This window comes from Flavobacterium sp. FlaQc-28, assembly GCF_044007415.1.
Classification (GTDB): Bacteria; Bacteroidota; Bacteroidia; order Flavobacteriales; family Flavobacteriaceae; genus Flavobacterium.
In genome coordinates this window covers 1-57,671 of sequence record NZ_JBIPCM010000002.1, presented here as the reverse complement: position 1 = coordinate 57,671, position 57,671 = coordinate 1, and the positions used below count along the sequence as shown (strand labels likewise).

Genomic DNA, 57,671 nt, shown 5'->3' with positions numbered 1-57,671 from the left:
TGGAATCGAAGGTGTTACTTACCCAATCTTAGCAGATACTAACCGTAACTTAGCTAACATTTTAGGTATTTTAGATATTGATTCTACAGAATACAGCGAAGAAACTGATTCAGTTATCATCGAAGGTTCAAACGTAACTTTCAGAGCTACTTACTTAATTGACGAAACTGGAAAAATCTTCCACGAAAGTGTTAATGATATGCCATTAGGACGTAACGTAAACGAATACTTAAGAATGGTTGACGCTTACACTCACATCCAAACTAAAGGTGAAGTTTGTCCTGCAAACTGGGAAGCTGGTAAAGAAGCTATGTCTGCAGATAGACTAAGTACTGCTGAATACTTAAGCGCTAATTAATTTTTAAGGTTCTGAGGTTCTAAGGTACTGAGACACTAAGTTTTTTTACTGAACTTTTAAATCTTAAATAAAATTCTACAATACAGTTATCAGGTTCTAAGATTAATACTTAGAATCTTAGAACCTTGATGACTTTAGATCTCAAAAAATAATTTTAACGTTAAGTCATTTTATGGACTAAGGGCTAAAAACTTAGAACCTTAACACCTCAGCGACTTAGCACCTTAAAACAAAAAACATGTTAATCGACTTAAACGAAGATACGTTAGCAGATTTAGTTGCTAAAAACGAAAAAGTAGTAGTACAATATTCAGCATCATGGTGTGGAAACTGCCGTATTATGAAACCAAAATTCAAAAAATTAGCCACAGAAAATGAAGCTATCACTTTTGTTTTGGTTGATGCAGAAAATTCTCCTGAATCAAGAAAGCTTGCTAACGTTAGTAACTTGCCAACATTTGCAACTTTTGTAAACGGACAATTAGTTGGAGAAACTCAAACCAACAAACAAGAAGTTTTAATTGATCTTGTAAACGCAATTGCTTAAATTTAGATTCGTTAGACTGGCTTAGATTTTTAGACTTCTTAGAAGTTGTCTATAAATTTTAAAAGGTCTAAGAAGTCTAAGAATGTCTAAAAAAATCTAAGAAATCTAAACATGAAATTACCAGTAATAAAGCATTTAACGCAATTTATAGAAGAAAATGATCAGGATTATATCATTGAAACTATCGAAGTTCTAGAAGCTATGACCGAAATTCCTTCTTTAAAAGATGAAGAATTAGATGTAATTGGCGAATTGATTTCAAATATGTATGGCGCTCTTGAAGTGCACAAAATGGTTTCGCAAGGAACTGATAAAAAAGAAGCTTTAAACGCATTCATGAAACGCGTTTTGGGCTCGATTGACAAATAATATCGACCTCTTTTTCAGAGAAAAAACAAAAAAACATGACCAAGAAAGCGTTTCTCAATAAGAGACGCTTTTTTTATTTTTCACTTTCGAACATATCTTACAACAACTTTTTTCACGCAATCTTGTCATCTCGACAAAGTAGACCCGAGCGATAGCGAATTGGCGAAGCAGATCACACAAGAAACTCCACGATCAAAATTGCTAATCTTTATCGATTCACTAGTGCGATTTCTCCTCCGTCGAAATGACATAGTTTGCGATAAATTAAAAATTATTTAGATTTATTCGTGAATTTGCGACGATCAGAAATACATCCTTAATCTATCCTTAAACGAATAATAAATACTTTTAGATTCAAATATTAATCCTTACTTTTGAACCTCATTAATTTTAAACAAAAATCATGGCTTCAATAACATTAGGAGGTAATCCAGTTCATACATCAGGAGAGTTACCAGCAGTTGGTTCTAAACTTGCTGACTTCAAATTAGTTCAAAACGATTTATCAGTTGCTTCATTAAGTGATTTCGCTGGTAAGAAATTAGTTTTAAACATTTTCCCAAGTGTTGACACAGGAACTTGCGCAGCATCTGTTAGAAAATTTAACCAAAGTGCAAGCGATTTAGAAAACACAAAAGTTTTATGTATTTCTAGAGATTTACCTTTCGCTCAAAAACGTTTTTGTGGCGCAGAAGGTTTAGAAAATGTAGTTAATTTATCTGATTTTAAAGAAGGAAGTTTTGGTAAAACAAACGGCTTAGAAATCGTTGACGGACCTTTGGCAGGTTTACATTCAAGAGCAATTATTGTTGTAGATGCTGACGGAACAATTACACACACAGAACAAGTTGCAGAAATTGCAAATGAACCAAATTACGAAGCAGCTCTTGCTGCACTATAATATTTTCCTATAAATGGAGTTTCAAAAAGATAATACCTTTGTTACCGGCCGATTAAAAAGTATGACATATGCTTTTAACGGAGCTGTAAAACTTATAAAAACAGAACACAGCATTATGGTTCAATTCTCATTGGGAATTATAATGACTATTGCTGGTTTCTATTTTCATATTTCACAAACCGAATGGCTTTGTCAAACCTTAGCCATTGGTTTAGTTTTAAGTGTTGAAGGATTGAATACGGCTGTTGAAAAAATTGCCGATTTTATTCATCCTGATTACAGCAAACGAATCGGTTTTATCAAAGATATTGCCGCAGGAGCAGTGTTTTTTGCTGCGATGACTGCAATAGCAATAGGTTTAATTATTTATATTCCAAAATTTACATAGGCAAGGAAAGCAAGAATGGCAAAAACAACCAAAAAGGAAACTGCAGACAAAAAAAACGAATCAAAAACAGAGACAATTAGGTCATGGAAATTTTCCAAACAGCAAAAATTTGTTGTGGGCTGTCTTTTGGTGCTCTTTTCAATTGCACTATTAGTTGCATTTATTTCTTTTTATGTTAACGGACAATGGCAAGCAGACCAAAGCGCGGTCAGCCAGCTTGGAGATCGCGGCGAAGTTGTAGAAAACTGGCTCGGAAAATTCGGGGCATTTCTTGCTGACTTGATTGTTTATAAAGGTTTCGGAATAGCCTCTTTCATTTTTGTCCGTTTATTTTTCCTAACCGGTTTATTTTTAGCATTAGAACTTTCTACCAAAAAACTAAAAAACACTTGGTTTTGGGATCTATTTGCGGTTATAATCATTTCAATTCTATTTGGTTTTTTCGCAACTTCGGCACCAGAACTTGGCGGAACAATTGGTTATGAATTAAATCTTTTCCTTCAAGACTATATTGGTAAAACAGGAACTTTATTAACATTACTTTTTGGATTGATCGTTTATTTGATTTTTAAAATTAAACTTTCACCAGAAAAAATTCAATCTTACTTTGACTCCACTAAAAAAGAGTTCAAATCTGAATTAAATGCTATAAAACCTGCATCACAACCGGAGAGCGCTTACAATCTAGAAGAATTTGCAATCGAAGAAGATCCTGAATTAGATAATATCCATCTAAAAACAGACGATTCGAAATTTGAAATCAACAAAGAAGCCTTAAAACCAACTATTTCACATTCGTCAGAAATTGATTTAAATCCAGTTGTAAAACCAGTTCAGATGGATATTAATCCAGTAACTGTGACTGCTCCTGTTCATACTGAAGAATTTGTCATTGAAAAAGCCGAAGAAGAAGATATTATTGAAGAAAATCTAGCTTCAAGATTAGTTGCTGATTTTGGATTGTTTGACCCGACTTTAGATTTATCAAATTATAAATTCCCAACCATCGATTTATTAAAAGAATATTCGACAGGCGGAATCACTATTAATCAAGAAGAATTAGAAGAAAACAAAAACAAGATTGTAGATACACTTCGTAACTACAAAATTGAAATTGCACAGATTAAAGCAACCGTTGGTCCATCTGTAACTTTATATGAAATTGTTCCGGAAGCCGGAATCAGAATTTCAAAAATTAAGAGTTTAGAAGACGATATTGCATTATCATTATCGGCATTAGGAATTCGTATTATTGCTCCAATTCCAGGAAAAGGAACCATTGGTATCGAGGTTCCTAACAAGAATCCTACTATGGTTTCAATGAAAAGCGTAATTGGTTCAGCTAAATTTCAAGAAGCTGAAATGGAGCTTCCGATTGCTTTAGGAAAAACCATTTCGAACGAAACTTTTGTTGTCGATTTAGCCAAAATGCCTCACTTGTTAATGGCGGGTGCTACTGGACAAGGAAAATCTGTTGGATTAAATGCTGTTTTAACTTCGCTTTTATACAAAAAACATCCTGCCGAAGTAAAATTTGTGTTGGTTGACCCGAAAAAAGTAGAACTTACACTTTTCAATAAAATTGAAAGACATTATTTAGCCAAACTTCCAGATACGGAAGATGCTATTATTACAGATAATGCAAAAGTTGTAAATACTTTAAATTCCCTTTGTGTTGAAATGGACAATCGTTATTCTTTATTAAAGGATGCAATGGTTCGTAACATCAAAGAATACAACGAAAAATTCAAATCAAGGAAATTAAATCCAGAAGCGGGACATCGTTTTTTACCTTACATTGTTTTGGTAGTCGATGAGTTCGCCGATTTAATTATGACTGCAGGAAAAGAAGTTGAAATTCCAATTGCCCGTCTTGCTCAATTAGCGCGTGCCATTGGTATTCACTTAATTATCGCAACACAAAGACCGTCTGTAAACGTAATTACAGGTTTAATTAAAGCCAATTTCCCTGCGAGAATTGCTTTTAGAGTAACATCAAAAATTGACTCTAGAACTATTTTAGATACCCAAGGTGCTGATCAATTAATTGGACGTGGAGATTTATTATACTCAAACGGAAATGACGTAATTCGTGTTCAATGTGCCTTTATCGACACTCCAGAAGTGGAAAAAATAACTGATTTTATTGGTTCACAAAAAGCCTATTCTACAGCTTATTTACTTCCAGAGTTTGTTGGAGAGGAAACTGGCATTAATCTTGATATGGATATTTCCGAAAGAGATACCTTATTTAGAGAAGCTGCAGAGATTATTGTCAATGCACAGCAAGGTTCTGCTTCATTACTGCAACGAAAATTAAAATTAGGATACAACAGAGCCGGTCGTTTGATCGATCAGCTGGAAGCAGCTGGAATTGTTGGTCCTTTTGAAGGCAGTAAAGCGAGAAGTGTGAACATCTCTGATCTAAGTGCTCTTGATCAATTTTTTAACAATGAACAAAATTAATCCAATCATGAGAACAAAAATTCAGGAAATCAAGAACAATTCTATCACTAACGCGACTAAAAAGTGTTTTCAAATGGCGATCTTATTGCTTTTGAGCTTCACTTCTATTCAAGCTCAGGATAAAAAAGCCAAAGATTTATTGAACGAAGTGACTTCTAAAATAAAAAGCTACAACAATATTGTAATCGATTTTAAATATTCTTTGAATAACGCAAAAGAAAATATTAATCAAGATAGTAAAGGAAATGTAACCATGAAAGGAAATCAATATGTATTGAACTTTATGGGTGTAACTAAAATATTTGACGGACAAAAAACATATACTATTAATCCTGAAGACGAAGAAGTTACTATTTCTAAAGTAAATGAAAAGGATGACAACGCGATCACACCTTCAAAAATGTTGACTTTTTTCAATTCTGGCTACAAATACAATATGGATATTGTACAAAATGTTAAAGGAAGAAAAATCCAGTACATCAAACTTGCTCCTACAAACGCAAAAGACCAAAGAAAAGAGATTCTTTTAGGCATTGATGTTCAAACAAAACACATATACAACTTAATTGAAACTGGAAAAAACGGAACAAAAACTACTTTAACCGTTAATTCTTTTAAAACCAATCAGCCTTTATCAAAAAATCAATTTATCTTTGTAGCGAGTAAATACCCGAAATACTACATCAATAAATTAGATTAATTACAAGGTTGAAAATTTTAGACAAATACTTACTAAAAACATTTCTGATTACGTTTACTACGGTATTCGTAATCCTTTTTTTTATATTCATATTACAAACGGTATGGCTTTTTATTGCAGAACTTGCAGGTAAAGATCTTGACTTTATATTAGTTATCAAATTCCTGCTTTTCTCAATGCCGCGTATTATTCCGCTGGTTTTACCTTTATCAGTTTTATTAGCTTCGATTATGAGTTTCGGAAATTTGGCCGAAAACTATGAATTTGCAGCGATGAAATCATCTGGAATATCGCTTCAAAGAGCCATGAGAGTCCTGATTGTTTTTATATTCGTTTTGAGTATTGTAGCCTTTTGGTTTGCCAACAACGTTATTCCTTATGCTGAATATAAATTTGTTAATTTCCGAAAAAATATCGCTCAGGCAAAACCTGCTATGGCAATTGCCGAAGGACAATTTAACGATGTTGGAACTTACAATATTAAAGTAAATAAAAAATCCGGCGAAAACGGAAACATACTAACCGGCGTTACTATTCATGAAAAATCGAACAACGTTGGAGAAAACAAAACTGTTATCAAAGCCAAAGACGGAGAATTAATTAGTAATGAAAATTCTAGTATCTTAAAACTGGTTTTGAATAATGGTTATTACTATCAAGATGTTACTCCAAAAAAATACGAGGATCGTGCCAAGCTTCCATTTATAAAAGCGGCTTTTAAAAAACACATCATCAACATTGATTTATCCGAATTAAATAAAGTTGATGACAGTAAAGAAAGTATTGCCGGAACAAATGCAATGCTAAACGTAAATGAACTGCGCTATACTTTAGACTCATTAAGCAAAAATCTAGATACCGAAATTATTTCATTTTCTGAAAACATCAATCAGCGTGTTGGAATTAGAAAATCGATAGCTCCAATCAATGTAGATAAGGCTAAAAAGAAAAAAGCTTTACCAAACGACCTTTTGTCTTTATACACAAATAAACAAAAGTCTGACATCCTAAAAATGGCCAGCAGTAATGTTTCCAGCAACATTTACTCAATTGAATCGACTCAAAAAGATCTGAAAGACAAACAGCGCGAAATCAACAAACACTTAACAGCATTATATGAAAAATTCGTAATTGCTTTTGCTTGCTTTTTAATGTTTTTTATTGGCGCACCATTAGGAGCTATTATCCGAAAAGGAGGACTTGGATTACCAATTGTTTTTGCAGTTTTAATTTTCATTTCTTTTCATTTCATCAATACGTTTGGAAAAAGATTATCGCAAGAAGGCGGAATGTCTCCATTTATGGGATCATGGATGTCTTCGTTTATATTACTCCCATTAGCTGTATTACTTACTTATCGTGCTACAAATGACAATGGATTGATTAATTTTGATGCGATAACAACTCCTATTTCACAACTATTTCAAAAAATTGCTGAGCGGTTTTCACCAGCTCAAAATAAACAATAATTATGTCAACAAAAATTCAACTGAATACTATTGAAGAAGCCATAGAAGATATTCGTCAAGGTAAAGTAATCATTGTAGTCGATGATGAAGATCGCGAAAACGAAGGTGATTTTTTGGCCGCTGCCGATAAAGTAACGCCGGAAATGATCAATTTTATGGCTACTCACGGACGCGGATTAATCTGTACACCACTTACAGAAAGCCGCTGTAAGGAACTTGATTTACGTGCAATGGTTACAAACAATACAGATCATATGGAAACTGCTTTTACTGTTTCTGTTGATTTAAAAGGTAACGGAGTAACGACAGGTATTTCGGCAGCAGATAGATCTAAAACTGTTCAAGCATTAGTTGATCCAAGTACAAAACCACATGATTTAGCTCGTCCTGGTCACATTTTTCCTTTAGTAGCTAAACAAGGCGGTGTTTTAAGAAGAACCGGCCATACAGAAGCCGCTATTGATTTTGCAAGACTAGCTGGTTTTAAACCTGCTGGTGTAATCTGTGAAATTTTAAATGAAGACGGAACAATGTCTCGTTTACCAGAACTTTTTAAAGTGGCTAAAAAATTCGATTTGAAATTAGTTTCGATAGAAGATTTAGTTGCCTACAGAATGCAGCACGACAGCTTAATTATTAAGAAAGAAGATTTTGATATCGAAACTCGTTTTGGCACTTTCCGTTTAAGAGCATACGAACAAACTACAAATAAACAAATTCATATTGCGTTAACTAAAGGAACATGGAATCTTGGTGAGCCAATCTTAACGAGAATTCACTCTTCACAAGTAAACAACGACTTATTAGGCACATTAACCAACAATGCTGAACAGCAGTTAGACGATATGTTTAAAGTCATTAACGAAAATGGAAAAGGTGCTGTAATCTTTATTAACCAAGATATGACGGCTGTAAACTTACTAAACAGAATTTCTGAACTTAAGGTATTACAATCACAGGGAACTTTGAAAGCTCCAAAAGTAATCATTGATAGTAAAGATTACGGAATTGGTGCTCAAATACTCCATGATATTGATATTTCAAAAATTAGATTAGTTTCTAACACAGAGCAAACAAAACGCGTTGGAATGATTGGATATGGTCTTGAAATTACTGAATACGTAACATATTAATTTATGGGAACATTAGAAGAAAGAATTTCAAAATCGGAAACTCATATTTTTAAAGCGGTTTTTCCTATTACAACAAATCATTATGACACTTTGTTTGGTGGTACAGCACTTCATCTTATGGACGAAGTTGCTTTTATTTGCGCTACGCGATTCAGCCGAAAGAAAGTTGTAACGATTTCAACTGGCCAAATTGATTTTAAAAAAGCAATTCCAGCTGGTACATTAATCGAATTAGTAGCAAATGTTGTCAGCGTTGGAAGAACAAGTTGTAAAATTCACGTTGATATTTTTATGGAACAAATGTATTCAGAACTTCGCGAAACGGTAGTTTCAGGAACTTTTTCGTTTGTTGCAGTGGATGAAAACAAAAAACCAGTGCCGATTTTAGACAACTTAGAATAATTTTTTCAAAAACCTGACTTTCGGAAATACTGATAATTAGACACTTGAAAATTATCTTAAAAAACTCAAAAAAAAAGTCCAAAAAAAGTTTTTATAACCGAAAAACCGTCTTATATTTGCACCCGCAATCAGACAATGATCGCGACATACTGGAGAAATGGCAGAGCGGTCGAATGCGGCAGTCTTGAAAACTGTTGACTGTAACAGGTCCGGGGGTTCGAATCCCTCTTTCTCCGCTGAAATTCAAAACCCTTAACTTTGTTAAGGGTTTTCTTTTTTATAGCATTTTTTTTTTAGAAATAGTTCCAAAAAAATTTTCACAATTCAAAAAACAACTTATCTTTGCACTCGCAATCACAAAATGATAGCAACATACTGGAGAAATGGCAGAGCGGTCGAATGCGGCAGTCTTGAAAACTGTTGACTGTAACAGGTCCGGGGGTTCGAATCCCTCTTTCTCCGCTGAAGGCTTAAAAAGAGACTTTTCAAAGTTTACAAAAAAGGCTAAAATTCACGGTAAACCCTGCAAATCAAACGATTTGCAGGGTTTTTTCTTTTATACGCATTTTCAATATTTATAAAAAACAACAAAATCTTTGTGGCATATTCGTGGCACATTTTGAATGGACTTGATACCATTTCTGCCACAAAAAACTAAGGCGAATTTTTCTTAAAGCGTTTAAATGGGTTAGAAAAAAAAAAGCATACATTATTTTTACTGCCTTACATCAATAACATCTCTAACTTTTAAGAAGATGAAAAATACCAGGAAAAAATACAGCACCGAGTTTAAAATCTGGGCCGCCAAGACCTGTATTGACTATAAAAGCGTACGGCACGCGGCCGATAAACTGCGAATCAACAAAAACAGCCTGCAGCACTGGAAAAACCAATTCCGAGACGGCAAGCTCACCCTGCAGCAGACACCAAGTTCAGATTTGGATAGAAATGAAATAGCCAGACTGCAGAAGGAACTCAAAAACATCAAACTGGATCGGGATGTTTTACAGGAAGGCGCCGATCTCCTTCATCAGGGCAGACGCGCCAGATATCTGTTTATAAAAGAAAATACAGGCAGATTCCCCGTTGGGAAGATGTGCCGAATTTTTCAGGTAAATCCCAGCTGCTATTACAAATGGGTAAAAGGACTACCGACTAGCAGGGCGGAACGCAGGATTTTTATTGCATCAGAGATTTCTAGAATTTACCACTGGAGTGAAGGCAGATATGGAAGCCCGAGAATAAGCAGAGAATTGGCCGCACTAGACATAAAAGTATGCCCTTCGCTGGTCAGAAAGATAATGGCCGAACAGCAGCTCTGCTGGATTGCAAAATTAAAATTCAAAAGAACCACGCTCTCCTCTCCCAAATATCCTGCGGCAGAGAATTTATTAAATCAGGATTTTAAGGTGAGCGGACAAAACCAGGCATGGGTCTCAGACATCACCTACATCAGGACTGCGGAAGGATGGGCATATCTCACCACAGTCATAGATTTATTTGACCGAAAAGTTATAGGATGGTCATTAAGCAAAACCCTGAAGTCAATGGACACCAGCGTCGATGCTTTAAGAAAAGCCCTGCTAAACCGTCCCTTGCTTTCGGACCAAAAATTAATCTTTCATTCTGACAGGGGAATACAGTATGTTTGTAAAAAGTTTACACGTATATTATCAAAAAACAGTCAAATCCTACAGAGCATGAGCCGAAAAGGAAACTGCTACGACAATGCTGTCGCCGAGAGTTTTTTCAAAACGCTTAAGACAGAACTGGTATACCAGCATCAATATAAGAACAGAAAACAAGCCAAAAAGTCAATTCATGATTATATTGAAAATTTCTATAATACAGCAAGAAGACATTCAGCACTTGGAAATCTGACGATGGAAGAATTTAAAAAAAACATCTTATTCTAAGATAGATTTTACTTAATTTCTATCTCTCTTATTTGATTACTTTTATTAATTACCAACAAAAAAATAGAATTTAGATGTTCAATAATTAAACATGAATTATTCACAATCATAATTTTCACTTCTAATTTTAGTTATAATCCGTTTGAAAAAATAAAAAAACCTAGAATAATAGCGAATTGGATATTTGAATTAAAAGAAAAAGAGATACTTACAAAATATGTCTTTTTTTTTACTAAAATTGCAGAAGTACTTATTGTAGTTTTTTTGACAAAATTAACTCTATCAATTTTCATTACAAATATTCTATTTATAAAGAACCTAACATAAAAATTTTAAATATGGAAATAATTACTTCTCATTATCTTAACAAAGCAGATTTGCTAACAAAGTACAAAGAGATTTTGGAAAAGTATTATCATTTAGTTGACACAAGTTCAGAGTATCGTTCATCGCTTTCAAAGCTAGATGAAATATTAGGCTTATTAGATGTTGATTTGACATTTTTAATTGAGTGGCCATACGTAGATAAAGTGTATAGAGATACCTTTTATCATTATTATGCCTCCAAAAAACATGATTATAGCCGTATGTCTGTTAAAATTTCAATATTCTCAGACGGAGTAAAGGAAGATCAGTTTTATAACATTGGGGGGCTTGAGTTTCTGCGAGGAAGCTATTTAGGTTTTTTTACATTACGACCAACATTTCCATCCATTTTAGGCCGAAATGTAATCTCTCCATTAGCCTTTGGTGAAACGATTTTAATTTGTAGCACTAAATTACCTTCAACGGCTAATGGAGTAAAATTTCAAAGTATAGGTTTTCCACATTCCTCTCAAGATGGTGAGATGATTACATGTGCTGAGACTACAGTTTGGTCGATTATGGAATATTTTGGTAATAAATATAGTGACTACAAACCTTTGTTGCCTTCATTAATTAATAAAACACTAGGAAAGTTTTCATTTGAGCGTCTTATCCCATCGAAAGGTTTAACGGCTGGCCAAATTTCATATGCTTTAAAAGATTTTGGTTTTGGAGTTAAAATCTATTCTGCACATGCATATGGAACAGAATTTATGAAGATTTTAAAAATGTATATAGAATCAGGAATTCCCGTAGTTGGTGCGATGCAAAATGGACGAATCGGACATGCAGTGAATGTTATTGGTAGAGTTGATATTGTTGCCGCGGATGTTGCCGCACTTCCAATAGTTATTAAGAAAAATAATATTGAGTTAAGTGAGTTTGCTGATTTGGATATAGAATATGTATTTGTTGATGATAACCATGCTCCCTATCGTAAGGCTAAATTGACTACTCCAAGTTCGTACTATGTTGGTTATCCTGAATGGGCAGGTTGTACTATTACAAATTTTATAGTACCTTTGTATCCGAAGATTTATTTGGAGGCAGGAGAAGCAAGAACAAAATCTATTTCATTAATTGAAAATAGTAATTTAATCAAAGACAAGAAAATTTGTATCAGAACATTTTTAGCTTCCAGTCGTTCCTTTAAAGATCATTTACATTTTTCGGATTTACCGCTTGTTATTAAAAAACTTTTTAATAGTTTAGTTGTGCCAAAGTTTATATGGGTTACTGAAATATATTATGATGGTAGTTTAATGGATGGTAAATGTAATGGTTTAGTTGTGCTAGATGCTACAGAACCAAAGAAAATGGGTATTATTACTTTTATTATTGAAGATACTTTGTGTCTTTATAATTTTGAAAAGTATTTTAAAATAGGAGCACAATATTTTACTAATTATAATCAAAATCTTCGAAAATATGAAAAATGAAAAAACAATAGTATTGGAAGAGTTAATTAGAAGCCTTGATTTGGAAAAGGATTTAATCCCTATGGAAGAAGCTGATAAAGAGGCTATTATTTCCAAAATTGAAGATGATGTAGAAAAATATAGGATTAATAATTTTAAACGTGTGATTGAATCACAAGAAGAGATTGCTAATTTTGTATTAACATCCTAAGTTAGGATTAAGAGACAACTAAGGCGCCAAAAGGCGCCTTTTTTTGATTATAATAATGACTTTCCAAAAATATTGAATTTGATCTTTTATTATTATTAATTATCTTATTTCCAGCACAATTACAAGAAAGTATCAACGCTTCAAAATTGAAATATTACCGCTTAAATTAGATTGATTTAAAGAAGTAATAATATATGTAATATTGTATAAAAGAATCGAATCCTTAGGGTTTAAGTGCTTGTTGTTAAATTATAAAATACCTATTCCAAAACAATTTTTGTTTTTGTCGGCTTATTTTCACCTCTAGGAAAAATTAAAACAAATGCATTATACGTGTTATCGAAGTAATGATATGTAAAGTCTACATTACCGTTCAAGGTTTTGAGATTGATAGAACCATTAGTTTTCCACTTCTTTTTTAAAAAAAGATGATCTTTTATAAATTCCCATTTATAACCAAAATTTTCTGGCCATTCAATTGAACCAAAATTGTTTAAAAAGGATTCGGAATGGAATGCATTTCGAAAATCTCCATTAGGTATTTTTCCCTTTTCCGACAAATTTTTAAGAACAAGTAAAGCGCATCTGAATTTTGAATCCTCTACATAGCGTCTAAAAGTAGCATGCGCTGAAGCTCCAAAATGATTAGATAATTGCATTACTGACGGCATTCCCAATTCAAATTTTTTAGCGTGATTTTCGAAACGATCATTTTGGAACAGAGTTACTGAGGCAAAATAGTTTGCTTCTTGTTCAAATTCTTCATGAGTATCAGGATCTAAAGTTTCATCATCGTCTAGAAACTCCAAAGTCTTATTCTGCCATGGAAGAACATTATGGCCGGTTTCGTGCAAAGTAACAAAGTTTTGTCGGCTACTTATTTGATCCATGTCAAGATAAATAACTTTTTCACGGCGATCTAAAAAACCTCGAATTTTTGACAAACCTGATTTTAATGCTTCAGAAAAATGCGAGCTCTTATATTTTTTCTCTAATGATTTTAAATCAATACCACCAGCTATATAAAGCTCAGAATGCTGAACAATTTTCTCAATTGGCGTTGGAAAAACATCAAGTGACTTAGAAGATTTTAAAATGTCATGTGAAATATTGTCTATATCTTTTTTAGAGTGTAGAATCATTGGCCTTCTTGTATCTTAAAAATTTAATAAAATCGACAACATCTTGAGCTTCTTCGTCAGTGAGTTTGTCTTTATAAAAAGCTATTTCTTTCTCAAAAAAAGTTTGCTTTGGCGGCTCAGTATCATCACTCTTTTCAATAATACCAGCTGCATGTAGTAATACGTTTAAATCAATTTTATAAACATTCGCTAATTTATATAGTATACTGGCAGAAGGTTTTTTAATTTTTTCATTCTCTAACTGACTTAGATAAGCATTAGAAATACCGGTAGCAATTTCAACGTCCTTAAGTGTTAAGGAAACGTTTTCACGCGTACTTTTCAAGGTTTTGCCTAAAGTTTCCATAATTATTTTTTTTTACAAAGTTATTAAAGATATTAATTATACCAAAACTTACGTTAATTATTTTTAGAAAATTATATCAAACTACTTGTTTGATATAATTAGATTATGTATGTTTGCATCATATTAATTACTTAATCTAATAAATTAACTATAACAAATGATAATAAAAAAACCCAGAACCGTTTGCACCGGTGCTGGGTTACATGCGAGGGATAAAGTTTTTGCGGACTTCTTATTGACAGGCTTATCACCTAAGTCAACCCTTCTTTTCGTGGTTACAAAGTTAAACGTTTATTTAAACTGTACAAGTTAACCTCGATTTTTTAGCACTTTAAGGCAAAAAACAACTCCGCCCTAATGTAAAAATGGAGATAACTATATAATTAAAAAAGTCGAAAGACGTAAAATTTTAGAAATTATGAAAAATCAGTTTAAATTAAACGACAGATTGTTTGAATCAGAGAATTCAAAAATTACCGGCAAAGAAATTCTTACTAAAGCAAGATTAGTTCCTATTGAGGACTATGAATTATTAATTAAAGTGAATGAAAACGGTTTTGAACCCATTGAATTGACTGAAGTTATAGATTTACATAGTCCTGGTTTAGAAGGTTTTTACGCAAAGCCATATGCGAAAATCATTATCTATGTAGATGAAGTAGCCATTGAAGTTGAAGAGGTATTCCTAACTCCAAATGAAATTTTGAAACTTTCAGGAAAAGTAGTTAAAAACTTTTACATGGTTCAAATTGATGATGAAATCGAAATTGGTTACAAAAATGATAGAGAACACAAAGTAGCCATTAAAAATGGGTCGAAGTTCGTTACTTATGAAGTTGAAATAATAGACATTCACGAACATTGTCAAAATAACGAACCTGTTCCAGGAGGATGCAAATACAAGATTTTAATTGACCGTGAACCTTATGTAGTTGATGAACAATGTTTGACAGGTAAAGAAATTTTACTACTAACTGGAAAAACGCCTCCTGATAGATTCCAATTACGTCAGAAATTCAAGGACGGTAGAGTTGTTACCATCAAAAATGATCAAAAAGTTTGCTTCACTGAGCCAGGAATAGAGAAGTTTAAGACTATTCCTCTTGACCAAACAGAAGGTGAAGATAAGTTATTAAGGCGAGAATTCGAGCTATTAGAAGAAGACGAAGCGTACCTTGCTAAACTTGAACTTCCATGGGAAACGGCTAAATTATCAAACCAAAACTGGGTGATAATTCATAACTATCCAATTGCAGATGGCTACAATGTTACGACAGCAACAATGGCAATTAGAATGATTGGAGGTTATCCGACTTCGGGATTAGATATGGTTTACTTTAATCCTCCTTTAAGCAGAGTTGATCAGCTTCCGGTTGGTGCGTTATCGAATTATCCGCTTGATGGAAAAACTTACCAACAGTGGTCTCGTCACAGAACAGCAGCAAACCCTTGGCGTGCAGATGTCGACAACTTGAGCACCCATGTTCCTCTAGCTGATTTTTGGCTTAGTAATGAATTTGTAAAAAGACCTAGACGTGCATTATCAGCTTAGATTTGCCGGTAAGCACTACAAAAGCCTTCAGCAACATCTCTTTCCCGGTGACGGGAAAGAGGCTGTCGCTGTAGTATTATGTGGCCGGTACGAAAGAGATGGTATATCCATTTTGCTTACCCATAAAATAGAACTCATACCGCACAACGAATGTGAACGTGATTCTAATTTTGTTCGTTGGAAAACTGAACGAATTATACCATTGTTGGAAGAAGCAGAAAAGCACAATTTGGCTATTTTAAAAATCCATAGTCATCCTACTGGTTATCCTCAATTTTCCAAGACAGATGATGAATCAGATAACGAGCTCTTTCAGTCTGTTTTTGGTTGGTGTGACTATGATGGTGTACATGCATCTGCTGTTATGATTCCTGATGGTAAAATTTTCGCAAGGGTTTTTACATCTTCAATGGAAACTTTCCCAATGAATAAAATTTCGATTGTCAGCGATGTTATTACAATCATTGAAAATGAGTTGGTGGCCGAAGATGAATTTTCATTAAGAACTCGTCAAGCATTTGGCGATGCAACTTACCAAAAGCTTAAGCAGATGAAGATTGGAGTTGTAGGGTGTTCTGGAACCGGCAGCCCAATTATTGAACAATTGGTTCGTTTAGGTGTTGGTAGTATTGTTATTATTGATCCTGATATTGTTGAAAAGAAAAATTTAAATAGAATCTTAAACACAACTATCGATGATGCAAAAAATAGCAGAGCTAAAACGGATGTACTTTATGATGCGATTAATAAGATTGGACTAGGTACCACCGTAAAAAAGTATAATATAAATATTTTTGATAGCCGTGAGGTATTGGATGATTTAATAACCTGTGATACAATATTTGGCTGCGTTGACAGTGTTGATGGGAGACATTTGATTTCTCAATTGACCAATTTTTATCTTATTCCTTACTTTGACATAGGTGTCAGATTAGATGCTGATGGTAAAGGAGGAATCAAAAGCATCACTGCTAGTATACACTGTATTCAACCGGGTTGTTCTTCCTTATTCAGTAGAAAACTATATACATCCAAAAGATTAGCAGATGAAAATCTTCAGCGTCAAAACCCTGAAGATTTTAGAGAGCTTGAAAAACAAGGATATGTTCATAATGCCAATGTTGACAGACCTGCCGTAATTAGTATTAATATGCAAATTAGTAGCATGGGAGTTAATGAGTTTTTGAATCGGTTACATCCATTCAAAGATGAATTACCTGAAGCCTATGCTAAAGTAACCATGGATTATACCAGAGGCTGCATCATGAATGAATCCGAGAATGACTTTGAACAGGATTTGCTATCTGATAAATGGGTCGGCCGAGGAGATTGTAAACCCTTTTTAAGATTAACTGAATTATAATGAAAAAAATTTTAGATTTTTTTAATTGGTTCGCTAAGGCTTGGAGCTCATTTGTGAGTTCCGAGCCAAAACCAATTAAAGTTACAGATAGTAAAACTTCAGATTATCAAATTGATTACGCAGAAGATGTACCCGACGAAATGAAAGATAATACAATCTATATTATACAAGATGGATTGAATCCTGAATCCCTTGCTTTCAAATGTCCTTGTGGTTGCTATTCCGATATAATCCTTAACCTTTTAGAAGACGCTACTCCAAGATGGAAATTCGAGATAATATCTAAAGATTCACTAAATATTTTTCCTTCGATTTGGCGAAAAAATGGATGCAAAAGTCATTTTTTTATAACCAATAGCAAAGTTAGATGGGTATAAAATTTTAACTGAAAATATTCTCTACAAACCGGATTCTATTATAACATCAATATCAACTACAGATTTTAATTGCACAGGAATTAATGCATTATACACGTTTAGTATTCTACTGTATAAATCAATTTTTGCTTTAGGAGCAGTAACAGTTAAGATAAGAACAAATTTTACTTTTTTATCTATTATTCGAGTTCCTCTACCTAAAGCATGAACATGGAACACTGGAGAAGACACTCCATTTGCTCTTTTAGTAATTGATCTTGTGTCTAAGCTGTCCCATTTGAGATCTGAACGAAGCTCGGTTTCTGTTTTATATTGAATTGATGGAGAGTCTGTTTTTGGAAATGTGCTTTGTTCCCAACCATTCGCAATTAAATACTCTGCTCTTTCTTGATTTTCAATTACATCTACAACTTCAGAATCCTTTTTTTGCCCATCTAACATTTGCTTGTTAACATTTTTAAACAAGTATTTACTTTGATGAGGGTAAAATGTAACCTCTATTGCATTTGAAGTATAATCATCGCTACTTAATTCATCAACATCCGAAAGTACTGCTGCAGTCCATTTAAAAGTTATTGAACCATCTTTTATACTATCTTCCCAAGGAATTAAATATTCCGCATATTTACCCGGCTCTATTTCTCCTTGATAAATAAGTGTATATGACTTGTCTGCACAACTAGCTATAGTATCGTAATTATCCGGAATAAAACCGTGTCCATTTTCATATGTATGATTTTTTTCTGTACTCGTTGCATGAATAATTAATGCCTTTGCTATTAATGAATCAATAACATTATTAGACTCACCAATTAACCGCCCTGCAATACCAGCTACGATAGGACTTGCAAAACTTGTTCCCATATTTAATACTTTTTTCCCAATTTCTGGAGCTATAAGATGAATTGGATGCTGATCACACCCTCCAAAAGCTAATACATCAGGTTTCATTTTGCAACCTTCTCTTCCGGGACCAATACTACTGTAAGGAGCTCTTATTTTTTCTCCTTTCTTTGTTGTATAAACACCTATAGATAATGAGTTTACGGAGTCGGCAGGTGCTTGAATTCTATCATAACCAGGTGTATCACCATCATTACCAACAGCCACACAAAATAAAATATTATGAGTTCTGCTTAATAAATCACAACTATAAGTAAACCGAGAAATGTTATCATCCAGAATAGGTCCTTGAGGACCAATACTTAGGTTATATACTTTAATGTTATTATTTCTTGGAACTATTTTTTCAATTGCATCGATTGCTTCATATAAATCGGGATCAGTAGAATTAGTGGACAGAACTCCAAAATTTTTTACTGATACCTTAGGTTCAGGGATTGTATTGGTTTTATCATACTCATTTAACGGACCATATAGTACAGCTCCGGTCACTTGAGTTCCATGCTCGACAAGAATAGATACAGGAGTTCCTGATACTGAAAATTCAGATTCTATATAATTTTGAATATATGGATTATTTGCATTTACCCCACCATCAATTACTCCAACTACAATAGGTGATTTGGTTTTAAAAACAGGTGGCTGAGGACCATTATCAATTTTTGTTCCTCTATAAAGAGCTGAGAATTCTCTCATTTTTAGTGGATGTACGGTTCGCAAGGGATTGTACCCATTAACAATTTGAAGAATATCTCTATTTGCATCAAAACTTACAAAAGTTATTCCGCTTGAATAAGTTTTATATTTTATATAATCACGGTTAACACCCGCATTTGTGATTTTGTCAATAAAATGATTAATTGCTCGTTGTTTATCAACATCAAAAGGATGCAAAACTGCTTCAATTTTTCCATTTTCCCATTCAGAAGGAAATCCTAATAGTTGATTACTTCCTTCTAAAATATTTATAGATGAAATTTTTCTAATATCATTTTGAAAGTTCTTAGTTAATGAAAATGCATTTTTATTTAATTGATTTTCAAATTTTGTCAAACTTTCTTCGGTAGTTCTTACAAAAAACATTTTTGAGAAGGCTTCTTTATATTCCTCTTCGTTAGAATTTTTACTTCTATAAACTCTAGAACCTATTTCTTTTAAACCAAATTTTTCAGCTCCTAAATCAAAAAGAGAATCAGGATAATATGACTTTGCTGAAAATTCAGGCTGCATTACAAGTCCAACAACAACCTCGTTAGGCAAACGTTGCGAGCTAGACATGTTTCGTAAGCTTTCTTTTGCTTTTACTACATCATCTAAAACAAAATCTCTCGCCTCTTCATATGAAAACTTCATTTGTTTTGGACCACCACCTAGACTTTTTGTTATAGGTTTAGCATAAGTTTGACCATTGTATAATATAGGTCTTCTTTGATTATCATTGCTCATATTTAGATCGTGTTAAATGATGTTGAACACCTGTTGGACTCAAACCTGTAATTTCTGCTAACTCCCTTACAGTTAATTTATCTCCCAATATATCTTTTGCTATCACACAAAACTCCCCTCGGAATTTTTTATCATTCTCTATATTTGGTATTTCCTTGAAAAGTGAAATGATTGGCTTTTCATCCTTTAAAAGGTTTCTTCTTTTCACACGGTTAGTATATTTGCTGATATCAGATGCATTTTTCCCCTCAAAAATTTTAGCAATTGGTTTAAGTATTGCACTAGATGTTTCAGACGAAACTAAAAACTCATCTAGTCCGTTCTCTAAAATCTCTAGTCTTTGATTATATTCAGGTAATGGTAATGTAATTACTTCGTCAAATCTTCTCCAAATAGCTTTATCTAAAAGTTCAGGATGATTACTCGTTGCAATAAATAAAGACGATGTTGGCCAATCCTCAAGCTCCATCAAAAGAATATTTACAACTCTTTTAATCTCTCCTAAATCATTATTATCTTCCCTTTTTTTAGCAATTGAATCAAATTCATCAAACAACAAAACACAAGCATTTTGTTTAGCATACTGGATTACTTTCTTAATATTGGCTCCAGTTTTACCCATCATACTTGATATAATTGAAGACAAATCAAGTACAATTAAATTTTTATCTAATGCGGAGGCAATATGTTTAGCCAGCATCGTTTTACCAGTTCCAGGTGGACCAATTAAGAGTAAGCTGGTTGTTGGTATTACATTCATTTTAAACAAAACATCCAACTTGCTTCTTTCTTCTAGAAAATTTGATATATGTTCGAAAATTTCTTTATTTAAAACAGGAAGGCAATTTTGCTCTAAATTAGGTGCACTAAATAACACCATATCTAATTGCGATTCATTATCAACTGGAAGAGGAGAATTACCCAGTCCTCTAATTGTAGAATTTCCAGTTAAGGAAAATTGGCTAACAGCATTAAATATACTTGTCGAAATTTCAGGATAATCTTTTTTAAGACTTCGAGCTAAGCTTAAAGCAGCCAACTCAGTCTTTTTAGGTTCTCCAGCAAATCCAGCGTGAATAATATCAAGTATAAATTTAGTTTCAGTCTTTTTCAAAATGCATTTATTTGGGTTAATTTTAAAAAACAGTACAAGCAAATATACCAATATTATTGAATTTAAAAAACTTTTGTTCTGTTTGTTCTGTTTAAACAAAAAAAACAGAACAAACATATAATGGAATTGATACCTTTTCTGCCTCAAAAGTCAATATTCATTATCCTTAAATTCTCTGTCAAATCGTTTAAGAGGTTTCAATTTTTTTTCTCTCTATTTGTCATAAAAATGCGTAATTTTGTCTTTGAATTAATTCAGAATAATAACGTCAATTTAAATAGATTTAAGCCAGTCTGAAACTTTCAATATTTATAAAAACGGCGAAAATTTCCGTGGCAGAATCGTGGCGCAGTACAGAAAAAAATATTAAAATGCAGTATAAAAGCGGGATGTGACGGTTTTGTTCAAATCCCTCTTTCTCCGCAAAAGAAAACCGATTAGGAAACTAATCGGTTTTTTCTTTTTTACAATCTTATTTATTTTAGATAGTACAAGAAGACGATCTAATCTTTTTTGTCTATCCCACTCTAAACTCAACAAAATTATTTAACATCTAAGCCCCCTTCAAAAGGCGAAGCCGGCAACCCCTCATTATTATACAAATTAGCTTCTATGGGATTATCAGCCCAAGCATACCTAACTTTGACTGGGTCTGCGACGGAATCATTACTAACTATAATTTTATCTCCTTTTATTACAGCTTTTGCCCAAACAAACTTTCCATCAGATCCTGCAATCGCAAATTCTTTTAATTCATCTCCATTTTTGATTACCAACCCAGTTCCAACACTAGAAAAACTTAGAATTAGTTTGTTTCCTTCTTTTTTTATCGATTTGTAAAGCGGTCCTGAAGCTATTAATGTTTTTTCAGCATAAACCATTTTTCTAGCCTGAAGTGACAATCTTTTTCCAACATCATACTTATTTAAAGGATGAATATCATTCCATTCTCCTAAATCTATTGCTACTGCCAATCCTGTATTTGGAACTTTCAAGGTATTCAACTGCTGTTGTCTTAATGCAGCCCAATTACTTTCTGAAGGTACTGGTTTTGGCTCCATAAAATTGGGCAACTGCACCAAAAGAAAAGGTAATTTTTCCTGATCAAAAAGTGTTCTCCAATTCTTTATTAAAGTTTCCATTAACTCAAAATATTCCGATGGCTTTTTAGTATTTGCTTCTCCTTGATACCATAAAACGCCTTTTATAGGATAATTTTTCAATGGAGCAATCATTGCATTGTAAAGCCCGACTGGTTTCCATCTCACAAAAGTTTGTCCTGGCAGTGGAAGCATTTTTGAACCTAACTTATAGCTCCAATTCCCTTTTAAATCTATTGTTTTATCACCAATACTTAATTCGTATGGTTTATCGGTTACAAAGCCTCCTCTGCCAGAATTGCTGATAACTCGAATGGTAATTTCATTTTTTCCTTCCTTTAAAATAGTACTATTAAAAGAATAAATTCTTGGTGGATATTGATAAGATGTTGTTCCAACAAAATGCCCGTTTACAAAAACAGAATCGGCATCTACAATTCTTCCCAAAATTAGTTTAGCTTGATTTTCTTTAATTTTCTCTAAAGTAAATTCTCTTTTAAACCAAACGGAACCATTTGTATTTCCGAGTTCTCCATCTGCCCAATAATCTGGAATATTCATTGTTTTCCAATCGGAAATATCGACTGAATTTGCCCACTTATTCTTTAATCCAAGATCGGTCTGATTTAATAATTTATACCAATTTGAACTTACTTTTCGGTCATTTTCGTCAATTTGTTTTTCTAGTTTTCCGTCTTTAAATTTTAAATATTCTGCATAATAATCTGGAAACTTTTTTATTCCTTCTTCATTAATCCAAGATTCTGCAGGCGAACCTCCCAAAGAACTGTTGATTAAGCCAATCGGAATTTTGTATTTTTCGTAGATTTCATTGGCAAAAAAATAGCCGACTCCTGTAAATTGTAAAACGTTTGTTGGATTTGCTTCAACCCAAGAACCAGAAGAAAAATCGGTTCTTTCTTTTTCAAAATAATATTCATCTGGAACTAAAAATTGTCTGATGTTTGAATTACCAGCTTTTGCAACAATATCCTTGTATTTATCTTTAATTCTTTCCATCGGAAGTTCCATGTTCGATTGTCCTGAACAAAGCCAGACGTCACCAAATAGAATATTTTTTAGTACAATTGTATTAGAACCTTTTAAAGACATTTCGAACGGACCGCCTGCTTTTTGTGACGGAAGCTGAATTGTCCATTTTCCATCTTTTGAAGTTGTGGTTTTATACTTTTTACCTTTAAAATCCAATTCTATATTTTCATTTGCCATTGCCCAGCCCCAGATATTGACTTTGGTGTCGCGCTGTAATATCATTCCGTCGCTGATTAATCGCGGTAATTTTATCTGTGCATTAATACTAAATGTTATTAGAAATGCAAGTATTATTTTTTTCATACGTTTTGTTTTTTTTTGCCACTCCCGATAGCTATCGGGATAAAAAGATTTACACAGATTATTAAAAAATCCTTCTAATCCTTTCAATCTGTGGCTAAAGTTTTTTTTCGCCACGAATTATACTAATTTACACTAATTTTTATAGTTGTCTTCAATTTCACAAATCAAAAAATTAGTGCGATTGTATATTATAGACAAAGTATAGATTAGTCTAATTCGTGGCGAATAAAAAAACTATTCATAAGTATATAATTTTATTTTTTGGATTTCGTAATCGCCGACTGAAATCCTGAAATGTCTGCCTTGATGCGTTTGATCTCCGTTAAAATGTCTGATGGTTTTCCATTTTTCATTTTCGAATTTTCCCTGATCGGTTTTTAGAATTCCGGCATTTGCATTTTCTTTTAAAGGTTTAAAAGTAACTACGATTCCTGATCCTGAAATATAAAATTCGTCTTTACTTATTTCTATAATTATAGCGCTTGACATTGGCCAAGAATCTGCTTTTGCTCCGTCAGACCAATTTAGGGTATAATCGTGTTTGAATGTAAATTCATAATCTCCCAATTTAATAATCTGTGTATTATTTTCTTTGTCTAACAAAACACCATCGATTTTTCCCAAACCTTTATTGGTTTCAATAGTTGGAGTTAACTGCTGTATCAAATCATAAATTTTTCCAAGAGGTTCCTTTTTGGCATCGGCAACAGATTCTATAGAAAATGGTGAAAAACCAATTGCTTCATAATGTCCAATTGCATACAAACCTTTAAAAGGTGCCGTTTCATCAAAACGATGTTCGGGAATAAATAATGGATCGCCTTGACGGGTAAATAAATCATTCCATTGTTTAAAGGACGGATTATAAAAATCCGGCGCCAAAAAGTCAATCGAATTTCCAGCAGCTTTCCAAACATCCATAAGATGCGGAAGCGGTCCGGCACTCGGATATTGACCTGGTTTTTTTTCGGGTGCATTTAAAGCTGCATTAACAAACATCGGAATTGGATAAATATCTTTGCCTGCTTTTGCAATTTGATTGGTAAATTTTGAAAAATACCAAGCCATAAAAATTTCATCTGTATGAAGTCCTTTTCCAAAAACCGTTTCCCAATTCCCTGAAGTTTTGAATCCGTTTTTTTTCCAAATTTCTAAAAACTCTGGAACCAGTTTTTCTTTATTTTTTTGAAGATATTGCAGTAATTCTTTTGGAACTTCTTTTTTAAAAGCTTCATTTGCTAACGGATGATAATCTCTTGCGGTTGGCAGCATTCCGATTTCATTTTCGACTTGAATCATAATTACAGTTTGCTCATTTTGATCCAATTCTTTAATGTGCGTCATCAATTTTTTGAACGCATTTAAATCCGCTTGAAGATTATTTTCACTAAAAGGCGTTAAAATTTCATGACTGCGATTTTGATCGTCTTTGACTCTTGGGTATTTTTTCTGATTCAATTTTACCCAAGCCGGAGCGTGGCTTGACATACTGTTTTTCCAAGATCCAAACCATAGAAACACAAGTTTTAAATTCTCTTTTCGTGCTCTAAAAATTAAATCATCAATTAACGAAAAATCAAATTTCCCTTCTTCTGGTTCGATAAGTTCCCAATAAACAGGTGTTAAAACTGTATTGAGATTCATGTCAACCAATTTCGACCAAATAGTTTCCATGCTTTCCATACTTGTTGCGGAGGAATTTCCTAATTCACCTCCACGTATTAAGAATGTTTTTTGGTTTACAATTAATTGTGTTTTGTTTCCTTTTTTCTCAAGACTGGGTATATTTTGGCAAAATCCAAAATGTATTATAAATAAGGTTATCAGAAGGAACCTTTTTTTTAAAATATGAAACATACTTTTTATTTTAATATTAAAAATAAAACAAAGCAGCTTTGTCAAAGTTTAAAACTTTGACAAAGCTTTTTTGATTCTGATTGAGGAGTTTCTTGCGGAGATTTGCTTCGCCTGTTCGCTACCGCTCGGGTCTCGTTCCTCGAAATGACAAAACTACGCGTATACTCAACTTAAAAAAACTACGGTTTTACTAACTCACCTGAGAATCCTAAACTTACATCTTTTCCTGCAAGACCATCTGCCGTGCCTTTGTACGCATGTTTGCGAACATAATTAGCATCCCAAAGGTTTGGAGATTCATTTGGAAGCCAATATTCATGTTCTTTTGAATTATCAGAAACTCCCCAAATCGTGATTCCATATTGCTGTGCTGCCGGAATGTGTTTTTTGTACATATCGATAACATATTGATACATTTCTGCTTGTGAAGCCTGTTGTACTACAGTTGGTGTTGCAGTTCCTAATCTTACGTCTAACTCCGATATTTTAATTAATTTTCCTGAAGCTGCTAATTTTTGAAACATCTGAACAATTTTATCTTTATCTGTCGTTAAACCAATGTGCATCTGAGTTCCAATTCCGTCAACCGCCGCACCTTTACTTTCAATATACTTTACATATTCAATTAATCCGTCACATTTATCTAATCTGGACTCTAAATTATAATCGTTAATGAAAAGTTTATCGGTTGCATTTCCATATTGACGTGCTAGTTTGAATGCTGAAACGGCATAGTCTTTTCCTAAGTATTTTACCCAAGAGAAATAATCTGTCGCTGTATCACCTTCGGTTCCATTTCTTAAAGTTCCGTCTTCTTTCATTGGTTCATTTACTACATCCCAAGAAAAAACTCCTGTTTTATAATGCGTCATCATTTTAGAAATCCAATCTGTCATAGCATCGTTAATAATTTTAGCTTTCTCAGCATCTGTTTTTTCAATTGTAATTGGTGCAGTAACTCCTCCTGAAGATGCTCCGTCAGTTACTAAAACATTATCGATGTAATATGTCCCAGCTAATAAACCCAAATCTAAGCTAAGTCCCGTTTCTCCGCCTTTGGCTGTAATAGTCCATGAAATTGATTTCCAAGTCGTAGAAGTTGTCTGATCTCCTTGATAATTTGCTAAACTTCCAGGCATTGTTGAACATCTCATTGAACCAGGTGCTTCTGAACGAATCATAAAGGATGTCGTATAACTTTTACCTGCTATTAAAGGAGTCGTGAATAATGTTTGAATTTGTGTTTTATATTGCAGCCCTGGATTATCAGTTGCATTAATAACTTTCATAGCACCGCTTCCTTCAAAAGCATTAGCAGCCGGTGCAAGACTCAATGCGTTATCGGCTCCATTGGCTTTACTCCAACCTGTAATTCCTGAATTAAAAGTTCCATTAGAAACTAGATTAACAGGTCCAGTAGAAGCATCAAGATCAACAACTGCAATAGTGTTTACGTCTACTAAATAAGTTACATTTGGCAAATATCCTAAATCTAAATTAAACTGGAATGTGGTGCTTCCTGCTTTAAAATCTCCAGGAGCTACTTTAATTTTAACTTGCTGCCAAGAAGAAGTCGTTGCAAAAGCCTCTGTCCAAGTTCCTCCCGTTGCAAACCAATCTTTATATGGCCACTGATTGGTTAAAGAGGTATTAAATGCAACACGTCCTTTACCCGCAACATCAGATTTTATATAAAATGAAATCTCATAGTTGTGTCCTGTCACAATAGGTATATTGGGAGATATTAATTGTAAATGATGTGCTGCCGAAGAGGTTGCACTTGCTTCCATTTTAATAGCTTGTGAACCTGTTGCTAAACCAGAATTTGCTGCAATAGAAATTCCTTTTCCTGGGTTATTTCTTAACCAGTTTGTAAACGTTCCGTTTTTTAAACCGGCAACATCAAGAATATTAGTTCCGCTTGAACCCGGAATTACTGTTGGAGCGATAATACCGTTTAAATAACTTGCATTTTGATTGGAATGCCAAACTAAAGTATGTCCAAAAACTTTTAGTCCAGCACTTTTTGTTGCGGCGATAAAAGCATCTACATTGGTAAAATTAATTTCACCTTTTGCATTTACCATTGCACCATGTTTCATTTCGTAACCCGGTGTTACCTCATCAAAATTTTCATTTACAATCTTTCTATAATTAGCATCACTCATGTACAAACTTATTCCGATTCCGTTTCCTAATGAAAAATCTGAATAGTTTTTTAAAGGTTCGTAACGGCTGATTTTTTCTACTAAAGCTAACGGAAGCTCAGCTCCTGTTACTTCTCCATGTTCTGGGTCTTTTCCCCACTCCATCAAATTATCATCGCATGATGACAAAATCATTAATGATGAAGCAATTATTGGTAGGATATATTTATATTTCATTTTGCAGTTTTGTTAGTTAAAATCATTGTAAACTGGTGTGTCTAATGGTACAATTCTCCAATTATCAGTATATACTTTTACCGAAGTTGCTTTTGAAGGAAATTCTACTTCGCTGGTATTTCCTAAAACATCTTTCATTTTTACATCTGCATTTTCGAACCAAATTCCAAAGTTTTGATACGTTGCGGCTTCTCGATAAGCTAAAACAGCTTCGAAAGTAAAAGGTTCTTTAGACCATTGATAAAATTTATTTAATGGAATGGTAATCGTTGTCCATCCTGCAGTTTGGAAAGCAACTGATTTTCCATCAATAAGCCAAGGAATATAATTGTAAACTCCACCAGACCATGTTCCTGCATTAAAATTATTGACTGTACATATTTTTAAATAACCTGAATCTTTCCATGCATCTGGTACATAAATATCAAATTGAAATGCAACTTTATCAAGTGGTGTACTGGCTGGAATAAAAGGAGTTAACTGTGCTCTCCAGTTATCAACACCAGTTCCTGCTGTCCAAGTTTCAGTTGCTCTTCCTGTTGCTGGAGCAATAGAAGCAAGACGAGCTGGGCGATGCGGTACGTATTTTCCTTGCGAAAGATTTCCTGCGCCTATCGAAGCCGATTCTATATCAGTGCCCAAAATCATTCCAGTGGCAGGAGGTGTTCCCCAGAAACTGTGCTGTCCTCTTCCGTCAAAATCTAAAATAACACCTCTTTTACAATTAAAATATGCTGGAGAATATACACCTCCATTTGAAGTTTGAACAAATAGTGATCCTCCTAAATCTGAGATTCCGCTTGGAACTTTAACGGTAAATAATTCGCCGTCTTCTGTTGATGTAATTCCTGTTGTTACCTCAACATTTCCAGGAAAAACTACTTTACTTACTTCAGTTAATCCAGTACCTATAACTGTTATGGTTTCACCTGCATTTGGCATTGTGTTAGAAATATTAGTTATAGCAGGTTTTCCAGAACGAATTTCAAATTTAAAAGTGGTTTCGTTAGAATCATTTGCAAAACGAATTGTATTTCTTACGGAAGGATCTGCTTCTAAAATTGGTGTATCTGCCGAAACGCTTACAAGCATCGAATTGTTAGATACAAAAACTACATTAAAATAGGTAGAATATCCGTTGATGTATACTTTCTTAAGACCCTCAAATCCTGAACCTTCAATGCGCAGCAACTGGCCTAAACGAGCAAAACTTACTTCTCTATCCGGCACTGTTGAATTGACATCTTCTAAAAATACTCTTGAAATTGTGATAGCACCGCCTTGTGAATCGTTGTTATCACAAGAGGTAAACAGCATGCCGAAAACCATCATTGTAAGCAGTGCGATGGGCGCCCAATACTTTTTATTTAAAATATATTTCATATTACTATTTCTTTAATTTTTTATTTCTGAATACTAGAATAAGTCTTTAATTTTCTCTTCTGTAAACTGATACGGAACAGGATTTTCTCTCAATAACGGATTCTGAACTAACTCAGATTCTGGGTAAGGAAGTGTAAATATTGTTGCATCAATTACACCAATAGCTCTTGGACTAGTACTTTTTGAAGCGTCAACTGTAACTTTATTGGTTGCTGTGTCATACAAAATTGGAGTTATCGTTCCTCTATTTTGTGCTGTAACATAATTGATTACTTCTTGTTGTTTGTAGTAAGCTCTTCGCACTAAATCGTACCAATATTGTCCTTCCATACACAATTCAACTCGTCTTTCATGAATAATATCTGCATAAGTCAATGTTGTTTTTGGATCTAAACCAGCACGAGTACGTAATTTATTTACTTCCATAAGAGCCGTCGCATCTGCCGTTGTTGCATTATTTCCTAATGCAGCTTCAGCATAGTTTAAATAAACTTCTGCCAAACGCAGCATATAAGTATTTAAAGCTGAATTCATGCGGGTAATTTTAGAATTATCCTTTGTAGAACCTACAACTCCTTTTTTAATGGTAAGAAAATCAGCGCTGTGATCTACTGTATAACCGCCGTTTGCTTTATTGATTTCAGCATAATGATCGTTGTCTCCCATAAAAGTTGCTTTACGGCGAAGATCTTTTGATTCATATTCTTGTAATACATTGTAAGAAGCTCTTGTCCAATATCCCCAAGCAGCATCGTCGCCAGTAATATCTGAACCTAATGCAAAATAAGCCTGCTGTGTATTGTTTACTCCATAATCACCGTTTGGCACCCATTGTAAAGCAAACATAGATTCTGTATTGTTGTTATTGTCAATCATGAATAAATCTTCATAATTTGCCATCAAACTATAAGGCCCAGAACTAATCACTTTTTCAGCTGCTTTTTTTGCTAAATCAAGATATGTCTGATTACGGGTTCCGCTGTTTGGATTATCACTAACTCCTGAAAATGATAAGTAAACACGAGACAGCATTCCGAATGCGCTGTATTTTGTTAAACGCCCTGCCTGACCTGCAGTTTCTGGAAGATATTTAGCCGCAAATTCTAAATCACGCATCGAGAATTCGTAAACATCTTTCATCGGATTTTTGTTTACAATTGGATTTTTTACCAATTCTCTCGGATCTGTCGAGATGATAACATCTCCCCATAATGAAGCCAGATACCAATATGCTGTTCCTCTCATAAAACGAGCCTCAGCAATATATTTGTTTTTAACAGTCTCGCTCATTGAGCTTCCAGAAATTCCGATAATCACATTATTAGATTGCTGAACTACATTGTACAACGATGCCCACGCTGAAACTAAAGGCCCTGTTAATCCAGTTTCTGTTAAATCTGTAAATGGATAAACGTAATCTGAAAAAGGAGCATACATATTTGCAGCACGTCCATCGCCTAAACCATAATAAAATTTGTCATTAAAATCGAACCACACTTTGTTGTATAAAGGTCCTGTTGCAGCCTGAAAGTCAGACTCTGTTTTATAAAAATTCTCTTTAGTAATTACATCATTTGGTTCAACGTCTAAAATGTCGCTGCAACTCGTCCAAACAAATGGCAATGCAATAATTAAAGCCGTGTAAAATATTTTCTTTGTTTTCATTGTGCAGTTTTTAGAAATTAACAGTTAATCCAAGTGTAGTTACCATAGGCGACGGATAACGTCCGTTATCAATACCATTTAAAAGCTGGTTTTGGTTCATTGCTCCTACTTCAGGATCATATCCTTTATATTTAGTAAAGGTCAAAACATTCTGCATGTTTGAGTACACTTTGATATTTGAAATTCCGTATTTAGAATACAAATCTTTAGGAAGATTATACCCAATCGAAATATTCTTAAGTCTTACATAAGATCCGTCTTCTACAAATCTGTTGCTTAAACGGTAATTTGAAGCCGAAGCTGCAGATGACGCCGCAATTCTTGGCATATAAGGATCTCCGCCAACAATCTGCACGTTACGATAATCATTTGGTCCGTTCGGATCAATTAACTCTAATTGTGCGTAACCTAAAGCTGTTTTCAATAAGTTGGTATTCTCACGAGGGTTTTCTAACCAACGTCTTTGGTAGTTTAAAACATCGTTTCCGTAAGAACCTGTAAATAAAATGCTCACATCAAATCCTTTGAATGAAAAACTATTATTGAAACCAAAAGTAAAATCTGGATTAGGATCTCCAATATAACCTGCATCTTTCTCGTTGATTACGCCATCTTTATTTACATCTTCAAACATATAATCTCCAATCCAAACTCCATTTTCACCAATTACCATTCCTTCTGGCAATGCTGTTGGTTTTACTGTTCCTGTGGCATCTTTATAATAAAAATCTGTTGCTTTTTCAAAACGTCCAATTATTTTATAGCCATAAAATTGTCCTAATGGCTGTCCAACTGCCGTACGCGTAACCACTGTTACGTCTGAACCCTGCTGTAAAGTCTGATCGTAAACACCAGATTCTGAATTCAATTTCAATACTTTAAATCTGTTCATTGAGATATTGAAATTTGATTTCCAAAGAAAATCTTTTCTCTGCATGTTTATGGTGTTTATCGTAAACTCGAAACCTTTGTTTTCAAGAGATCCAATATTAGCAAAAGGCGGTGATGTAGCTCCTTGACCTGTTGTACCTACATAAGCAGGAAGTGATAATCTTAATAATAAATCATCTGTTCTTTTATAATAAACATCTGTTGTAATTTCAATTCTATTGTCTAGAAGTCCAATATCTAAACCAATATTAGTCTGGTTTGATTTTTCCCATTTAAGGTCTGGATTTGCTGTATTGGTTGCAATTTGTCCGCTTCCCCAATTGGTTGCCGATGTACCGTAAACAGAAGTATACGCATTGTTTGGTACGCTTGAGTTACCTGTAACTCCCCATCCTGCACGTAATTTCAAGTTGCTAACGGTTTGATTATCTTTTAAAAATGCTTCATTCGAAACTTTCCATGCTAAAGAGGCAGACGGGAACCAATCCCATTTATTGCCTTCAGCAAACTGCGAAGATCCATCTCTTCTAATTGTTCCTGTTAGAATATATCTATCATCAAATGTATACGTTGCTCTTGCAAAATAAGAACTAAGCGATTTTGTAGAACTTGCATTTGAGTTTCTAGCAGTTGTTGGGTCTCCAGCGTTTAAATCTGTAGCTCCGTTTGTTAAATAACCTGAACGGTAGCCATATAGATTTTCCCAGTTTTGCTCTTGAAGTTCTTGAGCTGCCAATGCATTAATGTTATGTTTTCCAAATGCTTTATTATAAGTCAAAGTGTTAGTCCATATCCAGTTTTCACTGGTAGATTTTGTTCTTGACCCTTCTCTAACTTCATTTGACAATGCTCCAAAAGTATACGATGGATTAAAAGTATATCGGTTTCCAAAACCATAATCTATAGAATATTGCGTTTTCAGTTTTAAATCTTTTGTAAAACCAATTTCTGCATACACATTTCCTCTAATTCCGTAGTCTTTTCCATGATTGTCTTTCAACATTGCAATTCCTAATGGGTTCGTTTGAACGAATTCAGTTGTATCTGGTCCATCAAAAGTTCCATCAGCATTTCTAGCCGCTACGTTTGGAGTTTGTTTTAAAGCGGTTAAAATTACCGAATCATCATTAACTGTAGTTACCTGATTGGTTTTGTAAGCATTTAAGTTTACTCCAACTTTCATCCATTTCTTTACTTGAGAGTCAACTACCGCACGAATCGTCATACGATCAAAAGAAGAACCTATAATAGTTCCTTCCTGATCAAAATAAGACATTCCTAATGCATAGGTAGTAGTATCTGAACCACCTGAAGCAGATAAATTGTAGCTCTGAATTAAACCTGTCTGGAACAATTCGTCTTGCCAGTTTGTACCTTCCCCTAATAAATCAGGTCTAATAAAAGTATTATCACGTTGTACGATTCCTAAATCTGCACGTGTATTTTTAAGTGTTCCGTATTCTCTTAAATTCAGTACCTGCAATTCTTTCGGCATTTGCTGCCATCCTACATAACTGTCAAAATTTAAAGTCAAATCTCCTTTTCTGCCCGTTTTAGTAGTTACCATAATTACCCCATTTGCCGCTCTAGAGCCATAAATAGCCGTTGCAGAAGCGTCTTTCAAAATATCGATAGAAGCAATATCGTTAGGGTTAATTCCTGAAAGCGGATTTGAATTTAAAGAACCTGAATTACCATCTATTATAACACCATCTATTACATAAATCGGTTCATTTGAACCTGTAATAGAGCTTATACCACGAATACGTACTGAAGAACTTCCTCCAGGCGTACCGCTATTTTGCTGTATCTGCACACCCGCTGCTCGACCTTGCAATACTTGGTCTATAGTTGTAGAAACAGATTGTGATACCGCAGCGCTGGATATAGAAGAAATAGCTCCTGTTAAATCTGATCTTTTGGCTGTTCCGTATCCAATAACAACAACTTCCTTTAAGTCGTTTAAGTTCTCTTCTAATACAGCATCAATTTTAGTTTTATTATTTACCGAAACTTCATGTGTTTTATATCCTATGAAGCTAAAGACCAAAATACTATTTGCAGGAACAGATTGAAGTGTGTACGTTCCATCAAAATTAGAAACGGTGCTTGTCTTTGTTCCTTTCACAATAATATTCACACCTGGTATTGGTCCATTACTATCAGATACAGTACCTGATACAGTAATTTGCGCATTTACTGCAGCAGAAAATACCAGCATCAGGATCAAGAATCCCAAATTCTTAAAGTATTTTGATCTGCTTTTAGTAATTAAAAAGTTAGTCATAAATAATTGGTTTAATAAGTTAATAGTATGGTTTAGTTAGTTTTTCTTTTTTTATTGACTTACTATCATTCTCTCTTTTTAAAAATCAGACAAATAATAGCTTATAGTCAAAACAAATATATGCAAAAAACAACAACACACAATCGGTTGCGTTAATTTTTTTTCTCAATTTCAAAAAAATACCATTAAAAAAAAACGTTTTAAACACAAATAATCAAAAAAAATAAAACAATCCTCAAAAACAAGCTTAATCATAACGAAAACGTTAGAGATAATAAATTGTTTAGCTCAAAATCTTAAAAAAAGTATAAAATGTTAAATTTCTATATTTTTTTTAAACCTACTAAAACTTCGCAATATTCCATTGAAAATCAAACTAAACTAAATCCTTAATAATCCCTTATAAAACAAGACTTAGAAGATATTACAAACTGCACATCAAACAACTAACCCCTAAACAATACATTTCTTACAAAAGATAAAACAGCAACAATCGGTTGCTTTTATTATATAAAAAACTCCCCTCAGAATAACTGGAGGGGAGTCAAAAAAAAGTAAAAAAAATGGATTTTATTATATTACAGATTCATCTTTTTAGCATCTTCAACAAATTGTTTCAAACCGATATCTGTAAGTGGATGTTTCAGTAATCCTTTAATGGCAGAAAGCGGCCCAGTCATAACATCTGATCCTACTTTGGCACAATTGACAATATGCATAGTATGTCTTACCGAAGCCGAAAGAATCTGCGTTTGATAATCGTAATTATCGTAAATTTCTCTTATTTCAGCAATAAGGTGCATTCCATCTGTAGAAACATCATCTAAACGTCCTAAAAATGGAGAAACGTAAGTCGCTCCAGCTTTAGCAGCAAGCAAAGCCTGACCAGCAGAAAATACCAGAGTTACATTAGTGCGAACTCCTTTTGAAGAAAAATATTTACAGGCTTTTATACCGTCGCCAATCATTGGCAATTTTACTACAATCTGCGGATGCAAAGCGGCTAATTCTTCTCCTTCTCTTATCATTCCTTCAAAGTCTGTCGAGACTACCTCAGCCGAAACATCGCCGTCAACGATATTACAAATGTCAAGATAATGTTTCAGGATATTTTCTTTTCCTGTAATGCCTTCTTTTGCCATCAAAGACGGATTGGTGGTTACGCCGTCTAAAACGCCTAAAGCCTGCGCTTCTTCAATGTCTTGAAGATTGGCAGTGTCAATAAAAAATTTCATAAGTTTTTGGGTTTATTAGTTGTTATAAATAATTCTTTATCATCGAATTAACCGCATAGTTTGTCATTTCGACGAAGGAGAAATCTCCACAAGTAGCTCCGCACTGAGAATCAATCTTTGTCGAGTTTCTTACGAAGATTTCTCCTTCGTCGAAATGACAAAACTGTATGTAGTTCTTTGTCTAAGTAAGTAGTAGAGACGCACTGCAGTGTGTCCAAATTCTAGTAAAAAAACTTTGTCAAAGTTTTAAACTTTGACAAAGTTCTCAGCATGTTGTAACGAGTGAAAAATGTGCATTTCGATTGATTCTGCTCTTCAAAAAACCTTCAATAAAAAAAACTCACTTATTATTTTATCAAACTGACTTTTTATTCCTTTCAATTTAAAAAAAATAGTAACTAAACCTTCAATCTATTTTCCTTAAATCTCAATGATAAAAAAAGCCATAATCTTAATACACATTTTCAAAGTCTTTATCTAAAAATCATTTTTAAACATTTTAACGTTTTATAGCTATCATATTTAAAAACTTAACTTTTTTCTAGATTTTTTTTCTCACTAAATATTATGTAGAAACCTAACAGGTTTTCAAAACCTGTTAGGTTTGATATTAAAATCTAAACCAATTAAATATACTGGTTGATGATATTTTCAAACAATTCTTGTTTACCGCTTTGTAGATTTAATTCTCCATTTTCATGAGCGATTGTGTAAAGATCTTTAAGGTTTAATTTTCCGTCAGCAAAATCTTTTCCTTTTCCAGAATCAAATGAGCTGTATCTTTCTGTTCTTAATTTTTCGTAAGGAGAAGAAGTGATGATTTTATCTGCAGTCAATAAAGCTCTTGCAAAAGTATCAGCTCCGCCAATGTGCGCTAAGAAAACATCTTCTAAGTCTGTAGAATTTCTTCTGATTTTAGCATCAAAATTAACTCCTCCGCCTTGCAATCCTCCAGCTTTTAAGAAAACCAACATCGCTTCTGTAGTTTCTTGGATGTTGTTTGGAAACTGATCCGTATCCCATCCGTTTTGATAATCTCCTCTGTTAGCATCAATGCTTCCTAACATTCCTGCTTTTGCCGCAACTTCCAATTCGTGTTGAAAAGTGTGTTGCGCCAAAGTAGCGTGGTTTACTTCGATATTGATTTTGAAATCTTTGTCTAAACCATAATTTTTCAAGAATCCGATAGCTGTAGCCGAGTCAAAATCATATTGGTGTTTAGATGGTTCCATTGGTTTTGGCTCGATAAAGAAAGTTCCTTTGAAACCTTGCGCTCTTGCATAATCTCTAGACATTGCTAAAAATTGCGCCATGTGGTCTAATTCTCTTCCCATATCTGTGTTTAGCAACGACATGTAACCTTCTCTACCACCCCAGAATACATAGTTTTCTCCGCCCAAAGCGATTGTCGCGTCAAGCGCTAATTTTACTTGTCCACCAGCTCTTGCTACTACATTAAAATCTGGATTTGTAGCAGCTCCGTTCATGAATCTTGGATTTGAGAAACAGTTTGAAGTTCCCCAAAGTAATTTAATTCCAGAATCTGCTTTTTTCTGTTTTAAGTAATCTGTAATAAAAGCCAAACGTTTTTCTGATTCTGCAAAAGTGGCTCCTTCAGCAATTAAATCGTAATCGTGGAAACAAAAATAATCGAATCCCATTTTGCTGATAAATTCAAAAGCAGCATCTGCCTTATCTTTTGCAGCTTGATACGGATCTGACGAAGCATCCCAAGCAAACTGCTGCGTTCCAGGTCCGAATGGATCGCTACCTTGTCCACAGAATGTATGCCAATATGCGATAGCAAATTTAAAGTGCTCACGCATTGTTTTTCCAGCTACAACTTCGTCTGGATTGTAATATTTAAATGCCAACGGATTATCCGACTCTTTTCCTTCAAATTTTATTTGGCCAATACCTTTGTAGTATTCTTTATCTCCTAAAACTATCATTTGATTTTTTTTATTTAGTTGTTAATATTAATTCTAATTCTTGTTTCCATTTTTTATAAGCCGTTTGGTAAGGGGCTGCGTTGTGCAAGGGTAAAAACGTCATTACATGGTCGTTGTCGCTCACATTAGCGCCAAATTTGCTGTAATCTCCATCTTTTAAACCAACTGCTCTTGCTGCTCCAACTGCTCCTGTTGTATTGTAAATTTCGATTTCGTGACCAATTAAAGTTGCCACCGTATTGGAGAAAATCTCCGAACGGAAAAGATTATCATTTCCGGCTCTAATCACATTAATTGTCGCATTATCATCTTTCAAGCATTCCATTCCGTACACAAACGAAAACGCAATTCCTTCAAGAGAAGCTCTAAACAAATGCGCACTGTTGTGAATATTTAAGTTGAGGTTTAAAAAATGAGTTCCGATGGTTTTATTGTTGAACATACGCTCAGCGCCATTCCCAAACGGAATCACGACAACGCCTTCTGATCCAACCTCAACATTTGAAGCTTTTTCATTCATCACTTCATAGCTTTCATTCCCCATATTATTACGAAGCCATCTGTACTGAATTCCTGCTCCGTTAATATTCAACAATTTACCAACTCTCGGCGTTTCCAATTCGTAGTTTACGTGAACGAAATTGTTTACTCTTGTGCTTTTCCCCGAAGACATTTCGCTAACGGCATAAAACACTCCCGAAGTTCCGCCCGTAGCTGCCACTTCTCCCGGATTTAAAACATTTAATGAAAGGGCATTATTAGGCTGATCTCCCGCTCTGTACACAATCGGAATTCCTACTGGAAGACCAGATTCAGCAGAAGCTTTTTCTGTAACAATACCTTGATTTGTAAAATTCTCTACAATTCTTGGTGTCAAAGACTGATCAATTCCGTAGTAATCCAAAAGCCAGTCGGCTACTTTATTTTCCTTATAATCCCAAAGCATTCCTTCAGACAAACCGTTTTTAGTGGTCGTTACTTCGCCTGTCAATTTCAAAGCGATATAATCTCCCGGAAGCATGTATTTTGAGATTTTATTGTAAATCGCAGGTTCGTTTTCTTTTACCCATTTTAGTTTTGAAGCTGTAAAGTTTCCTGGCGAATTCAATAAATGTGACATACATTTTTGTTCTCCAATTTCGGCGAAAGCCTTATTTCCAATTTCAACCGCACGGCTATCACACCAGATAATTGAATTTCTAAGCGCCTTTCCGGCATCATCCACAATCACCAATCCGTGCATTTGGTACGAAATACCAATTCCCTGAATTTTTGACGCATCAATATTCGCTTCTTTAATGGCTCTTTTAGTCGCCGTACAAATGTGCTGCCACCAAATTTCAGGATCTTGCTCTGCCCAATCAGGGTGAATCGAAAGGATTTCCATTTCGTTCTGCGGTTCATTCAAAACGATTACTTTTTTACCTGTTTCTGCTTCTACCAAGGCTGCCTTGACAGAAGAACTTCCAATATCATAACCGATATAATACATACTATAATGATTCTCTTATTATTAATTTTGTCGGCACATAACACTTCGTTTCTTCGTCATGCGTAATAAATGCCGCTGCTTTGGTTCCCATTTCTTTAAAATCAGTTGATACAACCGAAATTCCTTTGTATATAAATTTCTTCATTGGGGTTTCGTTGTAGGATAAAAATCCAACATCTTTCCCAGGCTCTAAATCTTTCTCCTTGCACTGTTCCAAAAAGTGCCCTAAAATCCTGTCGCTTACACTGATATAAGCAATTCCTTTTTCAATATTGAACTTTTTCGGATCTGTAATCACTTCATATTCAAAACCAAAATCGGCACAGAATTTCTTAAAAAACTCCACCGTTTCCCATGGATGATTTGTAAAATCTGGATACACAAATTGTATCTTTTTGTACTTTTTAAACAAATCAACCGCTTCTGTTAGTGATTCATAAAAGGCTTTCCCGAAATCCTGAAAAACATAATTATTGGCTTTTTTTACCTGAATATTCCAGTCAATCAAAAGCAGTTTATCATTTGAAATTGCTGATAACGCCGGAGCAATATCCTTGTGATCAAAATTCATGACTACGTATTTGTAGTACTTTCCAATTCCGTTATTGATGATCGTTTTAAAAACATCAATATTATAATGATGAAACTGTACATCGATAATCACATTATCCGGCAGATTATTTACAACCGAGTGGTACAAAACCTCTTTATAAGCCTTAAAAGTGTCTAAAACCAAAAGTACTTTTCTGGTTTCTCCCGATACGTAATAACCTTTATTTGGCACAGACTCAATCGTATTCTGATCTTTTAATATCGTATAAGCCTTAAAAACCGTATCTCTCGAAAGCTGATAGGTCTTGCAAATCACATTTACCGACGGAAGCAAATCTCCCTTCTGCAAAATATTTTCAGCAATAGCATTTGTGATTCCGTCCACCAGCTGCTGGTACTTCGGAATATCACTTTCGTGATTCATTATAAACTCAAATTTTTCTTCTTCTTTTAGCATACCGTTCTGTTCCGTTCTGTTATGCTAAAGTAGCTAAAAATCTTTTACAAAAAATTATTTTTTAGATGAATTATGTTATTTTTTTTAAACTCTTTTATTCTAATAATTTGGGCGTGTCCCGCCGAAAAAGGCGGGTCGGGCTATCCGTTGCAAGTCCTCGCACTTCCTTCGTCAGGCTCCGGGCTTTCCACTGCTATCCCTCACGCGAAGCGGTTTCAGGAGACACAATCTTGTCATTCCGAGGAACGAAGCAATCTCACACGGGATTCGCAAAAGTTATAGCCGCAATATTTGTCATTTCGACGGAGGAGAAATCTCCACGAGTAGCTCGACAAAGATTGATTTTCGTTACGGAGTTACTTGCGAAGATTTCTCCTCCGTCGAAATGACAAACTGTTAAAAATGTTTATTCGAAGTATACATTCCTAAATACGTTCCCACAAAACCTCCCGCTTCTTTTGTACTCAAAATAGAACCATCTACATCTTTAATTAATAAAACCCAATCCGCATTCTGAGCAGTTTTATAATAAAAACTATACCATCTTCCGTTTCCTTCAATCTTCACAAACAATGGTTTATCAGAATTTAAAAGTTCTTTTTTCGTAACAATCTCCGATTTTCCGTTATTGATTTTGTCTGCTTCTCTTTCAACAAAAACTTCCAATTTATTATCGGCGTTCAGGCGTTTTCCAATTAAAAAATAATGTTTTTCGTTTTGAAAAGCTGTTAAACCGGCAGCTGCCAAATTATCTTTTGGACTAAACTCCAACTTCACCGAAGCTTCAAATTTTAAATGCTGCTGTCTTCTTCCTATAAAAGAAAAATTCGTTTCGGTACGAATCGATTCTCGTCTTAGTTTAATTAGCAATTTTCCGTTAATCAGTTCGTACCATTTTTCTTTTGGAGTTCTGATAAAACTCCATTTAAAATCTAATTTATTCGAATCAAAATCATCTTTTGAAACAAAATTTCCATTTAATGGTTCTGTTTTTTCTTTAGAAAGCGGAAGATTTGGGCGTTTATCAATTATCGGAATCGGCTGATTTCCTGCGATAATTTCCGGCCAATCATTTTTCCATTCTACAGGCATCATAAAGGTTTCTCTTCCCGTATTGTATAAATCTCCTTCATACGGACGGCAGCCTAAAAATACCGACCACCAATCGCCATTTGGCAATTCAACAAAATCAGCATGACCAGTTGTAGAAACCAAATTTTTACGATTTGAATCTAAATTCGACTGCGTTAAAATCGGATTTTCGGCATAACTTTCATAAGGCCCATAAATATTTTTACTTCTAAAAACGACTTCTGAATGATTGAAACCTGTCCCGCCCTGAGCGCAAATCATATAATAAAATCCGTTCTTTTTAATGACATGCGGCCCTTCAATCCAGACGGGCTTTTTAGACATATCGGTTCCGCCGTTAATAACCAATTTGGGGCTTGTTGTGGTTTTTTGTTTTTCCAAATCGTATTCCAGCATATAAATGGCGCGATGACCATCATGAAGGGAAACATTATTTGGCGGAAGCCCGTTATGCGTAATATAAACTTTTCCGTCTTCGTCAAAAAAGAGATCAGGATCAATCCCGTTAACTTCCGGAAGCGCAATCGGATTTGACCATGGCCCCAACGGATTTTTAGCCGTAACAATAAAATTGCCCACTCCGCTTACGTTGGTACAAATCACATAAAATGTTCTTTTATTGTATCGAATTGTCGGTGCGTACATGCCGCCCGACAAACGAGAATTGCCAAAATCGGCCTGTTCAGCACGGTTTATAATATTTCCTATTTGTTTCCAATTTACCAAATCGGTACTTTCAAAAATGGGCAATCCTGGAAAATAGCAAAAAGAAGAATTGACTAAATAAAACTTATCCTCAACCCTACAGATTGTAGGATCTGGATAAAAACCAGCCAAAATCGGATTCAGATATTCGCTGTCAGATTTAGATAAATTAGAATAGGCATCGTCATTTCCTCGGTAATCAAACCAATCAAAAGCAGCATAATCGGAATACACAACCGATTGTGATTTTTGCGAAATTTTTTTACACGAAGAAAAAGCACTCATTAAAATGACTGCGCTTACTAATTTTATATCTAATCTTTTTGCTTTAAACATTTCTTTTAATGGATAACTTAAAATTTTAATCCAATAATCTTCTTATTCCATAAGGATCAATCGTAATAATCGAACCGTCTTCTAAATAATCGATTTTGGTTACTTTCATGCTTCGAAGATGTGTTACACCTTTTGACAAACTCGAATCGTGATAAAACAAATACCACTCGCCTTCTACCTCACAAATCGAATGATGCGATGTCCAGCCTACCACAGGATTCAGAATCCTACCCTGATATATAAATGGCCCATACGGATTGTCGCCAATGGCATAACAAATAAAATGGGTATCACCTGTTGAATACGAGAAATAGTATTTTCCGTTGTATTTATGAACCCAAGAAGCTTCAAAAAAACGACGATCGTTATCGCCTGCCAGAATTTCGTTTCCGTTTTCATCTAAAATTTTAATTTCTTTTGGATTTTCAGCAAATTCTAACATATCCTCTCTTAACAAAGCTACAATTGGCCCTAAAGCTTTTTCTTTTGCCAAAGGTTCTTCATTGTTTTCATCGTATATATTGTTGCGGTATTTTTGAAGCTGTCCGCCCCAGATGCCGCCAAAATAAATATAATGTTTACCATCTTCGTCTTCAAAAACAGCCGGATCAATGCTATAACTTCCTTTTATGGCGTCTTTTTCAGGAATAAAAGGGCCAACTGGCGAATCTGAAATGGCAACACCAATCTGGAAAATTCCATTAGCACGTTTGGCGGGAAAATACAAATAATATTTTCCGTTTTTATGCGCTGCATCAGGCGCCCACATTTGTTTTTCGGCCCAAGCTACATCATCTACATGCAACGCTACGCCATTGTCAACAACTTCTGATGAAATGTCTTCCATAGAAAAAACATGATAATCTTCCATTCCGAAATGATCGCCATTGTCGTTAAACGGAATTCCAGCATCAATATCATGCGAGGGATAAATGTAAATTTTTCCGTTGAATACATGTGCCGAAGGATCGGCGGTGTACATATGGGATACTAAAGGCTTTGAAATCGCCAGGTCATTAATTTCCTCAAAATTAATGTGTTCAATGCTATCTTCGGGCATAGTACTATTTTGTTTAAATAATTAAGTTCTTCTTTCTTTTAATTCTGTTTCGATCTGCACTTCCATTTCTTTATTGATTTTATAGAAAAACAATAATCCAGCTCCTATTAAAAATGGAATTGCAGGAAAAATGCTGACCAATAATTTGATTCCATTAATTGCTGTTTCGGTCTGTACAGCTGAATTTGGTGCGTAATGGAAATACCCCAAAAACAAGGTTGTTAAAGCTCCTCCAATGCTTAATCCTGCTTTTAAACCGACCATCATCGCTGAAAATATAATTGCTGTAGCACGACGGTTATTCAACCATTCAGAATAATCGGCAACATCGGCAATCATTGCCCAAAGAATTGGGATGGTAATTCCGTAGAAAAACCCATGTAGGATTTGAGAGAAAAATATCAATCCAATTGACGTTGGCGGAAAGAAATAAAAAGCAATAATAAACAGCGTTGAAATAAATAAAAACAAGCCAAAAACATTTCTTTTTCCGTATTTGTCAGCAAGATTTTTCGACAATGTAATTCCGACAATCATAAAGATAATGCCGCCAGCATTAAACAATCCAAAACCTGCTGAAACTGGGTCATTGCCAAAATGATTCAATCCGATATTAGACAAAGTATCCAAAATAGGCTGAATAAAAAGGGCTAATTGCGCTTTATCAACATAATTCTCAAAATAGTATACATACGAGCCACCTTTCATCGCTAAAGTCACAAAAACCAAAGTTGTTAGCGAAAGCATGATTATCCAAGGTCTGTTTTTAATTAAATCGCTTAAATCTTCTTTTACGCTTGACTTTTGTTCTGGTTTCGGAATGATTCTTTCTTTGGTCGTTAAAAATGTAATTAAAAGCATGATTGTCCCAATAATTGCCAAAGCAGTCATTACTTTTTCGATTCCGATTGCTTTATCTCCGTTTCCAGCACTTTTGATAATTCCCAGCATGAAAACCTGAACAAAAAACTGAGCAAACATAACGGCCACAAAACGATACGAAGACATACTGTTTCGTTCTTTCATATCGCCCGTAATAACGCCACTCAAAGCAGAATACGGAAGATTGTTGGCCGCATAAAAAAGAAGCAATAAAGTATAGGTTACAACGGCATAAATTACTTTTCCTTTATACGAAAAATCAGGAGTTGAAAAGGCTAATAACGCCACTACTCCAAGCGGAATTGCGGTCAATAAAATCCACGGCCTGAATTTTCCCCATTTGGTACTCGTTCTGTCTGCCAAAACCCCAATAATCGGATTAAAAATAAAAGCGGCAACTAATCCAACAATCAACATGATGATCGAAGAATCTGTTGGTGATAATCCGTAAATGTCGGTGTAGAAATACGCCAGATACGTCATCAAAGTTTGAAAAACAAGATTAGCAGCAAGATCTCCTAAGCTGTATCCAATTTTTTCTTTGATGGATAGTTTTTGTGAAATTTTAATCATTGGTGGGTTTGTGGTCATTTTGTTGGTTAGTTAGTTTTTACTCCCGCAAGGTTTTCATAACCTTGTAGGTTTCCTATTGATTAAAACTGCTCTTCAATTTTATACCTACAAGGTTATGAAAACCTTGGAGGAAAGCGAGCTACATTTTAAACAATCGGTTGTGTAAAATTAGACAAAAAAACATATTATGCAAATTTAGTTTACTTTATTTAAGTTATTTTTCATATCACAACCGATTGTTGGTTATTTTCTCAAAACTTAGGCATTTTTAGTATTTATTCTTTAGTTTCTTTCAACTTTAAGATACTGTCGTAAGCTGGTTTGTGTTTTAAAGCTGCATCAAATGGAAGCGGATAATTCGTTCTTCCTTTTATTGGCCAGTCATTTAGCCAAGATTGTCCATCATAAACGCCCCAAAAAGTTACTCGGCTGATTTTGTCTTTATGTTTTAAAAATAGTTTAAAAATCGATTCGTAACGTTCTGCGAGTTTGTTTTGAATAGAATCTGGCAATTTTTCAGGATACGGATTCATTTTAGGATTTCCTTCAAATTTCTGATTTACATCAGCGCCCTTCAAATCCCATGGATTGGGTAAAACCGTAATGTCCAATTCTGTAAAAGCGACTTTAATCCCCAAAGCCGAATATTCTAAAATACTTTTTTCGATTTCTTCAATTGATGGGCTATTTAATCGCCAATGTCCCTGAATTCCAACTCCGTCAACTTTTCCGCCTTCTGCTTTTATTTTTTTGATTAAAGCAATAGCTCCAGCTCTTTTTGCGGGTTCTTCGATATTATAATCGTTGTAATATAACTCGGCTTTGGGATCGGCTTTTTCGGCCAGTTTGAAAGCGTCAACCAGATATTTTTCGCCTAGTGTTTTCAAAAAAACAGATTGTCTTAAAGTTCCATCTTCGTTCAACGCTTCGTTTACAACGTCCCAGGAATTGATTCTGCCTTTGTATTTGGAAACGATTGTGGTAATATGATCTTTCATAAAAGCTTTCATTTCTGTACTGTCGGCAATCTTTTCCATCCAAGGAGCTAATTGGCTGTGCCAAATTAAGGTATGACCGTGAATAAACATTTTGTTTTTCTCTCCATACGCTACAAATTTATCCGATAAAGCAAAATCATATTTGTCTTTTTGTGGATGCGTGTACATCGATTTCATGATATTTTCTGCTGTAATCGCATTAAATTCTTTTCGAATCAGAGAATCTTCTTTAGCGTTTTTGACTTCAATTTGATCCGCACTTAAAGCGGTTCCGATGTAAAAATCATCTTTGTAAGCGTCTTTTAATGAAGCGGTTTCTTTCTGTGACGTACAGCTTACAGCCAGCAAAGTTGTGACGACAATTAAATAGGGTTTAATACATTTCATATCTTTTGGTTTAAATAGTTAATTGTTTTTTTATTCATTTAGTTTTGTCATTCCGAGGAACGAGGAATCACACTCGGGAATCGACAAAGATTGGCGATATTCTGTGTGGAGTTTCTAGTGTGATTCCTCGTTCCTCGGAATGACAAACTTTGCGTATTATTCCTTCCTAAAACTCTCTGGCGGCCCCAAATACGACTCCAAAACTTTTCCTTCTTCTGTTTCAATTACAATTTTTTGAAGCACCAAAGCTGGATCAACCGCATAAATCTTCAAAACATGATTTCCCGAGTTTTCGATTTCATGCGTTGAGGTAATGATTTTAATATTATTGGCAACAGATTCTGCCCAAGCTTTTTCAGAAGAATCTGCGTTGAGGTTCATGATTTGCGGTTTTTCATTATCAAAGCCAATTCCGTATTTTAAGCCTTCTCCGATTTTAAAATTGATTGTCGGCGAAAAATAAGCGTATACTTTTACCTTTCCTTTACTGAAAAAATGAACATTGTATTCTAATCTTGGTGATTGTTCTGAAATTTCAATTGGATGAATATTCGAAGGTTTAATTGTTATTCCAGAATCTGTTTTACCAAGATTTGGAATAGCAATCCATTTTACTGCATCCGAATTTATTGCTTTTGAATAGTTTTTACTTTCTATTGAAATGTAACCGTCACCCTCAACAAAACCTCGAACATTATCTCGATTTTTATTAATTGATGTCTCAACTTTCGATGAATTATTCTTAGCAGAAACTCCCGCTTGAGTTTTACTTGAAATTTCGATTGTTTTTGTTCTCGGAATTATATTTTTATCTGGCTGTTGCCAATTGTCATAACCAATATGCGTTTGCGACATCATATGATTCCATTTCCCGTTTGACAGTTTCGTATGATAATAATTAGTTAGCAAACTGTCTTTTTCGAATAATGCTTTTACTTTTTCTGCATAAACATTTGCCATTGCATTTCCCTGCTCTGCATACAAATAATTTTTAGCCTGTGCGACATACATTTCATTTAAATTGGCACTTGCCAAAACCGGAAATAAAACCAGTTGATAAAAAGCATCTTTATATTCTGGCTTCAATTTTTCGTTTATCGAATTGGCTTTTTCTACCAATTTTTGATAATCTGTCACAACTCTATCTGCTTCATTATAATTGGTTATGCTGTATGTTTTAGCATCCAATAATTCAGGTTTTCTTCTGGAATTATATTTAGTATATAATTTTAAAATCTCCGCAATTTCTCCTGTAAACTGATTGTCAAAATTCTCTTTTGCCCAATTTACATAATACTCTTCCAGATTTCCAGCGTTAAACTTTTCAGGATTCCATGCCATATCCAGGAAAAACTCAATCGGAAATTCCATTGGTTTGATATCGCCTACATTTACAATCCAGATTTTATCGACTCCGTATTGATATGCCAAATCCATTTGTTCCCAAACGCGTTCAATCTGATTCGTGTTGATCCATTTGTAATTTCGCGGTCCGCCCACATAATCGTAATGATAATAAATGCCGTAACCGCCTTTTCTTAGTTTTGAATCGAGTTCGGGAAGTTTGCGGATATTTCCCCAATTGTCATCGCACAACAAAAGCGTTACGTCATCAGGAACGGTCATCCCCTTGTCATAATAATCTTGAACTTCTTTGTAAAGTGCCCACATTTGAGGCGTTTCTTCCGCAGGTTTTTTCGTAACTTCTGCAATAATATCTCTTTGCGTTTTTACAATATTTTCTAATAATTCAATCGCAGTTCCTTCGGTCATAGGTTCGTCACCGTCGCCACGCATTCCAACCGTTACGATGGTTTCTTTGTTTCCCATTCGTTTAATTCCGTCTTTCCAAAATTGAATCAAAGCTTCAGAATTGGTATTAAAATCCCATTTCCCGTTTGCTTTTCCCCATTCGGCGTGTGCTCTCGTTAACGGTTCATGATGCGAAGTTCCCATGACAATTCCGTATTCGTCGGCCAAAACAGCATTCTGAGGATCTTCAACATAAAACATTCTGCCCCACATTGCAGGCCATAAATAGTTGCCTTTCATTCGCAGAATCAATTCAAAAACTTTATCATAGAATTTCGAATTGAATCCGCCAAATTTCTCGAATGCCCAGCCGGATAAAGCCGGAGCTTCATCATTTATGAAAATTCCTCTGTATTTTACTTTTGGTTCTCCCTGCGAATGAATTCCGGGTAAAACATGCAATTCTGATTGTTTTTTAACCGGAACATCGGCCCAATAATACCAAGGCGAAACACCAATTTGATTCGATAAATCGTAGATTCCGTAAATCGTTCCTCGTTTATCTGAACCCGCAATGACCAACGCTTTTTTGATTCCTTTAAACGGATTTTCGACAATTTGTGTGGTAAATTTTTCCCATTTTCCCTGAAGTTCTTTGGTCTCAATTTTTCCTTGTTTGGCTAATTGATCGATAATTTTGCTTTTTCCTAATGTGCCAATTATGATTACAAAATCTCCTGCTTCAGAAATGTTTTTAACTCTTTTCGGATGTAAATCGGATACCTGAAAAATATCATTTTCTAAATGTTCTGTAACTTTTAAAACGCCCGAAAAATCATTTTCACTCACAAAAACAGAAGCCGTTTTTCCTTTTGAAACCAAAGGAAAGTTTTCGGCGGAAGCCTGATTGACTACATATTTATCTGGATTTATAGCATACGATTTTGTGCTTAATCCGATGAGGAAAAGCGATAAAATTAGGTATGCTATTTTATTTTTTAAACACATAGAATCATAGTTTTTTTTTAGACCTGACAGGTTTTAAAAACCTGTCAGGTCTAACACGAAAAAATAATTATAAATTCAACTTATAAGCAATTCCCATTTCTAAACCTCTTAACTCAGCCAAACCTTTCAGTCTTCCTGTTAAAGAATAACCAGGATAAGTTTCTGTCGCTTCATCAACTCGATGAAGAAAACCATGATCTGGACGCATCGGAAGACTTACTTTGGTTTTATTCATTAACAACAATAATTTCTCTACAATAATTTCCATTTTCACATCACCGTTTAAATGTTCCGATTCCCTGAAAATGGTTTCGCTTTCGCGGATGGTATTTCTTAGATGCAAAAAGTGAATTCGATCTCCAAAATCGTCTATAATTTTCTCCAGATTATTTTTTACATCGACACTTAACGAACCTGTACAATAACATAATCCGTTAGCTGTTGACGGAACAGCGCTGAAAATAGCTTTTAAATCGGCTTCTGTTGAAACAATTCTAGGCAGTCCTAAAACCGAAAACGGCGGATCGTCGGGGTGAATCGCTAATTTTTGCCCATTTTTCTCTGCAATCGGAGTAACTTCAGATAAAAAATAAATCAGGTTTTCTCTTAGTTTTTGGTTGTCGATTTCAGCATAATTTTCTAAAAGAGACAAGATTTGTTCTGCTGTAAAATGGATTGTACTCCCTGGTAATCCTAATAAAACATTTTTAAACAGCAATGCTTTTTCATCTTCGGATAATTGATTTCCAAACTGTAACGCTTTCTCTTTTTCCGTCTCCGAATAATCCTTTTCTGAATTCGGTCTTTTTAAAAGAAAAACATCAAAATACGTAAAAGCATCCTGATTGTACAGCAAAGCTCTGCTTCCATCTTCGTTTATAAAATTATGATTGGTTCGTACCCAATCCAGAATCGGCATAAAATTGTAGGTGATGATTTTGATGCCGCATTCCGCTAGATTTCGTAAACTAATTTTATAATTTTCGATGTATTGCAGATAATTCCCCGAAGCCCGTTTAATTTCTTCATGAACCGGAAGACTTTCAACCACAGTCCATTCCAATCCGTAATTGCGAATGATTTCCTGTCTTTCTTTTATTGCTTCAACAGTCCAGATTTTGCCAACAGGAATTTGATGCAATGCGGTTACAATTCCCGTTGCACCCGCTTGCTTAATATCGATAAGTTTTACGTTGTCTTGAGGCCCAAACCAACGCATGGTTTGCTGCATTTTTATCATACTTATTTTTTTAATCTCGCAAAGACGCAGAGGCGCAAAGTTTTTATATAAAAAAGCTTAAAAAAAATACTTTGCGTCTCTGCGTCTTTGCGTCTTTGCGAGCAATTTTCAGCGTTCACTAAAAGCCAATACTATTTCCGCCATCAACAGGTAACACTGTTCCAGTAGTATATTTTGATTCGCTTAAAGCGAAATAATAAACGGCATCTGCAATATCTGACGGCTCTCCTAAATAGCCCATTGGCGTTCTTCCCAACACTTTATTTTTTCTTTCTGGATCGTTATCCAAAGCTGTAGAAGACATTTTGGTTTTAATAAATCCAGGAGCAATACAGTTTACACGTATTCCTGACGGTGCTAATTCTGTTGCCATGGCACGTGTCATTGCTTCGATTGCGCCTTTACTTGACGAATACGCAATTACTTTCGGAATTCCGTATTGTGATGCCATTGAACTGATATTGATAATGCTTCCGCCTCCGTTTTCTTTCATGTTTTTTATGACTTCTCGGCTGACAGCAAAAACGCTCAATAAATTAGTATGGATTATTGAAAGAAAATCTTCATCAGTTACTTCTGGGATTTCTTTTTTCATGTTGATTCCGGCATTATTGACCAAAATATCAATTGGATTATTCTTTGTAATGCTTTCAATCATTACAGGAATTCCTTTCAAATCGTTTAAGTTGAAGATTATAGGAATAGCATTTTCTCCAATTTGGCTGCAGGCATCTTCTGTTTTTTCTTTTGATCTTCCAATGATGTAGGTTGTGATTCCGTTGTCACATAATTTCTTTGCTGTTGCAAATCCTAAACCTGAATTTCCTCCGGTTACAATTGCCGTTTTCTTGCTCATAATTTTTTATAAAATATATTTATAGTACAATGATTAGACGGATTCGCTATCGCGAAAACGCTGATTTACACAGATTTTTCATTCTAATTTTTATTGGGAAAAATCCGTTTTTTTTTGTCTTCGTGATAACGAATCCGTTTTATCCGTGTTACAACTATTTATCCATTTCCCGGTGCAAATGGGAATTTTAATGATTTAAAATACTCTAAAGTTTGTGTTGGTTTTTCAACTCCATTTGGAAGTTCTTTACCAGAAAACTGTTGAAAATATAGCAGGCAAGCATCACGCCACCATTTTGCTTCTTTGTACTGAATTTCCAATAGCATTTTTACTTCGTTGAAACGTTCATTATCAACATATTTTTCTGCTCGATTCCATACGTTCTGCATTTCTTTTACTTGATCTACGCCTTCCTGATATTTAAGCGAAAGTCCGTTCCAAAGAGTTTGTCCGTTTTTTAATTTATAATCCCACGAAACATGATGAAACCATAAAAGATCTTTTTCAGGACAAGTTTCTAAATTCTCAAAAATATTGGCGACTTCTGGTGCGTATTGCGAAACAGCATTCGTTCCCGATTTTGATCTGTCAAAACCAATTCCGTTTTTATCTGCTTTATGATAATACGTTGGATTCCATTCTGGTCTTGACAAATTCGAAACCCAAGGCCCTGGCCCGTAATGATGTCCTGTATCCATAATATGATGGAGCCCAAGTGGAGTCATATAATTAACAACGGCTTCACGAGATTCTATCATCATATTTTTTACTGGTTTAATGAAATTTTCATCATTTGAAAAAGTGCTTCTTAACCATTCATCAGCAATGGTTTCTGAGTCTAAATACGGATTCCAAGCCAATCTTCCGAAACCGTACCAATTGGCCTGTGCAAAAGGATGTCCTGTCCAGTTTAAATCGTTCCCGATGTTAGCGACGCCCGCAATTCCCGTTAATTTATTTTGGTATAAAGTGCCGTCAACAACTTTAGCCACGGTCGAACCTTTTCCTTTTTGATAGGTATCTGATTCTAGAACTTCTTGAAATAATTTAGGCAGAAAAACCAAATGCGTGCTGAAACCTAAATATTCCTGCGTAATTTGAAATTCCATCATTAAAGGAGTTTTCGGCATCGCTCCAAATAGCGGATGAAAAGGTTCTCTAGGTTGAAAATCGATTGCCCCATTTTTCACCTGAACGATTACATTTTCTTTGAATTTTCCATCATACGGCTGAAATTCAGCGTAAGCTTGTTTCGCACGATCGTTCGCATCATGCTCCGAATATACAAAGGCTCTCCACATGATAACTCCACCAAAAGGCGCAACAGCATCAGCCAGCATATTGGCACCATCGACATGATCTCTGCCATAATTTTGAGGCCCTGGCTGACCTTCAGAATTGGCTTTTACCAAAAAACCTCCGAAATCTGGAATTCGTTTATAGATTTCTTCCGCTTTATTTTTCCACCAATTGATGACTTCAAGATCTTTTGGATCGGCAGTTTTTAGATTTCCAATTTCGATTGGAGCCGAAAATCTTGCGGTTAAATACACTTTTATTCCGTAAGGCCTGAAAACATTGGCTAATGCTTCGACTTTTTCTAAATATTGCGGATTAAGAATTAAAGCGTTTGCATTTACGTTGGTCAAAACTGTTCCGTTAATTCCGATTGACGCATTCGCTCTAGCGTAATCAATATAGCGTTGATCGATAAAATCAGGCAATTTCTGCCAGTTCCATAACGAAAATCCGGCGTAACCTCGTTCTACAGTTCTATCGAGATTATCCCAATGATTTAAGATTCGGATATTGGTTTTAGGAGAATCGGTAATGTTTAAATTTTTGATCGATTTATTAGTCTGCATCAGCCTCAAAAAATTAAAAACCCCGTATAAAACAGCAACGTCATTTTTTCCTGTAATAACGATTTGTTTTTTGTTTTTAATGGAAATGGATTTGATAATAAAACCTTCAGTATTTATTTTGTCCAAATCAGATTGAAGTTCGGTTTTGATTTCAGCATTCAAATTCGATTGTGAACCAATTATTAAATTGCTTTCTCCTTTAATATCTGATCTGATTTCAGGAATATTTCCAAACATATCCGAAAGTCCTATTTTAAGTTCTCTCTCAGCAATTTTTATGGTTTCAAAATTTCCTAATATGACAATTCCTTTAAGATTGTTTTTGTATTCTGAAGCTATTGCAACATTCGCAACCGTATTATACTGAAGCCATAATTTATAATCCTTTTGCGCTGAAGCTGAAAAAGAAATCAGAAGAAACAGAGAAACAAATCTTAATAATGTCATTTGGCTTTAATTTATTCTTTACATTTTCGAATTAGAATCAATCAATATTTTATTCCGCAATAAAAGTATTTGATAAGTTTTTAAATTAAAAAATACATTATTCTAAATAAAACAACAATTGCAATCGGTTGCGTAAAAATATAGGATTGTTATTTAAGAAAAAAATTTTAGCTCTCTTTTTTTTCTTAAAATAAATTTCTGTAACAAATAAAAGCAGGATAATTATAAAAACTATCCTGCCTTTAAGGGGTTGGATTTAAAGTTAAATCTTTAAATCTTTATCGCTTGTAATACGCTATAATACTTGCTTTTGCCAAAGTCTGGTTCCAAAGATTGAATCCTACTACAGCGGGATTTGTATTCTCACCTGTTCCCAGTTTATCCGTTTTTAAGGCATAAACGGTGATGATATATTGGTGGTATCCGTGACCAACTGGCGGACATGGACCTCCAAATCCTTTGATTCCATAATCGGTTACACTTTGAATTGCGCCTTTTGGAACAAGGTTTTTAGTTCCTGCACCGGTAACCAATTCGCTTATGTTTGCTGGAATATCAACTACTACCCAATGCCAGAATCCGCTTCCTGTAGGCGCATCAGGGTCATACATGGTCACGGCAAAACTTTTGGTTCCTTCTGGAGCGTTTTTCCATGTTAATTGAGGCGATTGATTTTCACCCGAACATCCAAATCCGTTGAATTCCTGAACTTTTGTAGTTTCTCCTCCTAAATCTTTGCTAGTTAGAGTAAATGTTTTTTGGGCAAAAATTGTTGTTGTAAAAATCAAAGACAACACCAAAATTAAATTTAGCTTTTTCATTTTATTTCGTTTTAAAATTATAAGCAAATTTAGATTCTGCAATGCCCAAGAAACTTTAGTGAAAGGATCAAAAACTGTTGCTAAAAGTCCAGTTTTTCTGATTTTGCTTTGGTGTTACGCCATACTTTAGTTTATAAGCCTGTGTAAAGCTAGATAGGTTTTCGTAACCAACTTCAAAATAGATTTCTGAAGGATTTTTTTGTTCTTGCTGCAATAAATAATGAGCAAATTCCAGCCTTTTATTTTGAAACCATTTTATTGGAGATTCCGCGTAATGTTTTTCAAATTCTCTTTTAAATGTCGAAACGCTCATATTACATAAAAATGCCAGTTCTTTTACAGATAATTTATTTAAATGACTGTTTTCAATTACCTGAATAAACTTTTGTGTAGCATTATTACTGTTTACAGTTAAGGAATATAGAAATTCTGTTCCATATTTTTCGGTAAGATAAAGCATAATTTCTTCCAGCTTAACTTCTAATAATTTGGGCTTAATTTCTCCTGAAAGTTTAGAAATATCAACTAAACTGTGTACAAATCTTTGTATAAAATCATCATAATTAAAAGCGTAAACAGATTTGGCATCGACTGTCTCAAAATCGATTAATTCCATTTTTCTAATAAAATTATGAACCATTTCGTTAGAAAAAAATAGGAGTACACTTCTATAATTTGAGGCCTCCGAAATCCTTTTTTCAGTCATTAAACAATTTCCTGATCTCATTACTAAAAACTTAGAAGAATCTATAGACAGTGCTGCATTATCGAAAACAGCTTCTTTTGTTCCTTCGATAAGAAAACTAATTATATTCTGGTTTAGAATAATCTGCTGTTTCGAGACATCTTTAGAACTTCTATAATCCACAACATGTATTTGCTGTGTTTTTTCTAAATTCATCTCATCGGGAAGTGTAATGGCATGCATAAATGACAATTTAATTCTTTCTCATTTACTCTTTACTAGATGACTCTCTAGCAAGGACTTCTGTATTTAAAAAGGTAATTTCTTTGGCATCATCGTTTTTAGATGATTTTAGATTTTTGATGATAATCTCAGCGGCTGCTTTTCCCATCTTTTCTGCAGGATGTGTTATAGTCGATAAATTAGGATCTATAATCTGCGAAATAGGGTCGTTGTTAAAACCAATTACTTTAAATTCTTCTGGTACTTTAATGCCACGTTTTTTAGCCGTCTGAACGGCGCTTACAGCCAAAATATCACCTGGCGCAAACAATCCGTCGGGAATTGGTTTTAAATCAAATAATGCGTTGCTAGCTTTTACACCATCCTCGTAGGTAACCGAATTTAGATTAATAATCAATTCTTCTTCAACTTCAATATTATGATCTTTTAAAGCTTCTATGTAGCCTCTTTTTCTTTCGTTGTACAGATTTCCTAATTCTGAACCAGCTGTTAAATGAGCAATACGAATACAGCCTTGTTCAATAAGGTGTTTGGTTGCTTTATAACCTGCTGTGTAATTATCGATAACTACTCTAAAAGTATTATAGTCTTTTGGAACCCTGTCTACAAAAACCAACGGAATATTATTGTTTGAAAACTGATGAAAGTGTGCCGTATCTCTGGTTTCCATTGCCAGAGAACAAATAACACCGCTTACACGATTACTATATAAGGACTTGGCCATATTTACTTCTTCTTCGTAAGAATCATGCGACTGCATAATAATGACAGTATAGTCCGATTTCTGAGCTGTAATTTCGATCCCGCTAATTAAGGAAGATAAAAACGGTTGTGTAACAGTTGGAATTAAAACACCAATAGTTCTGGTTTTATTTCCGCGTAAACCTGCCGCTAAAGTGTTGGGTACAAACCCCATTTCTTCGGCAGTTTTTTTCACTTTCTTTATCGTTTTATCACTAATAGTGTGATGATCTTTTAAAGCGCGCGAAATAGTTGATGTTGCCAGGTTTAAACGCTCGGCAATATCATAAATCGTTACATGTTTATTTTCTTCCATGAAATAAAAAATAGAAATGTAAATATAAACTATTTTCTCTCAAGATGTTCTTTCCTAAAAATTGGTTAAACAAAAATATTCCTGAATAACCCGACATTTAAATGGCGAGATATTCAGGAATATTTTAACAATATGGTTTATTTGTCTTTTTTATCCTTTAGAATTTTACCGTCTTTTGTAAATTCTAAATCAATATTGTTTGTTAAATCAACATCCAAATCTTTGTGTCCGTAATCTATATGGGTTATTTTTTCGTTTGGATGATTTTTAGCAACATAAGCTTTAATGTTATCTGGGATAAAATCGGTCGGAATTGGTTTATCTCCGCCATCCACTTCTCTATAAAATCCATCTTTCCAGAATTCTACTTCTGTTCCGTCTTTTAATTTTACTTCAAAACCTTTTTCTCCGTGTTCCGCATCTTTTTTGGCTAATTCTACTGTAGTGTAACTAAAATGCTTTTTTAAAAACTCTTGGGCGGGTTTAGGCAGTTCTGCAACTTCAATTTTCTTCTGTGCACTGGCCGAAATTGTCAGTAATAACAATACTACGGCTATAAATATTTTATTTTTCATAATTCATTTATTTAAGTATAGTATTACTAATTTACTACAAGCAAAATCGCGGTCAAATCTATTTAAGAAACTTTTAAAGTTTTTAAAATGCATAACCTTTAATTTGTAACTTAGTCTAAACCATTAAATTAAAACCACATGCGTTACATTCTTGCTTTTACAGTTATTTTATTTATGACATCTTGTAAAAAAGAAAACAATACAAATCTCTCCAATTATTTTACTTACGATCAAAGTAATCCTGAATCTGCTGGAGTTAAAATGATTCCCATAAAAACACCAATAGGAGAATTTAAAGTCTGGACAAAGCGTTTTGGCAATAACCCAAAAATAAAAGTTCTACTATTACACGGAGGCCCTGCAATGACACATGAATACATGGAATGTTTTGAAACCTTTTTTCAACGTGAGGGTTTTGAATTCTACGAATATGATCAATTAGGATCTTATTATAGCGACCAGCCAAAAGACAGCAGTTTATGGACAACTGAAAGATTTGTAGAAGAAGTTGAACAAGTACGAAAAGCAATTAATGCCGATAAAGAAAATTTTTATGTTCTCGGCAATTCCTGGGGAGGCATTCTTGCAATGGAATATGCATTGAAGTACCAACAAAACATGAAAGGGTTATTAGTATCCAATATGATGGCCAGTGCTCCTGAGTACGGAAAATATGCCGATGAAGTTCTCGCAAAACAAATGAAACCAGAAATTCTAGCCGAAATAAGGGCTTTAGAAGCCAAAAAAGATTTTGGAAATCCAAAATATATGGAATTACTGTTACCAAACTTCTACAAAGAACATCTATGCCGATTAAAAGAATGGCCAGACGGATTAAATCGCGCCAGCAAACATGTAAACGGAGAAATTTATACCCTAATGCAGGGCCCGAGCGAATTTGGAATCAGTGGAAGATTAGCCAAATGGGATATCAAAAATCGATTGCATGAAATTACAATCCCAACGCTTATGATTGGTGCGAAATACGATACTATGGATCCGAAAGCAATGGAAGAACAAAGCAAATTAGTCAAAAAAGGACGTTATTTATTTTGTCCAAACGGAAGTCATTTAGCCATGTGGGATGATCAAAAAGTCTTTATGAATGGTGTAATTCAGTTTATTAATGACGTTGACAACAAAAAAATATAATTTTAAAAAAAAAACATAATTAATTAAAATACAGCATTATAGCAATCAGAATAATTATGGCGTTTCCCTTCGGGTCGGGCTGTCCGCTTAATCTTTTGTTTTTTAAAGAAAAAAACAAAAGGATACCGCTCCCATCCCTAACGCATCCAGATCAGAAGAACTTTTTTAATCCTCTGATTCTAAGCAGCAATGAATTCCAAGATAAAAATACAGCCAGCGCTTTCAACCGCTGAGATACAATACATATTTCAGGAATGATTTCTAAAAGATTATAAAACAAAAAAATCCTCATCAAATGAATGATGAGGATTTTTAAAAGAAAGGCGACGACATACTCTCCCACAAAATTGCAGTACCATCTGCGCAGGCGGGCTTAACTACTCTGTTCGGGATGGGAAGAGGTGAGCCCCGCCGCAATAACCACCTTAAGGTTGTTAGT

43 protein-coding genes, 2 tRNA genes and 1 rRNA gene (1 of these 46 running past the window's edge) are annotated in these 57,671 nt (G+C 34.4%); 19 read left to right on the top strand and 27 right to left on the bottom strand.

What is annotated here, in order from left to right:
• The 15 genes from ACHRVL_RS06145 to ACHRVL_RS06075 form a co-directional block, all read left to right on the top strand.
• On the top strand, window positions 1–358 hold the 3' portion of the coding sequence (locus tag ACHRVL_RS06145; RefSeq protein WP_395411156.1) for a peroxiredoxin. Its footprint begins 281 nt before the window's first position; the window shows 358 of its 639 coding nt (coding positions 282–639); the start codon falls outside the window, past its left edge; its stop codon occupies window positions 356–358.
• Between the two features lie 238 nt (window positions 359–596).
• Window positions 597–905 carry a co-chaperone YbbN gene (locus ACHRVL_RS06140; RefSeq protein WP_007805605.1) on the top strand — a complete coding sequence of 103 codons (309 nt, stop codon included), beginning with the start codon at window positions 597–599 and terminating at the stop codon, window positions 903–905.
• A 111-nt stretch (window positions 906–1,016) separates the two neighbouring features.
• The gene (locus tag ACHRVL_RS06135) at window positions 1,017–1,274 is read left to right on the top strand and encodes a DUF6952 family protein (protein ID WP_089054577.1); all 258 of its coding nucleotides are present in this window, start codon (window positions 1,017–1,019) and stop codon (window positions 1,272–1,274) included.
• Window positions 1,275–1,677: 403 nt separating this feature from the next.
• Window positions 1,678–2,175, top strand: coding sequence for a thiol peroxidase (gene tpx / locus ACHRVL_RS06130; protein WP_395411154.1), 498 nt, complete (start codon window positions 1,678–1,680; stop codon window positions 2,173–2,175).
• Between the two features lie 13 nt (window positions 2,176–2,188).
• Window positions 2,189–2,563, top strand: coding sequence for a diacylglycerol kinase (locus tag ACHRVL_RS06125; protein ID WP_089054575.1), 375 nt, complete (start codon window positions 2,189–2,191; stop codon window positions 2,561–2,563).
• 15 nt (window positions 2,564–2,578) lie between these two features.
• Window positions 2,579–5,029: a DNA translocase FtsK gene (locus ACHRVL_RS06120; RefSeq protein WP_395411152.1), complete on the top strand. Its 2,451-nt coding sequence runs from the start codon at window positions 2,579–2,581 to the stop codon at window positions 5,027–5,029.
• A gap of 7 nt (window positions 5,030–5,036) precedes the next feature.
• Window positions 5,037–5,729, top strand: a complete 693-nt coding sequence (locus ACHRVL_RS06115; protein ID WP_395411151.1) for an outer membrane lipoprotein carrier protein LolA — start codon at window positions 5,037–5,039, stop codon at window positions 5,727–5,729.
• Window positions 5,730–5,737: 8 nt separating this feature from the next.
• Window positions 5,738–7,198: an LptF/LptG family permease gene (locus ACHRVL_RS06110; RefSeq protein WP_395411150.1), complete on the top strand. Its 1,461-nt coding sequence runs from the start codon at window positions 5,738–5,740 to the stop codon at window positions 7,196–7,198.
• 2 nt (window positions 7,199–7,200) lie between these two features.
• Entirely contained in the window at window positions 7,201–8,331 is a 1,131-nt protein-coding gene (gene ribB, locus ACHRVL_RS06105) for a 3,4-dihydroxy-2-butanone-4-phosphate synthase (RefSeq protein WP_395411148.1), read from the top strand.
• A 3-nt stretch (window positions 8,332–8,334) separates the two neighbouring features.
• Window positions 8,335–8,733, top strand: a complete 399-nt coding sequence (locus ACHRVL_RS06100) for an acyl-CoA thioesterase (protein ID WP_395411145.1) — start codon at window positions 8,335–8,337, stop codon at window positions 8,731–8,733.
• 151 nt (window positions 8,734–8,884) lie between these two features.
• A tRNA-Ser gene (locus ACHRVL_RS06095) sits at window positions 8,885–8,969 on the top strand.
• A 141-nt stretch (window positions 8,970–9,110) separates the two neighbouring features.
• Window positions 9,111–9,195: transfer RNA gene (locus ACHRVL_RS06090), tRNA-Ser, on the top strand.
• Window positions 9,196–9,488: 293 nt separating this feature from the next.
• Window positions 9,489–10,649 carry an IS3 family transposase gene (locus tag ACHRVL_RS06085; RefSeq protein WP_395411143.1) on the top strand — a complete coding sequence of 387 codons (1,161 nt, stop codon included), beginning with the start codon at window positions 9,489–9,491 and terminating at the stop codon, window positions 10,647–10,649.
• A gap of 338 nt (window positions 10,650–10,987) precedes the next feature.
• Complete coding sequence (locus tag ACHRVL_RS06080) at window positions 10,988–12,454, top strand: hypothetical protein (RefSeq protein WP_395411141.1); 1,467 nt, start codon at window positions 10,988–10,990, stop codon at window positions 12,452–12,454.
• Window positions 12,444–12,644: a hypothetical protein gene (locus tag ACHRVL_RS06075; RefSeq protein WP_395411140.1), complete on the top strand. Its 201-nt coding sequence runs from the start codon at window positions 12,444–12,446 to the stop codon at window positions 12,642–12,644. The genes ACHRVL_RS06080 and ACHRVL_RS06075 overlap by 11 nt, the downstream gene beginning before the upstream one ends.
• 260 nt (window positions 12,645–12,904) lie before the next feature.
• Here the strand turns inward: ACHRVL_RS06075 and ACHRVL_RS06070 are convergent, their stop codons facing one another.
• Both ACHRVL_RS06070 and ACHRVL_RS06065 read right to left on the bottom strand, forming a co-directional pair.
• Window positions 12,905–13,786: an ImmA/IrrE family metallo-endopeptidase gene (locus tag ACHRVL_RS06070; protein ID WP_395411138.1), complete on the bottom strand. Its 882-nt coding sequence runs from the start codon at window positions 13,784–13,786 to the stop codon at window positions 12,905–12,907.
• Window positions 13,770–14,132, bottom strand: a complete 363-nt coding sequence (locus ACHRVL_RS06065; RefSeq protein WP_395411136.1) for a helix-turn-helix domain-containing protein — start codon at window positions 14,130–14,132, stop codon at window positions 13,770–13,772. Before ACHRVL_RS06065 ends, ACHRVL_RS06070 begins: the two co-directional genes overlap by 17 nt.
• A 418-nt stretch (window positions 14,133–14,550) precedes the next feature.
• On the opposite strand from ACHRVL_RS06065, the gene ACHRVL_RS06060 reads away from it, so the two are divergent.
• From ACHRVL_RS06060 to ACHRVL_RS06050, 3 genes are read left to right on the top strand one after another with little or no spacing between them, the layout of a single operon-like run.
• The gene (locus ACHRVL_RS06060) at window positions 14,551–15,684 is read left to right on the top strand and encodes a multiubiquitin domain-containing protein (RefSeq protein WP_395411134.1); all 1,134 of its coding nucleotides are present in this window, start codon (window positions 14,551–14,553) and stop codon (window positions 15,682–15,684) included.
• Entirely contained in the window at window positions 15,668–17,047 is a 1,380-nt protein-coding gene (locus ACHRVL_RS06055; protein WP_395411131.1) for a ThiF family adenylyltransferase, read from the top strand. The genes ACHRVL_RS06060 and ACHRVL_RS06055 overlap by 17 nt, the downstream gene beginning before the upstream one ends.
• Window positions 17,047–17,424 carry a DUF6527 family protein gene (locus tag ACHRVL_RS06050; protein ID WP_395411129.1) on the top strand — a complete coding sequence of 126 codons (378 nt, stop codon included), beginning with the start codon at window positions 17,047–17,049 and terminating at the stop codon, window positions 17,422–17,424. The genes ACHRVL_RS06055 and ACHRVL_RS06050 overlap by 1 nt, the downstream gene beginning before the upstream one ends.
• 21 nt (window positions 17,425–17,445) lie before the next feature.
• Here the strand turns inward: ACHRVL_RS06050 and ACHRVL_RS06045 are convergent, their stop codons facing one another.
• The 24 genes from ACHRVL_RS06045 to ACHRVL_RS05930 form a co-directional block, all read right to left on the bottom strand.
• Window positions 17,446–19,773, bottom strand: a complete 2,328-nt coding sequence (locus ACHRVL_RS06045) for a S8 family peptidase (protein ID WP_395411127.1) — start codon at window positions 19,771–19,773, stop codon at window positions 17,446–17,448.
• Window positions 19,763–20,887 carry an AAA family ATPase gene (locus tag ACHRVL_RS06040; protein WP_395411125.1) on the bottom strand — a complete coding sequence of 375 codons (1,125 nt, stop codon included), beginning with the start codon at window positions 20,885–20,887 and terminating at the stop codon, window positions 19,763–19,765. Before ACHRVL_RS06040 ends, ACHRVL_RS06045 begins: the two co-directional genes overlap by 11 nt.
• Before the next feature lie 542 nt (window positions 20,888–21,429).
• Window positions 21,430–23,343, bottom strand: a complete 1,914-nt coding sequence (locus ACHRVL_RS06035) for a sialate O-acetylesterase (protein ID WP_395411123.1) — start codon at window positions 23,341–23,343, stop codon at window positions 21,430–21,432.
• A gap of 234 nt (window positions 23,344–23,577) precedes the next feature.
• Window positions 23,578–25,200: a DUF5597 domain-containing protein gene (locus ACHRVL_RS06030; RefSeq protein ID WP_395411121.1), complete on the bottom strand. Its 1,623-nt coding sequence runs from the start codon at window positions 25,198–25,200 to the stop codon at window positions 23,578–23,580.
• 179 nt (window positions 25,201–25,379) lie between these two features.
• Window positions 25,380–27,584 carry an endo-1,4-beta-xylanase gene (locus tag ACHRVL_RS06025; RefSeq protein ID WP_395411120.1) on the bottom strand — a complete coding sequence of 735 codons (2,205 nt, stop codon included), beginning with the start codon at window positions 27,582–27,584 and terminating at the stop codon, window positions 25,380–25,382.
• 12 nt (window positions 27,585–27,596) lie between these two features.
• A complete protein-coding gene (locus ACHRVL_RS06020; RefSeq protein WP_395411119.1) occupies window positions 27,597–28,967 on the bottom strand; it encodes a glycan-binding surface protein in 1,371 nt (456 codons plus the stop codon).
• 33 nt (window positions 28,968–29,000) lie between these two features.
• Complete coding sequence (locus tag ACHRVL_RS06015) at window positions 29,001–30,632, bottom strand: RagB/SusD family nutrient uptake outer membrane protein (protein ID WP_395411117.1); 1,632 nt, start codon at window positions 30,630–30,632, stop codon at window positions 29,001–29,003.
• A gap of 10 nt (window positions 30,633–30,642) precedes the next feature.
• Window positions 30,643–33,810, bottom strand: coding sequence for a SusC/RagA family TonB-linked outer membrane protein (locus ACHRVL_RS06010; RefSeq protein ID WP_395411115.1), 3,168 nt, complete (start codon window positions 33,808–33,810; stop codon window positions 30,643–30,645).
• A gap of 578 nt (window positions 33,811–34,388) precedes the next feature.
• Window positions 34,389–35,045, bottom strand: a complete 657-nt coding sequence (gene fsa, locus ACHRVL_RS06005) for a fructose-6-phosphate aldolase (RefSeq protein WP_395411114.1) — start codon at window positions 35,043–35,045, stop codon at window positions 34,389–34,391.
• Between the two features lie 626 nt (window positions 35,046–35,671).
• Window positions 35,672–36,997, bottom strand: coding sequence for a xylose isomerase (xylA, locus tag ACHRVL_RS06000; RefSeq protein WP_395411113.1), 1,326 nt, complete (start codon window positions 36,995–36,997; stop codon window positions 35,672–35,674).
• A gap of 10 nt (window positions 36,998–37,007) precedes the next feature.
• Complete coding sequence (locus tag ACHRVL_RS05995; protein WP_395411111.1) at window positions 37,008–38,489, bottom strand: xylulokinase; 1,482 nt, start codon at window positions 38,487–38,489, stop codon at window positions 37,008–37,010.
• Window position 38,490: 1 nt separating this feature from the next.
• Entirely contained in the window at window positions 38,491–39,498 is a 1,008-nt protein-coding gene (locus ACHRVL_RS05990; RefSeq protein WP_395411109.1) for a GntR family transcriptional regulator, read from the bottom strand.
• Between the two features lie 396 nt (window positions 39,499–39,894).
• Entirely contained in the window at window positions 39,895–41,631 is a 1,737-nt protein-coding gene (locus ACHRVL_RS05985; RefSeq protein WP_395411108.1) for a glycoside hydrolase family 43 protein, read from the bottom strand.
• 25 nt (window positions 41,632–41,656) lie between these two features.
• Window positions 41,657–42,691, bottom strand: coding sequence for a glycoside hydrolase family 43 protein (locus tag ACHRVL_RS05980; RefSeq protein WP_395411106.1), 1,035 nt, complete (start codon window positions 42,689–42,691; stop codon window positions 41,657–41,659).
• Window positions 42,692–42,712: 21 nt separating this feature from the next.
• Entirely contained in the window at window positions 42,713–44,164 is a 1,452-nt protein-coding gene (locus ACHRVL_RS05975; RefSeq protein ID WP_395411104.1) for an MFS transporter, read from the bottom strand.
• Between the two features lie 257 nt (window positions 44,165–44,421).
• Entirely contained in the window at window positions 44,422–45,531 is a 1,110-nt protein-coding gene (locus ACHRVL_RS05970) for an endo-1,4-beta-xylanase (RefSeq protein WP_395411102.1), read from the bottom strand.
• A gap of 156 nt (window positions 45,532–45,687) precedes the next feature.
• Complete coding sequence (locus tag ACHRVL_RS05965) at window positions 45,688–48,291, bottom strand: glycosyl hydrolase 115 family protein (RefSeq protein WP_395411100.1); 2,604 nt, start codon at window positions 48,289–48,291, stop codon at window positions 45,688–45,690.
• A 67-nt stretch (window positions 48,292–48,358) separates the two neighbouring features.
• Complete coding sequence (gene uxuA, locus ACHRVL_RS05960; RefSeq protein ID WP_395412170.1) at window positions 48,359–49,522, bottom strand: mannonate dehydratase; 1,164 nt, start codon at window positions 49,520–49,522, stop codon at window positions 48,359–48,361.
• 127 nt (window positions 49,523–49,649) lie between these two features.
• Window positions 49,650–50,387, bottom strand: a complete 738-nt coding sequence (locus tag ACHRVL_RS05955; RefSeq protein WP_395411099.1) for an SDR family NAD(P)-dependent oxidoreductase — start codon at window positions 50,385–50,387, stop codon at window positions 49,650–49,652.
• 158 nt (window positions 50,388–50,545) lie between these two features.
• A complete protein-coding gene (locus tag ACHRVL_RS05950) occupies window positions 50,546–52,699 on the bottom strand; it encodes an alpha-glucuronidase family glycosyl hydrolase (RefSeq protein WP_395411097.1) in 2,154 nt (717 codons plus the stop codon).
• A gap of 278 nt (window positions 52,700–52,977) precedes the next feature.
• Window positions 52,978–53,520, bottom strand: a complete 543-nt coding sequence (locus ACHRVL_RS05945) for a YbhB/YbcL family Raf kinase inhibitor-like protein (RefSeq protein ID WP_395411095.1) — start codon at window positions 53,518–53,520, stop codon at window positions 52,978–52,980.
• A 67-nt stretch (window positions 53,521–53,587) separates the two neighbouring features.
• Window positions 53,588–54,448: a helix-turn-helix domain-containing protein gene (locus ACHRVL_RS05940; RefSeq protein ID WP_395411093.1), complete on the bottom strand. Its 861-nt coding sequence runs from the start codon at window positions 54,446–54,448 to the stop codon at window positions 53,588–53,590.
• A gap of 25 nt (window positions 54,449–54,473) precedes the next feature.
• On the bottom strand, window positions 54,474–55,505 hold the full coding sequence (locus ACHRVL_RS05935) for a LacI family DNA-binding transcriptional regulator (RefSeq protein WP_073411840.1): 1,032 nt from the start codon (window positions 55,503–55,505) through the stop codon (window positions 54,474–54,476).
• Window positions 55,506–55,642: 137 nt separating this feature from the next.
• Window positions 55,643–56,080 carry a PepSY-like domain-containing protein gene (locus tag ACHRVL_RS05930; protein WP_395411091.1) on the bottom strand — a complete coding sequence of 146 codons (438 nt, stop codon included), beginning with the start codon at window positions 56,078–56,080 and terminating at the stop codon, window positions 55,643–55,645.
• Window positions 56,081–56,218: 138 nt separating this feature from the next.
• Between ACHRVL_RS05930 and ACHRVL_RS05925 the strand changes: the two genes are divergently transcribed.
• On the top strand, window positions 56,219–57,232 hold the full coding sequence (locus ACHRVL_RS05925; protein WP_395411089.1) for a proline-specific peptidase family protein: 1,014 nt from the start codon (window positions 56,219–56,221) through the stop codon (window positions 57,230–57,232).
• A gap of 318 nt (window positions 57,233–57,550) precedes the next feature.
• Here the strand turns inward: ACHRVL_RS05925 and rrf are convergent.
• A 5S ribosomal RNA gene (gene rrf, locus ACHRVL_RS05920) occupies window positions 57,551–57,660 on the bottom strand.
• Between the last annotated feature and the right edge of the window lie 11 nt (window positions 57,661–57,671).

What these genes read in the sequence shown, in the direction of transcription:
- ACHRVL_RS06140 (WP_007805605.1), top strand. Translation starts at nt 597, where the DNA reads ATGTTAATCGACTTAAACGAAGATACGTTAGCAGATTTAGTTGCTAAA.
- ACHRVL_RS06135 (WP_089054577.1), top strand. Translation starts at nt 1,017, where the DNA reads ATGAAATTACCAGTAATAAAGCATTTAACGCAATTTATAGAAGAAAAT.
- tpx (WP_395411154.1), top strand. Translation starts at nt 1,678, where the DNA reads ATGGCTTCAATAACATTAGGAGGTAATCCAGTTCATACATCAGGAGAG.
- ACHRVL_RS06125 (WP_089054575.1), top strand. Translation starts at nt 2,189, where the DNA reads ATGGAGTTTCAAAAAGATAATACCTTTGTTACCGGCCGATTAAAAAGT.
- ACHRVL_RS06120 (WP_395411152.1), top strand. Translation starts at nt 2,579, where the DNA reads ATGGCAAAAACAACCAAAAAGGAAACTGCAGACAAAAAAAACGAATCA.
- ACHRVL_RS06115 (WP_395411151.1), top strand. Translation starts at nt 5,037, where the DNA reads ATGAGAACAAAAATTCAGGAAATCAAGAACAATTCTATCACTAACGCG.
- ribB (WP_395411148.1), top strand. Translation starts at nt 7,201, where the DNA reads ATGTCAACAAAAATTCAACTGAATACTATTGAAGAAGCCATAGAAGAT.
- ACHRVL_RS06100 (WP_395411145.1), top strand. Translation starts at nt 8,335, where the DNA reads ATGGGAACATTAGAAGAAAGAATTTCAAAATCGGAAACTCATATTTTT.
- ACHRVL_RS06085 (WP_395411143.1), top strand. Translation starts at nt 9,489, where the DNA reads ATGAAAAATACCAGGAAAAAATACAGCACCGAGTTTAAAATCTGGGCC.
- ACHRVL_RS06080 (WP_395411141.1), top strand. Translation starts at nt 10,988, where the DNA reads ATGGAAATAATTACTTCTCATTATCTTAACAAAGCAGATTTGCTAACA.
- ACHRVL_RS06075 (WP_395411140.1), top strand. Translation starts at nt 12,444, where the DNA reads ATGAAAAATGAAAAAACAATAGTATTGGAAGAGTTAATTAGAAGCCTT.
- ACHRVL_RS06070 (WP_395411138.1), bottom strand. Translation starts at nt 13,786, where the DNA reads ATGATTCTACACTCTAAAAAAGATATAGACAATATTTCACATGACATT.
- ACHRVL_RS06065 (WP_395411136.1), bottom strand. Translation starts at nt 14,132, where the DNA reads ATGGAAACTTTAGGCAAAACCTTGAAAAGTACGCGTGAAAACGTTTCC.
- ACHRVL_RS06060 (WP_395411134.1), top strand. Translation starts at nt 14,551, where the DNA reads ATGAAAAATCAGTTTAAATTAAACGACAGATTGTTTGAATCAGAGAAT.
- ACHRVL_RS06050 (WP_395411129.1), top strand. Translation starts at nt 17,047, where the DNA reads ATGAAAAAAATTTTAGATTTTTTTAATTGGTTCGCTAAGGCTTGGAGC.
- ACHRVL_RS06045 (WP_395411127.1), bottom strand. Translation starts at nt 19,773, where the DNA reads ATGAGCAATGATAATCAAAGAAGACCTATATTATACAATGGTCAAACT.
- ACHRVL_RS06035 (WP_395411123.1), bottom strand. Translation starts at nt 23,343, where the DNA reads ATGAAAAAAATAATACTTGCATTTCTAATAACATTTAGTATTAATGCA.
- ACHRVL_RS06030 (WP_395411121.1), bottom strand. Translation starts at nt 25,200, where the DNA reads ATGTTTCATATTTTAAAAAAAAGGTTCCTTCTGATAACCTTATTTATA.
- ACHRVL_RS06025 (WP_395411120.1), bottom strand. Translation starts at nt 27,584, where the DNA reads ATGAAATATAAATATATCCTACCAATAATTGCTTCATCATTAATGATT.
- ACHRVL_RS06020 (WP_395411119.1), bottom strand. Translation starts at nt 28,967, where the DNA reads ATGAAATATATTTTAAATAAAAAGTATTGGGCGCCCATCGCACTGCTT.
- ACHRVL_RS06015 (WP_395411117.1), bottom strand. Translation starts at nt 30,632, where the DNA reads ATGAAAACAAAGAAAATATTTTACACGGCTTTAATTATTGCATTGCCA.
- ACHRVL_RS06010 (WP_395411115.1), bottom strand. Translation starts at nt 33,810, where the DNA reads ATGACTAACTTTTTAATTACTAAAAGCAGATCAAAATACTTTAAGAAT.
- fsa (WP_395411114.1), bottom strand. Translation starts at nt 35,045, where the DNA reads ATGAAATTTTTTATTGACACTGCCAATCTTCAAGACATTGAAGAAGCG.
- xylA (WP_395411113.1), bottom strand. Translation starts at nt 36,997, where the DNA reads ATGATAGTTTTAGGAGATAAAGAATACTACAAAGGTATTGGCCAAATA.
- ACHRVL_RS05995 (WP_395411111.1), bottom strand. Translation starts at nt 38,489, where the DNA reads ATGTATTATATCGGTTATGATATTGGAAGTTCTTCTGTCAAGGCAGCC.
- ACHRVL_RS05990 (WP_395411109.1), bottom strand. Translation starts at nt 39,498, where the DNA reads ATGCTAAAAGAAGAAGAAAAATTTGAGTTTATAATGAATCACGAAAGT.
- ACHRVL_RS05985 (WP_395411108.1), bottom strand. Translation starts at nt 41,631, where the DNA reads ATGTTTAAAGCAAAAAGATTAGATATAAAATTAGTAAGCGCAGTCATT.
- ACHRVL_RS05980 (WP_395411106.1), bottom strand. Translation starts at nt 42,691, where the DNA reads ATGCCCGAAGATAGCATTGAACACATTAATTTTGAGGAAATTAATGAC.
- ACHRVL_RS05975 (WP_395411104.1), bottom strand. Translation starts at nt 44,164, where the DNA reads ATGACCACAAACCCACCAATGATTAAAATTTCACAAAAACTATCCATC.
- ACHRVL_RS05970 (WP_395411102.1), bottom strand. Translation starts at nt 45,531, where the DNA reads ATGAAATGTATTAAACCCTATTTAATTGTCGTCACAACTTTGCTGGCT.
- ACHRVL_RS05965 (WP_395411100.1), bottom strand. Translation starts at nt 48,291, where the DNA reads ATGTGTTTAAAAAATAAAATAGCATACCTAATTTTATCGCTTTTCCTC.
- uxuA (WP_395412170.1), bottom strand. Translation starts at nt 49,522, where the DNA reads ATGCAGCAAACCATGCGTTGGTTTGGGCCTCAAGACAACGTAAAACTT.
- ACHRVL_RS05955 (WP_395411099.1), bottom strand. Translation starts at nt 50,387, where the DNA reads ATGAGCAAGAAAACGGCAATTGTAACCGGAGGAAATTCAGGTTTAGGA.
- ACHRVL_RS05950 (WP_395411097.1), bottom strand. Translation starts at nt 52,699, where the DNA reads ATGACATTATTAAGATTTGTTTCTCTGTTTCTTCTGATTTCTTTTTCA.
- ACHRVL_RS05945 (WP_395411095.1), bottom strand. Translation starts at nt 53,520, where the DNA reads ATGAAAAAGCTAAATTTAATTTTGGTGTTGTCTTTGATTTTTACAACA.
- ACHRVL_RS05940 (WP_395411093.1), bottom strand. Translation starts at nt 54,448, where the DNA reads ATGCATGCCATTACACTTCCCGATGAGATGAATTTAGAAAAAACACAG.
- ACHRVL_RS05935 (WP_073411840.1), bottom strand. Translation starts at nt 55,505, where the DNA reads ATGGAAGAAAATAAACATGTAACGATTTATGATATTGCCGAGCGTTTA.
- ACHRVL_RS05930 (WP_395411091.1), bottom strand. Translation starts at nt 56,080, where the DNA reads ATGAAAAATAAAATATTTATAGCCGTAGTATTGTTATTACTGACAATT.
- ACHRVL_RS05925 (WP_395411089.1), top strand. Translation starts at nt 56,219, where the DNA reads ATGCGTTACATTCTTGCTTTTACAGTTATTTTATTTATGACATCTTGT.